Origin of the sequence: Geomonas oryzae (assembly GCF_004117875.1) — a bacterium.
Classification (GTDB): domain Bacteria; phylum Desulfobacterota; class Desulfuromonadia; order Geobacterales; family Geobacteraceae; genus Geomonas; species Geomonas oryzae.
The window spans coordinates 341848-399518 of record NZ_RAHW01000005.1 but is presented as its reverse complement, the minus strand read 5'-3'; the positions used below and the strand labels follow the sequence as shown (position 1 = coordinate 399518).

General features: G+C 61.7%; 45 protein-coding genes, 1 tRNA gene, 1 other RNA gene and 1 riboswitch (1 of these 48 running past the window's edge). Of the genes, 37 read left to right on the top strand and 10 right to left on the bottom strand.

All coding sequences use genetic code 11. The features are described from left to right. Positions 1-213: 213 nt before the first annotated feature. Positions 214-681: a bacterioferritin gene (gene bfr / locus D6Z24_RS14815; protein ID WP_129127369.1), complete on the top strand. Its 468-nt coding sequence runs from the start codon at positions 214-216 to the stop codon at positions 679-681. A gap of 73 nt (positions 682-754) precedes the next feature. Here the strand turns inward: bfr and D6Z24_RS14810 are convergent, their stop codons facing one another. Beyond that, positions 755-1198: a PAS domain-containing protein gene (locus D6Z24_RS14810; protein WP_129127368.1), complete on the bottom strand. Its 444-nt coding sequence runs from the start codon at positions 1196-1198 to the stop codon at positions 755-757. A 225-nt stretch (positions 1199-1423) separates the two neighbouring features. Between D6Z24_RS14810 and D6Z24_RS14805 the strand changes: the two genes are divergently transcribed. Further along, positions 1424-3505, top strand: coding sequence for a methyl-accepting chemotaxis protein (locus tag D6Z24_RS14805; RefSeq protein ID WP_129127367.1), 2082 nt, complete (start codon positions 1424-1426; stop codon positions 3503-3505). A gap of 637 nt (positions 3506-4142) precedes the next feature. Next, positions 4143-5741 (top strand): acetyl-CoA hydrolase/transferase C-terminal domain-containing protein, encoded by a 1599-nt coding sequence (locus D6Z24_RS14800; protein ID WP_129127366.1) that lies wholly within the window; start codon positions 4143-4145, stop codon positions 5739-5741. 220 nt (positions 5742-5961) lie between these two features. Here the strand turns inward: D6Z24_RS14800 and xerC are convergent, their stop codons facing one another. Beyond that, positions 5962-6840 (bottom strand): tyrosine recombinase XerC, encoded by an 879-nt coding sequence (gene xerC / locus D6Z24_RS14795; protein ID WP_129127365.1) that lies wholly within the window; start codon positions 6838-6840, stop codon positions 5962-5964. 60 nt (positions 6841-6900) lie between these two features. Here xerC and D6Z24_RS14790 point away from each other — a divergent pair, with 60 nt between their 5' ends. From D6Z24_RS14790 to D6Z24_RS14770, 5 genes are all read left to right on the top strand, one after another. After that, positions 6901-8037 (top strand): DUF362 domain-containing protein, encoded by a 1137-nt coding sequence (locus D6Z24_RS14790; protein ID WP_129127364.1) that lies wholly within the window; start codon positions 6901-6903, stop codon positions 8035-8037. A gap of 417 nt (positions 8038-8454) precedes the next feature. Next, positions 8455-9942: a lytic transglycosylase domain-containing protein gene (locus tag D6Z24_RS14785; RefSeq protein ID WP_129127363.1), complete on the top strand. Its 1488-nt coding sequence runs from the start codon at positions 8455-8457 to the stop codon at positions 9940-9942. 66 nt (positions 9943-10008) lie between these two features. Beyond that, the gene (locus D6Z24_RS14780; RefSeq protein WP_129127362.1) at positions 10009-10737 is read left to right on the top strand and encodes a tetratricopeptide repeat protein; all 729 of its coding nucleotides are present in this window, start codon (positions 10009-10011) and stop codon (positions 10735-10737) included. A 108-nt stretch (positions 10738-10845) separates the two neighbouring features. Next, positions 10846-12651 carry a translational GTPase TypA gene (gene typA / locus D6Z24_RS14775; RefSeq protein ID WP_129127361.1) on the top strand — a complete coding sequence of 602 codons (1806 nt, stop codon included), beginning with the start codon at positions 10846-10848 and terminating at the stop codon, positions 12649-12651. Between the two features lie 71 nt (positions 12652-12722). Beyond that, positions 12723-13511 carry an outer membrane protein assembly factor BamD gene (locus D6Z24_RS14770; protein ID WP_129127360.1) on the top strand — a complete coding sequence of 263 codons (789 nt, stop codon included), beginning with the start codon at positions 12723-12725 and terminating at the stop codon, positions 13509-13511. Positions 13512-13569: 58 nt separating this feature from the next. Here D6Z24_RS14770 and D6Z24_RS14765 read toward each other — a convergent pair whose 3' ends face one another. Then, positions 13570-14859 (bottom strand): sensor domain-containing diguanylate cyclase, encoded by a 1290-nt coding sequence (locus D6Z24_RS14765; protein ID WP_129127359.1) that lies wholly within the window; start codon positions 14857-14859, stop codon positions 13570-13572. A gap of 379 nt (positions 14860-15238) precedes the next feature. Between D6Z24_RS14765 and D6Z24_RS14760 the strand changes: the two genes are divergently transcribed. The 24 genes from D6Z24_RS14760 (at position 15239) to D6Z24_RS14645 (ending at position 41269) form a co-directional block, all read left to right on the top strand. Continuing rightward, complete coding sequence (locus tag D6Z24_RS14760) at positions 15239-16390, top strand: THUMP domain-containing class I SAM-dependent RNA methyltransferase (RefSeq protein WP_129127358.1); 1152 nt, start codon at positions 15239-15241, stop codon at positions 16388-16390. A gap of 48 nt (positions 16391-16438) precedes the next feature. Continuing rightward, positions 16439-16515, top strand: a tRNA-Ile gene (locus D6Z24_RS14755). A gap of 120 nt (positions 16516-16635) precedes the next feature. Next, positions 16636-17754: a Nif3-like dinuclear metal center hexameric protein gene (locus tag D6Z24_RS14750; RefSeq protein WP_129127357.1), complete on the top strand. Its 1119-nt coding sequence runs from the start codon at positions 16636-16638 to the stop codon at positions 17752-17754. Between the two features lie 47 nt (positions 17755-17801). Further along, positions 17802-18518 carry a zinc ribbon domain-containing protein gene (locus D6Z24_RS14745; RefSeq protein WP_129127356.1) on the top strand — a complete coding sequence of 239 codons (717 nt, stop codon included), beginning with the start codon at positions 17802-17804 and terminating at the stop codon, positions 18516-18518. A gap of 151 nt (positions 18519-18669) precedes the next feature. Next, positions 18670-19093, top strand: an RNA gene (gene rnpB / locus D6Z24_RS14740) — RNase P RNA component class A. Positions 19094-19314: 221 nt separating this feature from the next. After that, a complete protein-coding gene (locus tag D6Z24_RS14735; protein ID WP_129127355.1) occupies positions 19315-19809 on the top strand; it encodes a hypothetical protein in 495 nt (164 codons plus the stop codon). Positions 19810-19829: 20 nt separating this feature from the next. After that, positions 19830-20159 (top strand): hypothetical protein, encoded by a 330-nt coding sequence (locus D6Z24_RS14730; protein ID WP_129127354.1) that lies wholly within the window; start codon positions 19830-19832, stop codon positions 20157-20159. Between the two features lie 274 nt (positions 20160-20433). After that, entirely contained in the window at positions 20434-20916 is a 483-nt protein-coding gene (gene mraZ, locus D6Z24_RS14725; RefSeq protein WP_129127353.1) for a division/cell wall cluster transcriptional repressor MraZ, read from the top strand. Then, the gene (gene rsmH, locus D6Z24_RS14720; protein WP_129127352.1) at positions 20917-21855 is read left to right on the top strand and encodes a 16S rRNA (cytosine(1402)-N(4))-methyltransferase RsmH; all 939 of its coding nucleotides are present in this window, start codon (positions 20917-20919) and stop codon (positions 21853-21855) included. 16 nt (positions 21856-21871) lie between these two features. Next, entirely contained in the window at positions 21872-22207 is a 336-nt protein-coding gene (ftsL, locus tag D6Z24_RS14715) for a cell division protein FtsL (RefSeq protein WP_129127351.1), read from the top strand. Next, positions 22204-24168 carry a penicillin-binding protein gene (locus D6Z24_RS14710; RefSeq protein WP_129127350.1) on the top strand — a complete coding sequence of 655 codons (1965 nt, stop codon included), beginning with the start codon at positions 22204-22206 and terminating at the stop codon, positions 24166-24168. The genes ftsL and D6Z24_RS14710 overlap by 4 nt, the downstream gene beginning before the upstream one ends. Before the next feature lie 13 nt (positions 24169-24181). Continuing rightward, positions 24182-25699, top strand: coding sequence for a UDP-N-acetylmuramoyl-L-alanyl-D-glutamate--2,6-diaminopimelate ligase (locus D6Z24_RS14705; protein WP_129127349.1), 1518 nt, complete (start codon positions 24182-24184; stop codon positions 25697-25699). Between the two features lie 169 nt (positions 25700-25868). Beyond that, a complete protein-coding gene (locus D6Z24_RS14700; protein WP_129127348.1) occupies positions 25869-27278 on the top strand; it encodes a UDP-N-acetylmuramoyl-tripeptide--D-alanyl-D-alanine ligase in 1410 nt (469 codons plus the stop codon). Continuing rightward, on the top strand, positions 27278-28354 hold the full coding sequence (gene mraY, locus D6Z24_RS14695) for a phospho-N-acetylmuramoyl-pentapeptide-transferase (protein WP_129127347.1): 1077 nt from the start codon (positions 27278-27280) through the stop codon (positions 28352-28354). Before D6Z24_RS14700 ends, mraY begins: the two co-directional genes overlap by 1 nt. A 133-nt stretch (positions 28355-28487) precedes the next feature. Continuing rightward, positions 28488-29852 carry a UDP-N-acetylmuramoyl-L-alanine--D-glutamate ligase gene (murD, locus tag D6Z24_RS14690; RefSeq protein WP_129127346.1) on the top strand — a complete coding sequence of 455 codons (1365 nt, stop codon included), beginning with the start codon at positions 28488-28490 and terminating at the stop codon, positions 29850-29852. 32 nt (positions 29853-29884) lie between these two features. Beyond that, positions 29885-30952 carry a putative lipid II flippase FtsW gene (gene ftsW, locus D6Z24_RS14685; protein ID WP_198419565.1) on the top strand — a complete coding sequence of 356 codons (1068 nt, stop codon included), beginning with the start codon at positions 29885-29887 and terminating at the stop codon, positions 30950-30952. Then, positions 30949-32028, top strand: coding sequence for an undecaprenyldiphospho-muramoylpentapeptide beta-N-acetylglucosaminyltransferase (gene murG / locus D6Z24_RS14680; RefSeq protein WP_129127344.1), 1080 nt, complete (start codon positions 30949-30951; stop codon positions 32026-32028). Before ftsW ends, murG begins: the two co-directional genes overlap by 4 nt. Positions 32029-32207: 179 nt before the next feature. Further along, a complete protein-coding gene (gene murC / locus D6Z24_RS14675) occupies positions 32208-33593 on the top strand; it encodes a UDP-N-acetylmuramate--L-alanine ligase (protein ID WP_129127343.1) in 1386 nt (461 codons plus the stop codon). Beyond that, positions 33590-34495, top strand: coding sequence for a UDP-N-acetylmuramate dehydrogenase (gene murB / locus D6Z24_RS14670; protein ID WP_129127342.1), 906 nt, complete (start codon positions 33590-33592; stop codon positions 34493-34495). The genes murC and murB overlap by 4 nt, the downstream gene beginning before the upstream one ends. A gap of 24 nt (positions 34496-34519) precedes the next feature. Continuing rightward, positions 34520-35437 carry a D-alanine--D-alanine ligase gene (locus D6Z24_RS14665; RefSeq protein ID WP_129127341.1) on the top strand — a complete coding sequence of 306 codons (918 nt, stop codon included), beginning with the start codon at positions 34520-34522 and terminating at the stop codon, positions 35435-35437. 107 nt (positions 35438-35544) lie between these two features. After that, positions 35545-36369, top strand: coding sequence for a cell division protein FtsQ/DivIB (locus D6Z24_RS14660; RefSeq protein ID WP_129127340.1), 825 nt, complete (start codon positions 35545-35547; stop codon positions 36367-36369). Between the two features lie 15 nt (positions 36370-36384). Then, positions 36385-37623, top strand: coding sequence for a cell division protein FtsA (gene ftsA, locus D6Z24_RS14655; protein WP_129127339.1), 1239 nt, complete (start codon positions 36385-36387; stop codon positions 37621-37623). 111 nt (positions 37624-37734) lie between these two features. Next, positions 37735-38889, top strand: coding sequence for a cell division protein FtsZ (ftsZ, locus tag D6Z24_RS14650; RefSeq protein ID WP_129127338.1), 1155 nt, complete (start codon positions 37735-37737; stop codon positions 38887-38889). 274 nt (positions 38890-39163) lie between these two features. Continuing rightward, entirely contained in the window at positions 39164-41269 is a 2106-nt protein-coding gene (locus D6Z24_RS14645) for a GAF domain-containing sensor histidine kinase (protein ID WP_129127337.1), read from the top strand. On the opposite strand, the gene D6Z24_RS14640 is transcribed toward D6Z24_RS14645, so the two are convergent. After that, positions 41266-44319, bottom strand: coding sequence for a DNA polymerase III subunit alpha (locus tag D6Z24_RS14640; protein WP_129127336.1), 3054 nt, complete (start codon positions 44317-44319; stop codon positions 41266-41268). The two genes, D6Z24_RS14645 and D6Z24_RS14640, sit on opposite strands and share 4 nt — an antisense overlap. Before the next feature lie 271 nt (positions 44320-44590). Between D6Z24_RS14640 and D6Z24_RS14635 the strand changes: the two genes are divergently transcribed. Next, positions 44591-44842, top strand: coding sequence for a BrnA antitoxin family protein (locus D6Z24_RS14635; protein WP_129127335.1), 252 nt, complete (start codon positions 44591-44593; stop codon positions 44840-44842). A gap of 40 nt (positions 44843-44882) precedes the next feature. On the opposite strand, the gene D6Z24_RS14630 is transcribed toward D6Z24_RS14635, so the two are convergent. Next, complete coding sequence (locus D6Z24_RS14630; RefSeq protein ID WP_129127334.1) at positions 44883-46133, bottom strand: DNA polymerase Y family protein; 1251 nt, start codon at positions 46131-46133, stop codon at positions 44883-44885. After that, positions 46109-46843 (bottom strand): transcriptional repressor LexA, encoded by a 735-nt coding sequence (gene lexA, locus D6Z24_RS14625; RefSeq protein ID WP_129127333.1) that lies wholly within the window; start codon positions 46841-46843, stop codon positions 46109-46111. Before lexA ends, D6Z24_RS14630 begins: the two co-directional genes overlap by 25 nt. Before the next feature lie 567 nt (positions 46844-47410). Here lexA and D6Z24_RS14620 point away from each other — a divergent pair. The 4 genes from D6Z24_RS14620 (at position 47411) to D6Z24_RS14605 (ending at position 54668) form a co-directional block, all read left to right on the top strand. Further along, a complete protein-coding gene (locus D6Z24_RS14620) occupies positions 47411-48160 on the top strand; it encodes an SDR family NAD(P)-dependent oxidoreductase (protein ID WP_129127332.1) in 750 nt (249 codons plus the stop codon). 1029 nt (positions 48161-49189) lie between these two features. Further along, a riboswitch (cyclic di-GMP riboswitch) is annotated at positions 49190-49266 on the top strand. Positions 49267-49399: 133 nt separating this feature from the next. Next, positions 49400-50632: a DUF4388 domain-containing protein gene (locus tag D6Z24_RS14615; RefSeq protein ID WP_129127331.1), complete on the top strand. Its 1233-nt coding sequence runs from the start codon at positions 49400-49402 to the stop codon at positions 50630-50632. Positions 50633-50710: 78 nt separating this feature from the next. Continuing rightward, positions 50711-51517, top strand: a complete 807-nt coding sequence (locus D6Z24_RS14610; RefSeq protein WP_246014678.1) for a DUF2459 domain-containing protein — start codon at positions 50711-50713, stop codon at positions 51515-51517. Between the two features lie 136 nt (positions 51518-51653). Further along, positions 51654-54668 (top strand): response regulator, encoded by a 3015-nt coding sequence (locus D6Z24_RS14605; RefSeq protein ID WP_129127330.1) that lies wholly within the window; start codon positions 51654-51656, stop codon positions 54666-54668. Between the two features lie 15 nt (positions 54669-54683). Here D6Z24_RS14605 and D6Z24_RS14600 read toward each other — a convergent pair whose 3' ends face one another. The 4 genes from D6Z24_RS14600 to D6Z24_RS14585 form a co-directional block, all read right to left on the bottom strand. Beyond that, the gene (locus D6Z24_RS14600) at positions 54684-55304 is read right to left on the bottom strand and encodes a class I SAM-dependent methyltransferase (protein WP_129127329.1); all 621 of its coding nucleotides are present in this window, start codon (positions 55302-55304) and stop codon (positions 54684-54686) included. 101 nt (positions 55305-55405) lie between these two features. Beyond that, positions 55406-56326: an AEC family transporter gene (locus tag D6Z24_RS14595; protein WP_129127328.1), complete on the bottom strand. Its 921-nt coding sequence runs from the start codon at positions 56324-56326 to the stop codon at positions 55406-55408. Positions 56327-56398: 72 nt separating this feature from the next. Further along, the gene (locus D6Z24_RS14590) at positions 56399-57295 is read right to left on the bottom strand and encodes a LysR family transcriptional regulator (protein ID WP_129127327.1); all 897 of its coding nucleotides are present in this window, start codon (positions 57293-57295) and stop codon (positions 56399-56401) included. 12 nt (positions 57296-57307) lie between these two features. After that, positions 57308-57671, bottom strand: the 3' portion of a protein-coding gene (locus D6Z24_RS14585; RefSeq protein WP_129127326.1) for an HVO_A0114 family putative DNA-binding protein. Its footprint extends 8 nt past the window's final position; 364 of the gene's 372 nt are visible here — the last part of the coding sequence; its start codon lies beyond the right edge, outside the window — the gene reads right to left on this strand; it ends in the stop codon at positions 57308-57310.

The window sequence follows — 57671 nt, the reverse complement described above, 5'->3', positions numbered from 1 at the left end:
CGAAAAGCGCCGGTCCCTGCATGAGGGACCGGCGCTTTTTTTTTGCCGCTTTCCCCTTTTAGCGGGCGTCATCACGTGATTGCCAACGCCGCGCCGCCGGGTATACTCTATTCGCTTGAAATTAGAAGTGGTTAACTTGGTGGCCGGCGCGCCTTTCCGCCGGAAGGAAGCGGACCCGGCGTCAGCCGGGCCTCATCAAAAAGGAGGTCGTCTATGAAGGGGAACGAGCGGGTGATCGAACAGTTGAACGTGCGCCTGGCCGAGGAGCTCACCGCCACCAACCAGTACATGGTTCACGCGGAGATGTGCGAAAACTGGGGCTACAAGCGGCTCCATGCCGCGATCCGCGAGCGTGCCATCACCGAGATGAAGCACGCCGAGAAGCTGATCGAGAGGATCCTCTTTCTGGAGGGGCGCCCGATCGTGAGCCGACTCGACCCGATCCACATCGGCGGAGAGATTCCGAAGATGCACCAGTTCGACCATGCGTTGGAGGAAACGGCGATCCGCGGGTACAACGAGAGCATCAAGCTCGCGGTGGAGCTGGGCGACAACGGGACGCGGGAACTGCTGCAGTCGATCCTGGATCAGGAGGAGAGCCATATCGACGACATCGAGGCGCAACTGGACCAGATCGCCCAGATGGGGGTGCAGAATTACCTGGTGGATCAGGTGGGGTGATTTCAGGCGGGGAAGCGGGTAAGGGAAAGGGCGCCTGGAAGAGTCCAGGCGCCCTTTTTCGTGCGAAGATGGCTCAGGCCTGGGGGGCTCCCTTTTCCAGCTCGGCGAGCCGAGCCCGGAGCGCCTTTTCCTTCTGCCAGCGCACCGACACGTCACGCATCACCGCCACGGTTCCGGCGATCTTTCCCTCGGCGTCCCTGATGATGGTCATCGAGAATTCGGTCGAGATGCGGGAGCCGTCCTTGCGCAGCGCGGGGGCGGCCAGGAGCTCCTTCGCATAGCGCGTGGAACCGGTTTCCATGACCCGGAAATACCCCTCCCAGTGCCGTGCGCGCTGGTTCTCCGGGATGAAGATGTCGAGCGACTGCCCGATGGCCTCCTCGGCGCTGAAGCCCAGCATCTCCTCCGCCCCCTTGTTCCAGAGCCTGATCACGCCTTCCCTGTCTGAAAATATGATTGCGTCGTTGCAATTCTGAACCAGCTGCCGGTACAGTTCCTGATCGCCAAGCTGCGTCATGTCGACCTCCGTGGTGAGATTTTTCACCATCCTACCATACCAAAGCCTACCGTCGTTTTGACTTGAATCAAACAGACAAACCTTTCAAAGCATAAAAGAGAGCCGCAGTCGCCTGCTGTTTTAGTATTAATTATCGGTAATAATGAGGGCGCGGCCTAAAGTACGGCGATCATCTTCCGATACAATCCTCACCGACAGCGAACGCTGTTCTGTCCGGGAGGAGCAATGTTCACTAACAAGCTAATACACAAGATTCTCGCGATCATCGGGATCAACCTGCTGGTGGGGATCACCATTGTCGGCTGCCTCGCGATCTGGCTCCAGTACAGCTCCAGCATGAAGCTGCAGGAGAAGAACAGCCGGACCATGTCCGCCGTCATCGTGGATGAGATTTCGGCCTTCATGATGAAGGACGATGCCAAATCGGTGAAGAACTTGGCCAAAGTCGCGAAGGAGCGAAACTTCGGTTTCGACATCAAGATCTTCGACAAGGAAGGCAAGGATTCGGAAACCGGGGCGGTCAACAAGGATGTCGCCCGAAGCTTGGCCGACGGGAAGCCGGTAGAAATCAGAGAGACGACCGGCGGAATCCACACCCTGAGGATGGCGGTTCCCCTCCGCAACGAAGAGCGCTGCAAGCAGTGCCACGACGCGGGCGACAAGTACCTCGGGGCGGTGCAACTCACCTCCTCGCTCGAGGACGGCTACCGCAGCGCCATAAAGATGATCACCATACTGGTTGCAGCAGGCTGCCTCTTCTTCGTCTGCATGATGCTCTGCATGTACGTCTTCTTCCAGAAAACGGTGATGCGCGACCTGCTCTTCTTCTCCGACAAGCTAAAAGACATAGCCCAAGGGGAGGGGGACCTCACCAAGGAGATCCCGGTCCGCTCGAACGACGAGATCGGCGACCTCGCCCGGCACATAAACCACCTGGTCAACAAACTGCGCGAAACGATCACCGTGCTCTACGAACTGGCCGAACACATCTCCATCTCGCTTTGCCACGTCTCGAGCCGGGCGAGGAACACCGTGGCGTCGTCGGCCGAGCAGAAGGACCGCTCGGAGTCGGTGGCGGTCGCCACGGAGGAGATGGCGGCGACCCTCAACGTGGTGGCGGGGAACACCCACCAGGCGGCGGGCTTCTCCTCCGAGGTGGACGAGGCGGCAAGTCAGGGGATGGGCGTCGTGGACGGGGCGTGCAACTCCATCGTCCTCGTGAGGGAGAACGTGACCCGGACCCTCGACACCGTGGGGAGGCTGGAGGCCTCTTCGGCGCAGATCGGCGACATCATAAACCTCATCGAGGACATCGCGGACCAGACGAAGCTTTTAGCGCTGAACGCCGCCATCGAGGCGGCGCGGGCCGGAGAACATGGCAGGGGGTTCGCGGTGGTCGCCGACGAGGTGAAGATGCTCTCCGAGAAGACGGCAACCTCGACGAAGGAGATCGCCAAAATCATCACCAACATCCAGTCCGAAAGCCGAGAGGCGGCAAGCTCGATCGCCCAGGAGCAGGAGCGGGTCGAGGACGGAGTGGCCAAATCGATGGCAGCCAAGGAGTGCCTGGAGCGGATCCTTGGGCTGGCCGGGGAGACGGCACAGCTTATCAACCAGATCGCCTCGGCGACCGAGGAGCAAAGCGCCACCACCAACGAGATCGCCGAGAAGATCCACGGCGTTTCGGGCTCGGCGTCGGCGGTGCACGAGGACATGCTGGAGAGCGACAAGGCGTTCACGGAGCTTACCCGCGTTGCCGAGCAGATCTTCTCGACGGTAGGGAAGTTCAGCGTCGGCAACAGGCACGATGAGATGAAGCGCATGGCAGCGGAGCTCAGGGACGGCTTCGTCGCGGTCATCGGCGAGGGGGTCGCAGCGGGGAGGATCAGCTTGACCGACCTGTTCGATCGCAACTACAAGCCGATCCCGAACACCGCACCGCAGAAGTACGCCACCGCGTTCGACGGCTTCTTCGACCGTTACATCTCGCCGGTTCAGGAGGCGATCCTTGGTCGCAAGGATTCCATCTTCTTCGCCATCTGCGTGGACGACCACGGCTACGTGGCAAGCCACAACCTGCGCTACTCAAAGCCGCTCACCGGCGACCCGGAAGTGGACAAAGTGAACAACCGTACCAAGCGCATCTTCGATGACAAGACCGGTCTCAAGGCGGCACAGAACACCGAGCCGTTCCTGCTGCAGACCTACATGAGGGACACCGGCGAGATCATGAACGACATCTCGACCCCCATCATCCTGAACAACCGCCATTGGGGTGCCGTGCGTATCGGTTACCGCGCCGAATAAGATCCGATCTCACCCCTTGATTCCATCCGCAGGCCGTCACCGATGCATCGGGGCGGCCTGCCGCTTTTCGCCCCTCCCTTCGTTTGTTTTATTTTGGCGTAAGACGCGCTCCCGCCACCTCCCATATCTTTGCCCGTCCCGAAGCCCGTTTTCACGACGGGGGCACCCCCTGCTTTCCCACGCGCCATAGCCGCCGCAACGTGCCACTCCGTCTAGGAGGGCAGAACAGAAAGAGAAATCAGCGTCAAGGCTTGAGGGTGCATCGTCCCTCGGATCTCGCCCGCGGCCCGGTTAACCTGCCTGTCCTCCTTCGTGTTGTTGTGTTTTCAGAGGCGAAACGATTTTTTATTGTTGACGTGAACGGCAACTTGAGATTAGATTGCATACTGTATACAATGCTTCTTGTGGATGTGTATCGATCGAACGAACGTTCGAAGATCTAAAATAGAGTTATACGGGTTTTTAGTTGACTCGCTTGCCCCTCTTGAGTAGAATCCGGTTCTACTTTTCCGGGAAAAAGGCAAAAATGCCGTCGGATAAGGAGCTTGCGCGGCGGCGGGCTTGATTGCAACACCTTGTTATCTGTCAGCATTCAGCTGATTTAGTTGTAGACAACAAAACAAAACAGGAGGCAGATATGTCCGAGTACGGCACACTTCAAGACCGGGTACAATGCAAACAACTTTTGAACAAGGTCATGGCTCCCGAGCAGACCATTGAGTTCTTCAAGAACGGGATGAACCTTGGCTGGTCCGGCTTCACCCCGGCTGGTTACCCGAAAGTGGTGCCCATCGCCCTGGCTGACCACGTAGAGAAGAACAACCTGCAGGGCAAGCTGAAGTTCAACCTCTTCATCGGCGCTTCCGTCGGTGCCGAGACCGAAGACCGCTGGGCGACTCTGGACATGATCGACCGCCGCTGGCCGTACCAGACCGGCAAGAACATCGCAGCGGGCATCAACGCCGGCCGCATCCGCATGGGCGACAAGCACCTCTCCCTGTTCGCACAGGACCTGGGCTACGGCTTCTACACCAAGGACTCCGAGAGCGGCAAGCTTGACCTCGCCATCATCGAAGTCTCCGCAATCAAGGAAGACGGCTCCCTCGTGCCGACCTCTTCCTGCGGCGTCATCCCCGAGATCCTGATGATCTGCGACAAGATCATCCTCGAGGTGAACACCGGACAGCCCTCCTTCGAAGGGATCCACGACCTGCTGACCCCGCTCACCCCGCCGAACCGTCAGATCTTCGGCATCACCCACGCCGGTGAGAGGATCGGTTCCACCTCGATCCCCTGCGACCCGAGCAAGGTCGTCGCAGTGGTTGAGTCCAAGCTGCGTGACCAGGGTCGCGCCTTCGCCGAGCAGGATGACACCTCCGAGGCGATCGCGAACCACATCATCGACTTCTTCACCACCGAGGTGAAAGCGGGCCGTCTGCCGAAGAACCTCCTCCCGATCCAGTCGGGCGTAGGCTCCATCGCCAACGCCGTTATCGGCGGCCTAGCCAAAGGCCCCTTCAAGAACCTGACCGTCTACACCGAGGTTCTCCAGGACACCATGCTCGACCTGTTCGACTCCGGCAAGCTCGACGCGGCGTCCTCCTGCTCGCTGTCCCTCTCCGCAAGCCCGGGCTTCCCGCGCTTCTTCGAGAACATGGACAAGTACTTCGACAAGATCACCCTGCGTCCGCTCTCCATCTCCAACGCACCGGAGCCGATCCGTCGTCTGGGTTGCATCGCCATGAACACCCCGGTTGAGATCGACATCTTCGCTCACGCGAACTCCACCCTGGTAGGCGGCACCCGTATGATCAACGGCCTGGGCGGCTCCGGCGACTTCCTCAGGAACGGCTTCCTGAAGATGATGCACACCCCGTCCTCCCGTCCGAGCAAGACCGACCCGACCGGTATCTCCTGCGTCGTGCCGCACTGCTCGCACATCGACCACACCGAGCACGACCTCGACTGCGTCATCACCGAGCAGGGTCTTGCCGACCTGCGCGGCCTGGCTCCGAAGGAGCGCGCCCGCCGCATCATCGAGAAGTGCGCCCACCCGGATTACAAGGCGCAGCTCACCGAGTACCTCAACATCGCCGAGAAGGACTGCCTGGCGAGGAAAGTCGGCCACGAGCCGCAGCTTTGGGACCGCGCGTTCAAGATGCACCTCAACCTCGAGAAGAACGGCACCATGAAGCTCAAGAACTGGGATGTGAAGATCGACCTCTGCGAGGACTAAGAGTTCGCAGCAGAATCGTTGCCGCAACAAGAGCGCCCCGCCGGGAAACCGGCGGGGCGTTTTTTATGTGGTGCGAGTTTTCCGGTGACTGGTTGGACTGGTTGGAAAACGGGAAGGCTGCCGGGGGGCTGATGGGAGCTGCTGAGGGCTGCTGAGGGCTGCTGAGGGCTGCTGAGGGCTGCTGAGGGCTGCTGAGGGCTGCTGAGGGCTGCGGGGCGGGCTAGGAGCGTGCCTTGGGGTGGGCCTTGTCGTAGACCTCCATCAGCTTGTCGATGCTGACGTGGGTGTATTTTTGGGTGGTGGAAAGCGAGGCGTGGCCCAAGAGCTCCTGGATCGCCCTCAGGTCGGCGCCACCCTCGAGGAGATGGGTGGCGAAGGTGTGGCGCAGCGTGTGGGGCGAGACCTTGCGCATGGCAGCGATGAGTAGCATGTGGGCGTCGACGATGCGCGCGACGCTCCTCCTGGTGAGACGCCCGCCGCGGGCGTTAAGGATGAGCGGTTCGCAGGCCTGCGGGTTGCCGCGCTCCTCGAGGTAGGCGGCGAGCGCGTTCCGGGCGCACGAGCCGACCGGCACGATGCGCTCCTTCCCCCCTTTGCCCAGCACCCGCGCCAAAGCGCCGTGGAGGTCCAGGTCGCCGACGTTCATCCCGGTGAGCTCGCTCACCCTGAGCCCGCAGGAGTAGAGCGTCTCGAGTACGGCCCGGTCCCTTAACGAGAGCATGTCCCCGCCGCGCGGCGCCTCGACGAGGGATGCGACCTGGTCGATGTTCAGGTGAAAGGGGAGGCGCTTTTCCTTCTTCGGGGTGCTGACAAGTTCGGCGGGGTTTTTCTCCACCTTCCCCTCCCGCAAAAGGTAGCGGAAAAGGGCCCTGATGGCGGAGAGCTTTCTGCCGATGGAGCTCTTCGCGTGCCCCTTGTGCAGGTGGGCCAGGTAGCGCCTGATGGCGAGGTGATTCACCTCGGAGACGGCGACGGCGCCGTGCGGGTCGAGGAAAAGGGCGAACTGCTCTAAGTCGCTTCGGTACGCGGCGAGGGTGTGCTGCGAGACGTTGCGCTCGTTTTCGAGGTAGCTGCAGAATTGCTCGATGGCCCGTTTCATGGTATGGGAATCTACCTCAGTGCGCGGGGACTTTACAACAGCTTTTGAAGGGGAGGGGGCATGTACCAGGTGTCGCTGCAAAGGGTGGCGCGGTATGAACGGGCAGAGGTGGAAGAAGGACTCGCGCGCCTGCTCGAACCGTTAGGGGGGATGGAGCGTTACGTGCAGCCGGGCGAACGTGTGCTCATCAAGCCGAACCTCCTCTCTGCGAAGCCGCCGGAGGCGGCGGTGACCACCCACCCCGAGGTGCTGCGCGCCGTCATCCTTGCCGTAAAGCGGGCCGGCGGCATCGCGCTCGTCGGTGACTCCCCCGGCGTCGGGAGCGGCAGGCGCGTCGCCGAGCGCTCCGGAATGATGCGCGTCATCGAGGAGACCGGGGCGGAGTTCGTCCCGTTCGAGGAGAGCGCCACGGTCGGCGGCACGGGGACCTTCCGCGAGTTCGAACTCGCGCGCCCCTACCTCGAAGCGGACCGCCTGATCAACCTGCCGAAACTCAAGACGCACGAGATGATGACCATGACCTGCTGCGTGAAGAACCTCTTCGGTGCCGTGGTCGGGACCCGGAAGGCGGCTTGGCACCTGAAGGCCGGGGCGGACAAGGAGCTCTTCGCGCGGATGCTCATCGAGGTTTATATGCTGCGCGAGCCGGACCTGAACATCGTAGACGCGGTGGTGGCGATGGAGGGGGATGGGCCGGGCAGCGGTGACCCCTGCCAGGTCGGGCTTTTGATGGCGGGGGACAACGCGGTGGCCGTGGACCAGGTCGCCGCCGAGGTGGCAGGGATCCCGAAGAAGCTCCTCTACCTGGAGAGCGCCGCACGCGGCATGGGGCTTCCCGGGAGCGTGCGGGAGGAGATCACCGTCTGCGGCGGAGACCCGGCGTCCATGCTCGCGCGCCCCTTGCGCCTTCCCCATCTCTCCGACGTTCAGTTCGGCCTCCCCGGGGGTTTGAAGAACCGGCTGCGTCACCAGTTCACCTCGCGGCCGGAGGTGGCGCCGGAGAAGTGCGAACTCTGCGGCATCTGCGTGAAGGCGTGCCCACCAGAGGCAATCCGGGTGCAGGGAGGGAGGCTGCGCTTCGACTACCAGCGCTGCATCCGCTGTTTCTGCTGCCGAGAGCTCTGCCCCCACGCCGCGCTCACCTTGAAAGACGGCTTCCTGCTTCGGCTCATGAAGAAGTCGGGGCGCTCCCTCTAGGGGGCGGGTTGACAGGGGAGGGGGGCGCCATTATATTTTTGCCATCCTCCGGGATGCACACAGCGAGGGATGCAAATCCAAAGGGAAAAGGAGATCGCGAATATGTGGACCAATTTCTACATGATCCGTCCGGTAACCCGCTGCAAGGAAGGCTGCCCTAGTTGGCCCGCCGGGTAAAAGCGGCGGGCGGATCGCACACGGAAAAGCCCCCCGGTACTCTCTCGGGGGGCTTTTTGTTTGTCTCGCTTTCATCACGCCGCGCTGAAGACGAGCTCTCCCCCGCCCGATATGCAAAGGCAGTGAGGGTACCGTGTGCCGTAAAGCCGCCCACGGGAGCCCTTTGGATTGACAAGTGTGGAGAATTCCGCTATTCTGCGCACCGGTGCGTACGCCCGCTATCCCAGCTAAAGGTATTGAATGATTAAAGTCACCCTGCTCATACTCGCACTTTTGTTGCCTTGCACCGCCCTTGCGGCCCCCGCGCTGCCTGCGCCGGATTCCGGGCGTGCGGAACTTAAGACGCAGCAATTAGCCTCCGCCGACCTCGCCCTTTCCAAGGGGCTCGGCCTCACCGCTGCCGATTTCCAGGATGATGACGATCTTACCGATGACCCGGACGACTTCGAACTGAAACTCCCCGAGATGGAGCTGCCGGATTCCGACATCCCCCTTACTTTCAACTCCAAGGTCGAGTATTTCACCCGTTACTTCCAGGGCCCCGGGCGGGGCGCCTTCGCCAAGTGGCTTTCCAGGAGCGAGCGCTACATCCCGATGATGAAGACGGTGCTCAAGAAGGAGGGGCTTCCCGAGGACCTGGTCTACCTTGCCATGATCGAAAGCGGCTTCCTGCCGCACGCGGTCTCCGTGGCGGCCGCGGTCGGCCCCTGGCAGTTCATGCCGGCCACCGGCAAGCGTTATTCACTGCGCATCGACTACTGGATGGACGAAAGGCGCGATCCCCTGAAGGCGACCGTCGCCGCGGCGCTCTACCTGAAAGAGCTTTACGCCCTCTTCAACAACGACTGGTACCTCGCCGCAGCGGGGTACAACGCGGGCGAAAACAAGATCCTGCGCGCCATCAACATGTACAACACCCGGGACTTCTGGGAGATCTCCAAGGGGAGCTATCTGGCCCGGGAGACCAAGGACTACGTGCCGAAGCTTCTGGCCGCCGCGATCATCGCCAAGGAGCCCGCGAAATACGGCTTCGCCGACGTCGCCTATCTTCCCCCCATCGACTTCGACCAGGTTTCCGTCCCCACGCGCACCGACCTCGATGTGATGTCCAAGGCCTGCAACGTGCCGATGCAGAACCTCCGGGAGCTGAACCCGGAACTGCGCCGCGGCACCACTCCGCCGGACTACCCGGGGTACCTCCTCAAGGTCCCCAAGGGGAGCGGCGCCACCTGCCAGGAGGCGTACGCCAAGATCCCCGAGGGGGAGCGCTTTGTCGAGCGCGTGAAGAACGTCCAGTACCGGGCGAAAAAGCGCGACACCCTGGACTCCATAGCACGACGCTTCAAGACCACGCCGCAAGCCATCGCCGAGCTGAACAACCTGGGCAAGAAGAAGGTCAAGTTGCACGGCAAGGTGCTGACCGTCCCGGTGCAGCTGGCTTCGGCCGACGTTGCCTCCCATGCCGCGAAGCCGCCCCAGGTCGAGGCTAAGGCCGAAATTAAGGCCGAGGCGAAGGCCGAGCTCAAGGCCGAAGTCAAGGAAGTCCACAAGTACTACACCGTGAAAAAGGGAGACACCCTGACCTCGCTCGCCAGGAGGTTCAACGTCACGGCCCGCCTGCTCTCGGCCTGGAACAACCTGAAGACCAGGGTCGCCCTCAAGCCGGGCAAGCGCATCATCGTGGCCAAGTACCAGAAGAAGGGGAACCCGGCCAAGGACGAGGGATAGGCCCCGTCCGTCTCACCGCAGCACCTACAACCACCTGACCCGCACCACGAAAGGATAAATCAGCCGATGTACAACCTTCTCATTTCCGCAGGCGCAGCTGTCGCAGTTTTCCTCATCGTTTCCCTCGCCGCCGGCTTCCAGTACTGGTGGGCCGCGCTTTTGGGCGCCATGATCGTCTTCACCGCCTGCTTCGTCCTCATCGCCCGCAGCGTGACGAAGAAACTCGAGGTCCTCATGGAAGGGGCCATGAAGGACATCCAGGCGCAACGCTTCGAGAAGGGTATCCGCGATCTTAAGTCCGCCCTGCGCTACGCGAAGTGGCAGATCTACGTGGAGAGCCAGATCAACTCCTCCATCGGCATGGTCTACTTCGTGCGCCGCGAGTTCGCCACCGCCTTTCCCTACCTGGAGAAAGGGTTCTTCAAGAACTGGGTAACCATGGGGATGCTCGGCGTCACCTACATGAAGCGCAACAAGCACGACAAGATGAAGGAGACCTTCGACAAGGCGATCATGGCGACCCCCAAGGAGTCGCTCCTCTACGCCCTCTACGCCTACTGCCTGAACGAGATCGGGGAAAACGTGAAGGCGTGCGAGATCGCGGCCAAGGGTCTGGCGAAGCTCCCCGGAGACGAGAACCTGAAGGTCAACCTGGAGCTTCTGCGCGAAGGGAAGAAGATGAAGATGAAGGGGTACGGCGAGATGTGGCTCCAGTTCCACCTGGAGAGCTTGGCCGTGATCCAGAAACAGCAGATGGCCGCCATGGGGGGCAAGCGCCGTATCATCAGAAAATAGCTTGTAAAGATATCCGAAAAATGCAATATTGGGCTGTTTTTTTAAGACGGGCTTCTCTGCTCGTCTTTTTATTTGTAGACGAGCCAAAGATAAAGGAGCAGTAAAGACATGCAGGAGAAGATCAGAAACATCGCCATCATCGCCCACGTCGACCACGGCAAGACCACCCTCGTGGACGCCATGCTGAAACAGTCCGGGGTGTTCAGGGAGAACGAAGCGATCACCGAACGCGTGATGGATTCCAATGACCTGGAGAAGGAGCGCGGCATCACCATCCTCGCCAAGAACCTCTCCATCCACCACGGCGGATACAAGATCAACATCGTCGACACCCCGGGCCACGCCGACTTCGGCGGCGAGGTGGAGCGCGTACTGAAGATGGTCGACTCCGTGCTGCTTCTGGTGGACGCCCTGGACGGGCCGATGCCGCAGACCCGCTTCGTATTGAAGAAATCCCTCGACCTGGGACTCAAGCCGATCGTCGTCATCAACAAGGTCGACCGCCCCGGCGCGCGTCCTTCCGAGGTCGTCGACATGGTGTTCGACCTGTTCTGCGAACTGCAGGCCTCCGACGCCCAGCTCGACTTCGCCATCTGCTACACGAGCGCCAAGATGGGTTACGCGATGCGCGAGATGGAGCACCCCTCCGACAACATGGAGCCGCTCTTCGAACTCATCAAGGAGAACGTGCATCCCCCCGAAGGGAACGCGGATGCCCCCTTCCAGCTCCTTGTCACCAACATCGACTACAACGACTACATCGGCCGCATCGCCACCGGAAAGATCTTCAACGGCAAGGTGAGCTCCGGCGAGACCGTAGCCCTCATCAAGCGCGACGGCACCATCTCCAAGGGGCGCGTCACCAAGCTGCTCGGCTACGAGGGGCTGAAGCAGGTTGAAATCGCCGAGGCCTACACCGGCGACATCGTCACCATCGCGGGCTTCACCGAGGTGGGGATCGGCGAGACCCTCGCCGCCGCGGACAACCCGATGCCGCTTCCCTACGTGGCGATCGACGAGCCGACCCTCTCGATGAACTTCATCGTCAACTCCTCCCCCTTCGCCGGGCGCGAGGGGAAACTGGTCACCTCGAGGAACATCCGCGAACGCCTGGACCGGGAGCTGAGGACCAACGTCTCGCTAAGGGTCGCCAACACCGCCAACGCCGACACCTTCCAGGTTTCCGGGCGCGGTGAGCTGCACCTCTCCATCCTGATCGAGAACATGCGCCGCGAAGGTTTCGAGATGGCGGTGTCCAAGCCCGAGGTCATCATGCGCATGGTGGACGGCGTGCGGCACGAGCCGATGGAGTACCTCGTGGTGGACGTCCCCTCCGAGTACCAAGGCGCCATCATCGAGCGCATGGGTCCCAGGAAAGGGGAGATGGTCTCCATGAACCCGATGGGGGAGACGGTGCGCCTCGAATTCATCGTCCCCGCCCGCGGCCTGATCGGCATCAGGGGCGAGTTCCTGACCGAGACCCGCGGCACCGCGGTGATCACCCACACCTTCCACAACTACGCACCCTACAAGGGTGAGATCCCGGGACGGAAAAACGGCGTCCTGATCGCCATGGAGCAGGGCGAGACCACGGCCTACTCGCTCGACGCGCTGCAGCCGCGCGGCATCCTCTTCCTCGGCGCAGGCGTCGAGGTGTACGGCGGCATGATCATCGGCCAGCACGCCAAAGACAACGACCTCGAGGTGAACCCCTGCAAGGGGAAGAAGCTCACCAACGTGCGCGCCTCCGGCAGCGACGACGCCATCAAGCTCACGCCGCCGCGCGTGCTCACCCTCGAGCAGGCGCTGGAGTTCATCGACGAGGACGAACTGGTCGAAGTGACCCCGGTCTCCATACGCCTGAGGAAAAAGGAGCTCGACCCGACCAAGCGCAAGCGCGCCGGCAGGGCCTGATAAAAGCACCCCCGCAGCCTGACGCCAGGGCTGCGGGGATTTCACGATTTCACCGACCGGAGGAGACACCCATGCACTCTCGTTCCCTGCGTTACCTGGGCCTTTTCGCCGCGCTCTCCCTGATCAGCGCCTGCGCCTCGACCCCGGCGCCGGTGAAGACGCCTGAGACCTACTTCAAGGAAGGGGAGACCGCCTACGCGTCCCGCAACTACGAGGAGGCGATCAACCAGTTCAAGAAGGTGAAGGAAAGCTACAGCTCACCCGAGCTTTCGGCAAAGGCCGAGCTGAAGATCGCCGACGCCCACTTCGAAAACGGCGCCTTCATCGAGGCTGCCGCGGCCTACGAAGACTTCCGCAAACTCCATCCCGGCAACGAAAAGGCCCCCTACGCGCTCTACCGTCTCGCCCTCAGCAACTACAACGAAATCACCGGGATCGATACCGACCAGACCGCCGTGAAGAACGCGGTGCACTACTTCCAGGAGTTCCTGGCGCAGTACCCCGCTTCCGAGTACGTGCCGCAGGCCAAGGAGAAGCTGGCCGACTGCCGTGCGAAGCAGCTTGCCTACGAGAACTACGTCGGGAATTTCTACGTGAGGACGAAGAAGTACCCCTCGGCGATCAAGCGTCTCAACGAGGCGTTGCAGCGTTTCCCCGGCGAGCCGGGGCTGGCCGACACCCTGGTGAACCTCGAGCAGGCGTACCGGAAATCCGGAGATACGGCGCGGGCGGAGGAGATGCGGAAACGTCTCGATACCGAGTACCCTGCGCGGCTGCGCGAGGCGAAGGGGGAAGGGAAGTCGAGTAAGGGTGACCGGGGCGAAGAGCTCCCGATGATCATCTTCAAGGACGCGAAGTAAGAAGGGAAATGAGGCGCGCCTTCCGAGTGGAGGGCGCGCCCTGTTTCTGGGCGCCGGCTCAGGCCACCAACTGGTGCTGCTTGTTGCCGGCACCGCCGTTTTTACGCCCCTTTTTCTGGCGGTACATCCTCTGGTCGGCGAGGCGCCAGGATGCCATGAGTTCGTCACCGTTTTGTGCGGTTGCCGCACCTATGGAGAGGCTGAGCGGATGCGGGACGTGCCCTCCGTTGCTCTGGGCCAGATGCTGCTGCAGCCGCTCCATCGCCTCGCGCAGTGCCGTCTCGTCGGTGTTCGGGAGCAGGGCAGCGAACTCGTCGCCCCCTACACGAGCCACCACATCCTCCCGCCGGAAGGCGTTTTTCAGCACCTCGGCGGCGTGCTTCAGGAGCTCGTCCCCGGCCGCGTGCCCCTGTTGGTCGTTGGTCTCCTTGAGACGGTCGACGTCGGCCATGACGATGCTCACCGGGAACTTCCTCCCTTTCTTCAGCCGCTCCAGCTCTTCATCGAAGTAGGCGCGGTTGTAGATGCCGGTCAGGATGTCGTGGCTGCTCAGGTAACGCAGCTTCAGTTCGGCCTGCTTTCTTTCCGAGATGTCGAGGAGCGCTCCGACCACACCGCCTGAACTGGTTCCGGGCTTTTTGAAGCTTGCACTGTAGAAGATGACATCCCGACGCTCGCCGTCGGCGCAGGTGATGCTTCCTTCGAAGCTGCGCGGGCCGCTCCCCGCTTCGGCGGCCTCCTCGCCCCTGGTGTACAGCGCGGCCAGGTCCCGCGGGAGGATGTCGTGGATGCTCTTGTTGACGTTTTCACCTCGCTTGATGCCGATCTGCTCCTCGAAGGCCTTGTTGCAGCCGAGGTAGAGGCCGTTTGGGTCGTTGTAGAAGATCGGGGTGGGGAGCGTGTCGATGAGGACCTGGATGAAGTCCAGCTTCTCCTTCAGTTCCTCCTCGTGGCGCCGGCTCTGCTGGCGTAGCGCCGCTTCCGCTATCGAGCGCTGCACCGCCGGGACAAGGCGGGCGAGGTTACCTTTCAGCACGAAGTCGTCGGCACCGGCGCGGATGGCGGCAGCGGCCGCCTCCTCCCCGACCTTCCCGGAGATCATCAGGAAGGGGATGTCGGAGCCCTTTTCCTTGAGGATCTGCAGCGCCTGCAGCCCGGAAAAGCCGGGCATGACGTAATCGCAGATGATCACGTCCCAGGGCGCGCTCTCCAGCGCTTCGATGAGGCCCTGGGCGTTGTCCGCACGCCGGGAGTGCACGTCGAAGCCCCCCTGTTCGAGCTGTATGACGATGAGCTGGGCGTCGTCCGGTGCGTCTTCTACGATAAGGACCCTGAGCAGTCTCTTCATAACCGTTTTCTCCGATAAATCAGGGGATTGGGTCGCCGGGCACCACGGAATTGTAAACTATGGCGGCGCAAAAGCAAGTCCCGTGCCGGATGGTGAGAGTCTCCCCATGTGAGCGGGGAGGGGGCCGGCACGCGCCCCGCGCGATGCTCATGAAGATCCCATCGGCAGGAACGGTTGCGACTAAAGAAATTAATTTTTTATCATTATTTTTGCACCGCGCAACCTCTAACGATAATTAATTTTCCGCCGCGTCTTGGTCGACGCCGGGAGGGATTCGGCATGTCCCAATGAGAAGTTGCGACGCCGCGGTCGCCATGCGGGCTGACGCCGCACCGTTTCACATGAAGAGGGGCAATGCCCGTTTCTAAAGGAGCAGTTGATGAAGCACTTTTTTTTCGCTACTACGGCTAAGGGCGTTGAAGAGGCCCTCGGAGGCGAACTCGTTCGCCTGGGGCTCCCCAATGTCAGTGTCGAAAGCGGCGGCGTCCGTTTCGGCGGCGGCATGGAAGGGGCCTACCGGGCAAACCTTTGGTTGCGCACGGCAAGCCGGGTCCTCATGACGCTGGCGGAATTCCCCTGCCGGACGCCCGAGGAACTCTACCGGGGCGTGCGCTCCCTTCCGTGGGAGCGCTTCCTCACCCCGGCGCAGACCCTCGCCGTCGACTGCAACCTAAGGGACTCGGCGATGACCCACTCCGGGTTCGTCGCGCTGAAGACCAAGGACGCCATCGTCGACGCGCAGCGCGAGAGCTTCGGCAGCCGCCCGAGCGTCGATACCAAGGATCCGGATCTGCGTGTCAACGTCCGGCTTTTCAAAGACCGCTGCACGGTGAGCCTCGACCTCTCCGGCGAACCGCTGGACCGTCGCGGCTACCGGCTGGACCGGCACGAGGCGCCCCTGAAGGAGAACCTCGCCGCCGCGCTAGTCGAACTATCCGGCTGGGACGGCAGCACCCCGTTCGTCGACCCGATGTGCGGGACCGGCACCATCGCCATCGAGGCGGCCATGAAGGCGCTCCGCATCCCGCCGGGGCTTAACCGCCGCTTCGGTTTCGAACGCTGGCAGGGGTTCGACCGGGCGGCCTGGCGCGCCATGGTGGACGAGGCGAAAAGCGGCATCCTCGACAAACTTCCCGCGCCGATCCAGGCGAGCGACCTCTCGCACTCGGCCGTCAACATGGCGATCCAGAACGCGCGGCGCGCCGGGGTGCTCGAGCACCTCACCCTGGGACAGCTCCCCATGGCGGAGTTGGCACCCCCTCCCGGCCCCGGCGTGCTGATCATGAACCCGCCTTACGGCAAGAGGCTCGGCGAGCAGGAGGCGCTGCGTCCCCTGTACCGGGAGATCGGCGACACTTTGAAGAAACGCTGCCAGGGGTACACCGCCTACCTCTTCACCGGGAACCTCGACCTTGCCAAGGGGGTCGGACTCAAGGCGTCGCGGCGGATGGTGCTGTACAACGGGCCGATCGAGTGCCGTCTCCTAAAGTATGAGATGTATGAGGGGAGTGCCTCACTGTCATTAAAATAGAAGCTTGACACGCTAATCCTTTTACTATATGTTTTAATTTCGCTTTTCGGGCCTATAGCTCAGTTGGTTAGAGCTACCGGCTCATAACCGGTCGGTCCCAGGTTCGAGTCCTGGTGGGCCCACCACCTTACAAATTAGGATGATGTGGGGATGCCCTTAAAGCACCTGGTCAGACGAAAAAATACACTTCAAGTGGGGAGAAAGAGTGCACACCAAGCGGTTGCACTCTTTTTCTTTTGAGCGCGATGATTACTCCCAAAGTTTCAGATCTTGTTGGAATTACAGGCAAAATAGCCCCGGCGCACTTCGCGGAATCCTGGGACAACGTGGGCCTGCAACTGGGGGACCCGGTCTCCCAGGTTTCCAGGATCATGGTGGCGCTGGACCCCGGTCGCCCCGCCATCGAAGCAGCCATCGAAGCCCGCTGCCCGCTCCTCATCACGCATCACCCCTTCATCTTCTCCCCTCTGAAAAAGATAACGGCGGCCGACGAAACCGGTCGTCTCACCATGCTGGCCCTCAAGAACGACCTCTCCGTCATCTCCCTGCACACCAACCTCGACATCGCCCAAGGGGGCGTCAACGATCTCCTCGCCGCACGTCTCGGGATCGAGGGGGCGCAGCCGCTCAAGATCACTGGAGTCGAGGAGCACGCGAAGATGGTGCTGTTCGTGCCGAAAGGGTTCGAGGAGAAGCTGCTGCAGGCGCTTGCCCCGTTCATGCCTATGATCGGCAACTACCGCGACTGTTCGTATCAGACCGACGGGACCGGACGTTTCACCCCGCTTGAGGGTGCCAAACCGTACGTGGGTGAGGTCGGCGCGGGACACGCCGAGCCGGAGAGCCGTCTCGAGTTCCTGATCGTGAAGGATAAGATAAGCGCCGCAGTGGCCGCGCTGAAGAAGGCGCACCCCTACGAGGAGCCGGCCTACGACCTCTATCCGGTGCTGAACCAGGGGGCGTCGCGGGGGCTTGGGCGCATCGGGACCCTTCCCGAGCCGGTCGAAGCAGGAGTGTTCGCGGGTTTCGTGCGGGAGCGTCTCGGCGCCGCCGGCGTGCGCCTGGTGGGGGAAGCCGGGCGCCAGGTGAAGAAGGTCGCCGTCTGTGGCGGGTCCGGCGTTTCGCTGCTGCACGAGGCGGCGCGCAAGGGGGCCGACATCCTGGTGACCGGCGACGTCAAGTATCACGAGGCGCGCGAGGCCGAGGCGCTCGGCGTGGCGCTGCTCGACGCGGGGCATTTCGCCACCGAGCGGATCATGGTCGAGGGGCTTGCTGCGCAGTTGAGGGGGGCGCTCGCAGCGCGTCGCCTGGAAGCAGAGGTAATCGAGTACCAAGGAGAGCGGGAGCCTTTCGCGTTTTACTGATGGCGCCGTTCTTTAAGCACATAAAAAGGTAGTTGGGGAGGCGGAATTTGCGTAACAAACTGAAGGCGTTATACGAACTGCAGGAGATCGACCTGAGGATCGACGGGCTGGACGGGGAGAAGGCCCAGCTTTTGAGCGAGGCGCAGGCCCTTGAGGCCAAGCTGGCCGAGGCGCGCGAGAAGATCGCCGCCAAGCGCGAGGAGGTGCAGGCGCTTGAGGAGGAGAAGGGGGCGCTCGACGCCAACCTCGCCTCCGAGAACGAGAACATCACCCGTTCCGAGACGCATCTCAAGGAGATCAAGACGCAGAAGGAGTACCAGGCGGTCTCCAAGGAAATCTCCACCGCTAAGAAGCAGATCACCGAACTCGAGGAGCAGATCCTGCAGAAGATCAACGCCATCGACGAGGCAAACGCTGAGATCGCCAAGCGTGAGACCGATCTTGCCGAGCTGGAGGGGAACGTTGCGACCCAGCAGGCGGAGCTGCAGCAGAAAGTCGAGGCCCTCGAGGGTGGCATCTCCAAAGACGCCGTAGTCCGCGAGGAAACCGTGAAGGTGCTTCCGGCGAGCGTGATGAAGCGTTACAGCAGGCTGCGCGACCAGCGCAGGGGCGTGGCCGTGGTCGAGGCGAAGGAAGGGAACTGCATGGGGTGCAACATGCATCTTCCGCCGCAGCTTTACAACACCCTGTTCCGTGCCGACGACGTCATCACCTGCCCGCACTGCCAGCGCATCCTCATCATGAAGCAGGAAGTGCAGGACTAGAAACCCGTTCCGCGTTCAACGTTCAGCGTTCGACATGGATCTATCCCCGGTTCGTCGGGGGAGGCGCGGCGCCGTCACCCAAGGGATGATCGAAGGGGAGAACCCGGCGAACGTTGAACGCAGAACGTTGAACGGAAGAAAGATTTTGGCCGGAGCAGACCAGATGGCCGCTGTCCACCGTAGCCTTGTGCGAAGGTGGAGGGAGGAAAGTCCGGGCTCCACAGGGCATGGTGCTGGATAACGTCCAGCGGGGGCAACCCCAGGGATAGTGCCACAGAGAGAAGTCCGCCCCCCACAGCCTTGGCGACAAGGTCCGCCGTAGCCTCGGCGAAGGCGGAAGGGGGGTAAGGGTGAAAGGGTGAGGTAAGAGCTCACCGGGTTCGGCGGTGACGTCGGATGCCAGGTAAACCCCACCAGGAGCAAGACCAAATAGGGAAGCGTTAAGGGCGGCCCGTCCGTGCTTCCGGGTTGGTTGCTTGAGGGCGCCGGCAACGGTGCTCCTAGATGAATGACCATCGCCCGCCTCCGGGTAACCGGTTGCGGGAACAGAACCCGGCTTACGGGCTGCTCCGGCCAAAAACCTAAAAACCGTTCTACGTTCTATGTTCTAAGTTCTACGTAAAAACCCACGGCTCCGGGGGGGGGGGGGCTTTCGTTGATGGCATTTTTGCGGTGCGTGGAGCGAGGACTTAAAACGTAGAACGTAGAACATAGAACGTAGAACATCCGTTGAGAAAAAGCAGGGCCTTCCGCATCGTCGGACGGCTTTTTTTATATTCGGGGGAAGAGGTTCAAGGTGAGCTGCTGGAACCATGAATGGCAGGAGAGGGTTGGTGGCGTGACGGCGAGCTTCGAGCGCCTCCCCGATGCGGAGCGCAAGACCCTCGATCAACTTGTGCGCGGCATGGTGGCGCACAAGGAGGCGATGCAGCAGATCGTCGCCCAGGTCGACGCCGCCGGCTCCTGCGCCGGATGCGGCGGGGCCTGCTGCGTCAGCGGCAGATACCACTTCGGCGCGGCGGACCTCCTAGTCTACCTCTCCACGGAGCGCCCCCTCTTCACGCCACGCTTCGAAAACGGCCTCTGCCCCTTCCTGGGGGACGGCGAGTGCTTGATCCCGGCGGGATTCCGCCCCTTTAACTGCATCACCTTCAACTGCGACCTGATCGAGGACCGGCTGTCGCAGGAGGAGGTCTCCCGCTTTTACCGGATGGAGCGGGAACTCAAACAACTCTACGCGGAGATCCGCTCCCTGTTCCCGCCGCGGAGCATGGACGGCCCCCTGCTTTAGCCGAATCAAGGAGAATGCCTATGGCGACAACCATCAACGACATCGTGCTCGCGCACATCGAGAACAAGCCGGCCTTTTACGCGCGCATCGAGGACATCGTCCCGGACGTCAAGCCGGGGTGGTGGCAGGTGAAACTCCTGGTACTCACCGTGCCGCTCCAGGTCTACACCTGGATACTCGACGAAAGCCAGGTGAACGGCGCCCCCTTCACCATGTCCGGGACCCCGATCATGCTGGAAAAAATCGTCTCCCCGGAGCCGCCGGAAAAACCGCTCGACCCGGTTGAAAAGGGGGGCGGCGAGAAAAAAGGAAACGTGGTCTCCCTCTTCGACAGGAAAAAGAACCAGTAATGCCGCACCATTCCGGGCGGGGCCGACACGGCCCCGCCCGATGCGTTTATCCCGCCTCTTCCTCCTTACGCCTTTTAATGAACATGCTCCGCGCCCGGGTTCTTGCCACTTCTTTCCACCACTTCTTACCCCACCGGTTAAACCAGCGGAAAACCTCCCAAAAATTCCCTATTTGTCTCTAATTTTGCCTTGACATAAGTCCTTGCCTCCCGTATAGTTCGTGCACGAAAGTGGTATGTAGTGGTATAAAGTGGCAACAAGTGCCGGGGGCACCATGTTCAGAGGTAAGTTCGACACAACCATCGACGCCAAGGGACGCACCAGCATTCCCGCGAAATTCCGCGATGTTCTGGTGGAGACCTTCGGCGACGAGCGCTTTTTCCTCACCAAGTCGAGCCCGGTTCGACTCGGCGAGGGGCAGGTGTGCTACGGGCTGACCATCTACCCCTACCGCGAATTCCTCGCCCTCGAGGAACGGCTCAAAAACGGAGCCGGCCTCGGGCTCTCCGTCGAGGCGCTCGCCGCGGTGCGCCGCACCATCCTGGTCCCGGCGGTCGAATGCACCGCGGACAAGCTCGGGCGCATCCTGGTTCCCAACGACCTGAGAAAGACCGCGCAGTTGGAGCGCGAGCTTCACTTCGTCGGCATGCAGAACAAGGTCGACATCTACAGCCAGTCCGTCTGGGCCCAGGTATGCGAGAAGGACGAACAGAACTTCCCGGTCGATTCGGCCGCGCTCGCGGAGCTCGGCCTCTAGATGCCGGATTTCCATCACATATCGGTTCTCCCCGACGAGGTGCTCGCGCTCCTCGAACCGAAAAGCGGGGGGATTTACGTGGACGGGACCCTCGGCGGCGCTGGGCACTCCGGCCTCATCCTCACCGCGAGTTCCCCGGAGGGAAGGCTCATCGGCTTCGACCGGGACGCCGAGGCGATCGCGGTGGCCACGGAGCGCCTCTCCCAGTTCGGCGACCGGGTCCGCATTTTCCAGAGGAACTTCTCCTCCATCGCCGCCACCCTGGCGGAGATCGGGGTGGAGGCCATCGACGGCTTCGTGCTCGACCTCGGCGTTTCCAGCCACCAGCTCGACAAGGACGAGCGTGGGTTCAGCTTCCAGACCGACGCGCCGCTTGACATGCGCATGGACCGCAGCTCAGGCGCAAGCGCCGCCGACCTGGTGAACACCCTCCCCGAGGGGGAATTGAACCGCATCATCGCCGAGTACGGCGAGGAGCGCTGGGCGAAGCGGATCGCCTCCTTCATCGTGAAGGCACGCGAGGAGAGCCCGATCGAGACCACGCTGCAGTTGGTCGACATCATCAAGGGGGCCATCCCGAAGGCCAAGTGGGAGGAGCGGCTGCATCCGGCGACGAGGACCTTCCAGGGGCTGCGCATCGCGGTGAACGAAGAGTTGAAGAGTCTTGAGGACGGCTTGGCCGACCTTTTGAGGCTCCTGAAAAAGGGGGGACGCGGCGCGGTGATCTCCTTCCATTCGCTGGAGGACCGCATCGTCAAGGAGGCGTTCCGGGACGCCAGTGCCGGTTGCACCTGCCCGAAGGAACTCCCGATCTGCATCTGCAACCGGACGCCGCAGTACCGGCTGCTGAACAAAAAGGCGATCAAGGCGGGGGACGAGGAACTGAAGGCGAACCCGCGGTCACGCAGCGCACGCCTTAGAGGCATCGAGAAGATTTAAAGAAGAGGGTAGAACTATGGCACAAAGCAAAGTCGCCTACGGCAAGGTCGCCGCACCGGCACGTCCCGGGGTGGCGGTAAGGGAAAACTGGATCAGCTTCCGTTACCTCACGGGGGTCATGGTCCTGCTTACCCTGGTTTCCATCTTCCACGTCTGGTCGAGGGTCGAGGTGATCGACCTGAACCTGAGGATCGGGGAGGCGAACCGCCAGTTCAGGGAACAGCAGCAGGAGAACAAGCGTCTGAGGGTCGAAGTCGCCTCGCTTAAGGCGCCGGCCCGCATCGAGGCGCTCGCCAAGGGTGAGCTCGGTATGGCGCTCCCCAACGACCAGCAGGTGGTCCTGGTCAAGTGATCGAGAAGCGGGAGAAATGGGCAAGGGTCCGCATGCGTTTCGTGGCCCTGCTGTTCGTGGTTGTTTTCATCATCGCTGCAGGGCGCGCTTTTTACCTGCAGGTTTTGAACAACGACCGCCTGGTGAAGCTTGCCGAGAAGCAGCACCAGAGGATCGTGGCGCTCACCCCGAGCCGGGGGGGGATCTACGACCGCAACAACGCCCCCTTTGCCGTCTCCATAGAGATGGACTCCTGCTATGCCGAGACCCGCAACATGGAGAACATACCGGAGGCGGCGGCGCAGTTGGCAAGCGTCCTCGGGTGCGACAAGGCTGAGCTCGAGGCGAAGCTGAAAGGGGCCAAGAACTTCGTCTGGATCGCACGCCGCATGGCCCCGGAGCAGGCGAAGAAGGTGAGGGAGCTCGAGCTCGAAGGGGTCGGCTTCGTGAAGGAGAACCGGCGCTTCTACCCGAACTCCGGGGTGGCGGCCCACGTGATCGGCTTCACCGGCGTCGACCCGACCGGCCTGGAAGGGATCGAGAAGAAGTACGACAGCGTCATCCTCGGCAACACCGGCTACCTCGTCACCGAGCGCGACGCGCTCGGCCGGGACATCGCCCAGAAGAAGGGGAGCGAGGGGAAAAGCGGCTCCAAAGGGAGCAACGTCGTCCTCACCCTGGACAAGAACATCCAGTACATAGCGGAGAAGGAGCTCGTCAAGACGATCGAGAAAAACGGCGCGAAGGCCGGGATCGCGATCGTCATGGAGCCGGACACGGGGCGTATCCTGGCCATGGCCAACTACCCCACCTTCAACCCGAACAACATCGCGGCACTGACCCACGAGTCGGTCCGCAACCGCGCCATCGCGGACAGCTTCGAGCCCGGGTCGACCTTCAAGATCTTCCTGGTGGCGGCGGCCCTCGAGGCGGGGGTGATCAGGCCCGGCGACAGCTTCAACTGCGAGAACGGCTCCTGCAACATGTACGGCAGGACCATCCACGACACGCACAAGTACGGCGCGCTGAACGTGGGGCAGGTCCTCAAATACTCGAGCAACATCGGCGCCGCCAAGATCGGCCAGAGGCTCGGGTCGCAGCGTCTGTTCACCGCGCTCACCGGTTTCGGCTTCGGCGAGAAGAGCAGCGTCGATCTCCCGGGGGAAGTCTCGGGGATGCTCCGGCCGCAGGACAAGTGGTACGGCATCGATCTCGCCACCATCTCCTTCGGCCAGGGGGTGACCGCAACGGCGCTGCAGTTGACCGCTGCGGTGTCCGCGGTAGCCAACGGCGGCAACCTCATGAAGCCGTACCTCGTGGACCGGATCGTGGACGACGAGGGGGTCGTGCTGCAGCAGTTCGGCCCGCAGTTGAAAAGAAGGGTGATCTCGCCGGCTACCGCGAAGATCGTGGCCGGCATGCTCGAAGGGGTCGTAGCCGAAGGGGGGACCGGCACCGGTGCCGCGGTCGAGGGGTACCGCGTAGCAGGCAAGACCGGTACGGCTCAGAAGGTGGAAGGGCGCAGCTACTCGGCAAGCAAGCGCATCGGCTCCTTCGTGGGGTTCGTTCCGGTGGATAAACCCCGCCTGGCCATCATGGTGATGGTGGACGAGCCGACCGCCAACGTGTACGGGGGCGTGGTCGCCGCTCCGGCTTTCAGCGCCATCGCGCAGCAGACCCTCTGCTACCTGAACGTCCCGCCGGACAAGAACGTGAAGAAGAAGCCGGCGACGGTTCCCGAGAAGATGACCCCGCAGGTGGAGCAGGCCGCGGTGGAGGGTGGCGCCATCGAGGGGGGCGATGCCGGGACCATGCCGAACTTCCGCGGCATGAGCATGCGGCAGGTGCTCAGGGTGATGGAGCAGCGCGGACTAAACGTAAAATTGCAGGGAAGCGGCCGGGCGGTGGAGCAGAACCCGCCACCGGGCGCCCGCATCACCACGCAGGATCAGGTCTGGGTGCGCTTCGTGCCGTCGGCCTGACCATGGGGGGAGCATGAAACTGAAAGAATTGCTGGCCTGTGTTCCGGGCGCCAAGGTGACCGGAGACGACGCCATCGAGATAACGTCGCTTTGCTACGACTCGCGACAGGTGGCGCCGGGCGCCGCCTTCTTCGCCCTGCGCGGGGTGAAGAGCGACGGGACGGAGTTCGTGGAAGCCGCTGTAAAAGGGGGGGCGGTCGCAATAATTGCGGACCGCCCCTGCGCCGTTGCCGGGGCCGTGTGCGTCGAGGTCCCCGATGCCCGCCGCGCCATGAGCCTCATGGCCGCGATTTTCTACGGAACGCCCACCGGGAACATCCCGGTCGTAGGCATCACCGGCACGAACGGCAAGACCACCACCACCTACCTCGTGGAAGGGATCATGGCTGAGGCCGGGATCCCGGCTGCGGTAATGGGCACCATCAGCTACCGCTTCGGCGCGACCAGCATCCCCGCACCGAACACCACGCCCGAGTCGGTCGACCTGCAGAAGATCCTGCGCGACCTGGTGGACCAGGGGGCGAAAGGGGCGGTGATGGAGGTCTCCTCCCACTCGCTGGAGCAGCACCGCGCCGACGGCTGCATCTTCGACGTCGCCATCTTCACCAACCTGACCCGCGATCACCTGGACTACCACCTCGACATGGAGTCCTACTACAAAAGCAAGCTGCGCCTCTTCACCGACCTCCTCGCCCCGAGCGCGCACAAGCCGCTTCGGCGCGCCGTGGTGAACCTGGACGACCCGTACGGTCCGAGGATCGCCGCCGAGGCGACCGCGCCGGTGCTCACCTACTCGGTGAACGGCCCGGCCGACCTCTCCGTCGCCGAGGTGGATTTCTCGGTGCACGGCATCCGGTGCCGGCTGAACTCGCCGGTAGGGGAGATCAACATCGAGTCAGACCTCCTGGGGCGTTTCAACCTTTACAACATCCTCGGCGCGGTCGGGGCGGGTCTCGCCCTCGGCATCCCGAAGGAAGCGATCGAGGCGGGGATCCGCGGGCACAAGAAGGTGCCGGGGCGCCTTGAGCGTGTCGCCAACGATCAAGGGATCATCGTGCTCGTCGATTACGCCCACACCGGCGACGCCTTGGAGAACGTCCTCTCCACCATCTCCGAACTCAAAACGGACCGGATCATCACCATCTTCGGATGCGGCGGCGACCGCGACAAGGGGAAGCGCCCGGTGATGGGGGAGATCGCGGCACGCTACAGCGACCTGGCCGTAGTCACCTCGGACAACCCGCGCACCGAGGACCCGGCTGCCATCCTCGTCGACGTGAGGGCCGGGATCACCCCTTTGCACCTGAAGGAGTACAGCCTCGAGGAGTTGGAGGGGGGCTTCCGCGAGAAGGGGTTCGCCACCATCGAGTCCAGGCGCACCGCGGTGCGCACCGCGATCCTCGCGGCAAAGCCCGGCGACATCGTCCTGCTGGCCGGCAAGGGGCACGAGGATTACCAGATCGTCGGGACGGAAAAGTTCCACTTCGACGACCGGGAGGTGGCCGCGGCGGCGCTGCGGCTCAGGAAGTAGCAGTAGCAAAAAAAGATTCCCTTTTCCCTTATTTTGCGGCACATTAGTCGTTTTCCCGCGCCGGGGAAAAACAGGCCGCGGTGCAGGAAGCGTAAGCCCCGAGCACCATTGGAAAAGGGGCGAATCAAGGGCGCATGACGCCCGGCAGTAAAAGGAAACCAGGATCCGGATGTCGATATTCACGCTGTATGAAATAGCCGAGGCAACCGGCGGCAGGCTGATCGGGGAGGGGGGCATGGACGTCTCCGCCGTCTCCACCGACTCGCGCAAGGTCGCTCCCGGCGAACTGTTCGTGCCGCTCGTGGGAGAGCGCTTCGACGGTCATGACTTCATAAATTCCGCCGCCGCCCGCGGCGTCACCGCTTTCCTCGCCTCCGAGGCGTGGCTCGCCGCTAACCCGCTTCCCGCCGGGTGCAGCGCTGTCGCGGTCAAGGACACCCTGCGTGCCCTGGGCGACATGGCCGCTTTCCACCGGCGCCGCTTCGACCTCAAGGTGGTCGCGGTCACCGGCAGCAACGGCAAGACGACCACCAAGGAAATGCTCGCCCGTATCCTCGCCCAGACCGGCCCGGGGCTTAGGACCGAGGGGAACCTGAACAACCTGATCGGGCTTCCGCTCACCCTGTTCCGCCTGACCGGCCGCGAACGCTGGGCCGTGGTCGAGATCGGCATGAGCGAATTCGGTGAGATCGACCGCCTGGCCGAGATCGCCGACCCGCAGGTCGGCATCATCACCAACGCCTTCCCGGCGCACCTGGAGACACTGGGGAGCGTCGAGGGGGTGGCGAAGGCCAAGGGGGAGCTTTTCCTGCGCCTCAAACCCGGGTGCGTCGCGGTGTACAACGTCGACGATCCCCTCGTCTCCGCCTGCCCGACCCATCTGAACGTCACCCGGCTCACCTTCGGTCTCAGGGGGGCGGAAGTCTCCTCGGCCGAGATCAAGAGCCTCGGGAAGCTCGGGGAAAGCTTTACCCTGAGGCTTCCAGACGCTGAGCTGCCGGTGACCTTGAAGGCCTTCGGCCGCCACAACATCTACAACGCGCTTGCCGCGGCCGCCGCGGCGCACGCGCTGGGCGTTCCGGGCGAGGTGATCTGTCGGGGGCTCGAGGAGTTCACCCCCTACGACAAGCGCTTCCAGCTCGAGGATGTGGCGGGCGTCACCCTGATCGACGACAGCTACAACGCGAACCCCGCCTCCATGGCGGCGGCACTCACCACCCTGCATGCCCTGGCTGCGGGGGGAAGGTGCGCCGCGGTGCTGGGCGACATGCTGGAACTTGGGCTCGGCACCGAAGCGGCGCACCGCGAGTTGGGTGCCAAGGCCGCAGCGGCGGTGGAGCGCCTCTATCTGCTCGGCGAGCTTGCCTCCGAAATCAAGAAAGGTGCCCTCGAGGCCGGCCTCCCGGCCGAGCGCATCCTGCATGCGCAAAGCCACGATGAAATCGCCGGGGAGCTTCTCAGCTGGCTCGAGCCCGGCGACTGCGTCCTTTTCAAGGGGAGCCGCGGTATGAAGATGGAAAAGGTGGCGACAGCGGTAAAACAGGCGCTGGCACCCAAGACGCAAGGGGGGCATGACTGATGCTGTACCATCTGCTTTATCCGCTCGCCTCGGACTACAGGCTTTTCAACGTTTTCAAATATCTGACCTTCCGCACCATCTACGCCATGATCACCGCGCTGGTGCTTTCCTTCATCGTGGGACCTTGGGTGGTCAGAAAACTCGAAGGGCTGCAGGCGCGCCAGGTGATCCGCACCGACGGTCCCGAATCGCACCTTAAGAAGCAGGGGACCCCCACCATGGGCGGGGTGTTGATCCTCGTCTGTATCATCGTCCCGACCCTTTTGTGGGCGGACCTCACCAACATCTTCATCTGGCTCACCCTGCTCATCCTGGGTGGCTACGGCGTGCTCGGCTTCGTCGACGACTACAAGAAGGTCGTCGAGAAAAACCCGAAAGGGCTGTCGCCGCGCCAGAAGATGTTCTGGCAGGTGATCCTCGCTGGCGGCGTCGGCATCTTCCTCTACAACCTCCCCGGGTTCTCCACCGAAGTCTACTTTCCGTTCTTCAAGAGGCTGCACCCGGAACTGGGCATCCTGTACATCCCGTTCGTTGCCCTGGTCATCGTCGGCGCGAGCAACGCGGTGAACCTGACCGACGGCCTCGACGGCTTAGCCATCGGTCCCGTCGCCATCAACGCGGCCACCTACCTCCTCTTCTGCTACATCGCCGGTAACGCGAAGCTTTCCGGCTACCTGCAGATCCCGTACGTGCCGGGGGCGGGGGAACTTGCGGTGCTTTGCGGCGCCATGGTCGGCGCGGGGCTTGGTTTTCTCTGGTACAACGCCTACCCGGCCGAGGTCTTCATGGGAGACGTCGGCTCGCTGTCCCTTGGCGGTGCACTCGGCACCCTGGCCGTCCTGACCAAGCAGGAGATCCTCCTCGTTATCGTCGGGGGCGTTTTCGTGGTCGAGGCGCTGTCGGTGATCTTCCAGGTGGGCTCCTACAAGTACCGCGGCAAGAGGATCTTCCGGATGGCCCCGATACACCACCACTTCGAACTGAAGGGGGTCGCCGAGCCGAAGATCATCGTCAGGTTCTGGATCATAACCATCATCCTCGCGCTGGTCGCCATCTCGACCCTGAAGATGCGCTAGCCGCGGCGGAGTTCTCCAAAGGGCTCCGGACGAACGAACAAAATATCCACGAAGGAATGCACTGGACCTCGCGTTCCCCCCTTTGCGAAGGGGGGACAGGGGGGATTTGGTTTCCTGAGATAAAGAAGGTCATATGGATTTAAAGGACAAGAAAATACTGGTGGTAGGTCTCGCGAAGACCGGTGTTGCCGTGACCCGCTTCCTGGCCGAGGCCGGTGCGCAGGTGACCATCACCGACATGCGCGACGAAGAGGCGTTGAAAGACGTCCTCGCGGAACTCTCCGACCTTGATCTTTGCCTGGAGCTCGGGCGCCACATCCCCTACAGCTTCCTCATGGCCGACCTGGTCGTTGTCTCCCCCGGCGTACCGATGGACATAAAGCCGCTCCAGATGGCGCGTGCCCAGAGGCGTCGCGTGGTCTCCGAGGTGGAACTCGCCTCCTGGTTCATCAAGGCCCCGATGGTCGCCATCACCGGGACCAACGGGAAGACCACGACCACCACGCTGACCGGCGAGATCTTCAAGGGGTGCGGCTTCGACACCTTCGTCGGCGGGAATATCGGCAACCCCCTCATCGAGCTCGCCATGAGCGGCGCCGAGGTGGAGCGTGTGGTCGTCGAACTCTCCTCCTTCCAACTCGAGGGGATCGAGAGCTTCCGCCCGCACGTCGCCGTCCTTTTGAACCTGACCGAAGACCACCTGGATCGCTACCACAGCTTCCAGGAGTACATCGACGCAAAGCTGCGCATCTTCGAGAACCAGGGCGCCGACGACTATGCCGTCCTGAACATCGACGACCCGCTGGTCGCCGCATGCTCCGGGAAACTGAAGGCGAAAATCTTCCCGATGAGCCGCTTCCATGAGCTCGAGGAAGGGATCAGCTACCGCGACGGTTTCATCACCTTCGCCCACAACGGCAAGGTGCTCCGCTTCGGCACGGAAGGGTTCCGGCTGAAGGGGGTGCACAACCTCGACAACATCATGGCGGCTATGGCCTCCACGCTCCTCATGCGCTGCGACGGCGATTGCGCCTACCAGACCGTCAAGAACTTCAAGGGGCTGCCGCACCGCATGGAGTTCGTCGAGGAAGTGAACGGCGTCGCCTATTACGAGGACAGCAAGGGGACCAACGTCGGCAGCGTGGTGAAGTCCCTTGAGAGCTTCGACTCCGGCATCACCCTGATCGCCGGCGGCAAAGACAAGGGGGGCTCCTACGAGCCGCTCGCGAAGCTCGTTTCCGAGCGCGTGAGCCACCTGTTGCTGATCGGCGAGGCGAAGGAGCGCATGAAGGAAGCGCTCGGCCACCTGACCGACACCCGCTTTGCGGACACCCTCGAAGAGGCGGTGGACATGGCGCGCAGGCTGACCGAGCCCGGCGGCGTGGTGCTCTTCTCGCCCGCCTGTTCCAGTTTCGATATGTTCAAGGACTACTTGGAGCGCGCCGAGCGCTTCAAGGCGGCGGTACGCGCGGCTAAAAAGGAGGAGACCGGAGCGTGAAACGGCTGGAGGGGTACGACATCATCGTGCTTATGATGGCGGTGATCCTCACCTGTTTCGGTGTGGTCATGGTCTACTCCGCGTCTTCCGTGATGGCGGCGAAGAGGTTCCACGACGGCTTCTTCTTCCTCAAAAGGCAGTCCCTCTACGCGCTGATCGGTTTCATCGGCATGGGGCTTGCCATGCACGTCGACTACCACGTCTGGAAGAAGTACGCCGTACCGCTCTTTTTGGGCACCTTCTTCCTGCTCCTTCTGGTGTTCGTGCCCGGGATAGGCGGCACAGCCAAAGGTGCGTCGCGCTGGATACGGCTTCCCGGCTTCAACTTTCAGCCCTCGGAGCTGGCGAAAGTGGCGCTCATCATGTACATGGCCTACTCGCTGGAGAAGCGCCAGGACAAGTTGAAGCAGTTCACCACCGGATTTCTTCCCTACATGCTGATCCTGGGGATGTTCATCGTGGTGCTTCTGGCGCAGCACGACATGGGTGCCGCGCTAACCATGTGTGTGGTCGCCATCATGATGCTCTTCGCCGCGGGGACCAAGGTGCAGTACATCCTCGGGATGGGGCTCGTAGCACTTCCCGGCGTCTGCTACCTCGTTTTCACCAAGGCGTACCGGATGCGGCGCATCACCGCCTTTCTGGACCCCTGGCAGGATCCGACCGATGCCGGCTTCCAGATCATCCAGAGCTGGCTTGCCCTCGGCACCGGCGGCTTCTTCGGACAGGGGCTCGGCGAAGGAAAACAGAAACTCTTCTACCTTCCCGAGGCGCACACCGACTTCATCCTCTCCGTGCTCGGCGAGGAAATGGGGTTCATCGGCGTGATCGTGATCGCGTCGATGTTTCTGTTGCTGGTGCAAAGAAGCATCCGGGTCGCCATCGCAGCCGAAGACAGCTTCGGGCGTTTCCTCGCCTTCGGCATCTCGGTCCTTTTGGGACTCGAGGCGTTCATCAACATGGCAGTCGTTACCGGCCTTCTCCCGACCAAGGGGATCGCGCTGCCGTTTTTAAGTTACGGCGGCAGTTCGCTGATCATCACGCTCTGCGCGGTCGGCGTGCTCCTTAACGTTTCCACCAGGACAAGGGGGACGGTATGAGGCTGATCATTGCGGGAGGCGGCACCGGGGGGCATCTCTTCCCGGGGATAGCGGTGGCAGAGGAATTCCTCTCCCGCAGTCCGGAGAACGAGGTTCTCTTCGTCGGGACCGAGCGCGGCATCGAGGCGCGTCTTCTGCCGAAGCTCGGCTACAAACTGGAACTCATCTCCGCAAGCGGCATGAAGGGAATGGGGACCGTGAAGAAGCTCATGAGTGCCGGACGCCTGCTCTACGGCTATTCGCAGTCCAGAAAGATCCTGAAGGAGTTCCGTCCCGACCTGGTGCTGGGGGTGGGAGGGTACGCGTCGGCCCCGATCCTCCTTGCCGCGAAGGGGATGGGGATCAGGCGCTTCATCCACGAGCAAAACGCGTTTCCGGGGCTCACCAACAAGGTTCTGAGCCGCGTCGTGGACGGCATTTTCATCTCCATGGAGGAGGCGGCTGGATTCTTCCCGAAGGGGATCACCCAGATGACCGGCAACCCGATCCGCAAGGAGATCCTCTGGGGCTTTCAGGAGCAGCGGGAGCGTGATGCCGGCGACGTGTTCAGCATCCTCGTTTTCGGCGGCAGCGCCGGAGCGCAGCGGATCAACAGCGCCATGCTGGAGGCGCTTCCCTTCCTCGAGTCGGTGAAGCATAAGCTGCGCATCACGCACCAGACCGGCGACAAGGACGTTGCGCGGGTGCGCGAGGGGTATCAGGGGCAGGGCGTCCAGGCACAGGTGCTCTCCTTCATCGACAACATGTCCGCGGCCTACGGTGCCGCCGACCTGGTCATCTGCAGGGCCGGGGCCACCACCATCGCCGAAGTGACCGCCTGCGGCAAGGGTTGCGTCTTCATCCCTTACCCGTATGCGGCCGACGACCACCAGAGGAAGAACGCCGAGTCGCTGGTGCACAAAGGCGCCGGGCGCATGATCGTTGAGGACGAGCTTTCGGGGGAGCGGCTTGCCGCCGAGATAAAGGACCTCATGGAGCACCCGGAAAAGGTGGCCGACCTGGAGAAGCACGCACGCGACCTGGCGCAGCTCGACGCCGCCCAGGCCATCGTCGCGGCCATGACGGGGAAAGGCTAGAACCCGTTCAACGTTCTGCGTTCAACGTTCGATACGGGATGTCCCTCTAGCAGACGACGCCGAAGCGGCATCACATTGAATGACCACGTGAAGAACAGGCCGTCAGCGGGCGGCCGAACGAAGCAAATTAATAAGGCGAACGTTGAACGCTGAACGTTGAACGGCCTTTAGGAGTCACAGTGTACGGAAAGATAGAGAGGATACATTTCGTCGGCATCGGCGGCATCGGGATGAGCGGCATCGCCGAGGTGCTCTTGAACCTGGGTTACAAGGTCTCCGGATCCGACCTGAGAAGCTCGGACACGACGCAGCGCCTTGAAAGCCTCGGCGGCGAGATCTTCATCGGCCACGCGGCCGAGAACGTGGCCCAGGCGGACGTGGTGGTCATCTCGAGCGCGGTGCACGAGGACAACCCCGAGGTCGTCGAGGCGCACCTCAAACTGATCCCGGTCATCCCCCGCGCGGAGATGCTCGCCGAGCTGATGCGCATGAAGTACGGCGTCGCTGTGGCGGGCACCCACGGCAAGACCACCACCACCTCGATGGTGGCGACCCTTCTCGCGAAGGGTGGGATCGACCCGACCATGGTGATCGGCGGCAGGCTCAACTCGCTCGGTAGCAACGCGCGTCTGGGCCAGGGGCAGTTCCTGGTCGCCGAGGCGGACGAGTCCGACGGCTCCTTCCTGCTCCTCTCCCCGACCATCGCCGTCGTCACCAACATCGACGCCGACCACCTCGATTTCTACAGCGGCATCGAGGAGATCAAGGACACCTTCGTAGAGTTCATCAACAAGATCCCCTTCTACGGACTCGCCGTCCTCTGCCTCGATAACGGCAACATCGCCGATATCCTGCCGCGGGTGAAGAAACGCTTCACGAGCTACGGCCTTTCGGCCCAGGCCGACTTCCGCGCCACCGACGTGCGCCTTTCCGGCTTCTCCACGAGTTTCGTGGCGCACCACAAAGGGGTGAGGCTGGGCGAGATCACCTTCTCCATGCCCGGCGCGCACAACGTGCTGAACGCGCTCGCTTCCATCGCGGTCGCCATGGAACTGGACATCCCGTTCGAGACCATCCAGGAAGGGTTCAAGGCCTTCGGCGGGGTCGGGCGTCGCTTCTCGCTCAAGGGCGAAGTCAACGGCATCAAGGTGGTCGACGACTACGGCCATCACCCGACCGAGATCCGCGCGACGCTCGCCGCGGCCAAGGCAGGCTTCGCGGAGAACCGCTTGGTCGTCGTGTTCCAGCCGCACAGGTACTCGCGCACCAAGGAACTCTTCGAGGACTTCGTCAAGGCGTTCCACGACGCCGACGTGCTGATCCTCACCGACATCTACGCGGCGGGGGAGGCCCCGATCGAAGGGGTGACCGCCGAGGCGCTAGCGGCGCGCGTGAGACGCCACGGCCAGAAGGACGTCACCTGGATCTCGGACCGCGACAAGCTCTGCGCGCATCTTGAAGGCGTCCTCGCACCGGGCGACATCCTGCTCACCTTGGGCGCCGGCAACGTCTGGCAGATAGGCGAGGCGATGCTGGAGCGTCTGAAGGCAACGGGGGACAAGTGACCTGGTCGCGCGCCGATCTGGAGCGGGTGGCGGAAAGGGTGCGCGGCGGCGTCCTGTGGGACGAGCCGATGTCCCGGCACAGCTCGCTCAGGGTGGGCGGACCGGCCGACCTCTTTCTCGAACCCGCCGATCAGGATGATCTGAAAACGGCAGTGGAGGCGCTCCGGGAAGTCGGGATCCCCTCCATGGTGGTCGGCGGCGGTTACAACCTGCTAGTGCGCGACGGCGGCATAAGGGGGTGCGTCATCTCCCTGAAACGCCTCGACGCCATGACCCAGATGCCCGGAGCCCGACTCGAGGTGGGTGCCGGCGTCACCAACCAGGCCCTTACCCGCTTCGCCGCGGAAAACTGCCTGGGAGGCATCGAGTTTCTTGGCGGCATCCCCGGGAGTTTCGGCGGCGCGCTCACCATGAACGCCGGTGCACACGGGGGCGAGACCTTCCTGCGGGTCGAGTACCTGACCACGATGCGCGGCAGCGAGGTCCTGGTGAGAAAAGGGAGCGAGGTTGAGTACGGCTACCGCTACCTGAAGCTGGAGCCGGGTGAGATCGTCCTTTCCGCGAGGCTCAGGCTGGAACCGGAAGAGCGCCGCCTGATCGAGGCGCGCATGCAGGAGTACATCGCCAAACGCGGCGGACAACGTGTCGGCTTTCCCAACGCGGGCTCCTTCTTCAAGAACCCTCCCGGCGAAAGCGCCTGGCGCCTCATCGATCAGGCGGGGCTGCGCGGCAAGACGGTAGGCGGAGCACAGGTCTCCGAGGTGCACACGAACTTCCTGGTGAACCGCGGCGACGCCCGGGCCGCCGATTTTCTCACCCTGGCCGCTTTCATAAAGCTCCGGGTCAAGGAGGAGAGCGGCGTAGAGCTGGAAGAGGAAGTGCGGATCGTCGGCGAAGGGTAGTGAATAGGAAAAAGGAATCAGAGCATGACCATAGATGAGCTGAAAACCAAAAAGATCGCCGTGCTGCTGGGGGGGCTTTCCGCCGAGCGCGAGGTATCCCTCAACAGCGGCAAGGCCGTGCTCGCCTCCCTCAAGCGCCGGGGGTATGACGCCGTCGGCATCGACGTCGGGCGCGACCTCGCCCAGCGCCTTGCCGAGGAGAAGGTGGAGCGTGCCTTCATCGCACTGCACGGCCGCTTCGGAGAGGACGGCTCGGTCCAGGGGCTCCTCGAACTGATGGGGATTCCCTACACCGGCTCCGGCGTGCTCGCCTCCGCGCTTGCCATCGACAAGGTCGCGGCCAAGGTGATGTTCGCAGCGGCGGGGCTCAGGCTCGCTCCCTACCAGGTGCTGCGCCGCGGCGAGGAGCTGAAGCTCGAAAACCCGCTTCCGGTCGTGGTGAAGCCCTCCAAGGAGGGGTCCTCGGTCGGCGTCAGCATCGTGAAAGAGCCCGGGCAGATGGAGACAGCGCTGGAAGAGGCCTTCCGCTACGACTCCGAGATCCTGGTCGAAGCGTTCATAAGCGGCAAGGAAGTCCAGGTCGGCATCCTGGACGGATGTGCCATGGGCGCCATCGAGATCGTTCCGAAAAACGAGTTCTACGACTACGAGGCCAAATACACCGACGGCGGCGCCGAGCACATCCTCCCCGCCCGCCTGCCGGAGAGCGTCTACCAGGCGGTTCTCAAGGAAGGCGAGAAGGCGCACGCCGCTCTCGGGTGCGACTGCTACAGCCGCGTCGACTTCCTGGTCAACGAGCAGGGCGAGTGCTACCTCCTCGAGGTCAACACCCTGCCGGGGATGACCGACCTGAGCCTTTTGCCGGAGATCGCCCGCGGTTCCGGGATCGATTTCGACCAGTTGGTGACGCGCATCCTGCTCGCCGCGTCGCTCAAGATTTAGAAAGTGCTGCCTTTACCCCCCTTTGCGAGGGGGCAAGGGAGATTTAACACAGTCCGTCAAACCGTTGCTATGCAGTGCATTGAAATTAAATTCGAACGGTAATTGCCATGCGCGATCTTCACACTAAAAAACAGCGGATACCCAACAACAGGGTCAAGAAGCCGCCCAAACAGCGCAAGCCGATCAACTGGACGCCCATCCTCAAATGGCTCTCCAGGGGGATCGGCGCCTCGGCCGTCTGCGCGGTCGTCGGTTTCGGTGGCTGGAAGGCCTACGGGGTGGTATCCCGCACCACGCTCCTGCGTCTCGAAACGATCGAGGTCTCACAGCTTAAGAGGGTGAGCCGGGACGAGCTCATCACGTTGGCCGGGGTCCGCCCGGGCGACTCCATGCTCGGGCTCGACCTCAAGACCGTCATGGCCCGCCTCGGGAAGAACCCCTGGCTGGAACAGATCCAGGTGCGCCGCTACTTCCCGCACACCCTCTCCATCACCGTTGCCGAGAGAACGCCGGTCGCGGTAGCCAACGTCGGCTGCCTCTATTACCTGGACGACAAGGGCGTTCTCTTCAAATCGCTGGCGGAGGGCGACCGGCTCGACTACCCGCTCATAACCGGGATCACCGAGGAAGAGCTGGCCCAGGACCCGAAGGGGACCCAGGAGGCGCTCAAGAGCGCGCTGCAGTTGATCGGCACGCTCAAGGCAGGCAGCGTCTTCAGCCTGGCCGACATCTCCGAGATCCACTACAGCAGGGGGTACGGGTTCACCCTCTTCACCATGCAGGGGGGGATCCCTGTGAAGCTCGGCAACGGCGAGTTCGGCGACAAGCTGGCGCGCCTGTCCCGCATCTACGGCGACCTGAAAACGCAGATGCAGGCTTTGGATTACATAGACCTCGATTACATCGACAAAATCATAGTTAAAAAAGTGTAGGAAAAGGGGGGGAGCATGTCTGCAACAAGAAGGGATAACCTGATCGTAGGCCTCGACATAGGCACAACCAAGATCTGCGCCATCGTCGGCAACGTCACCGAAGACGGCATCGACATCGTCGGCATCGGTACCAGTCCTTCCAAGGGACTGAGAAAAGGTGTCGTGATCAACATCGAGAGCACCGTCGCCGCCATCAAGAAGGCGATCGAAGAGGCCGAGCTCATGGCAGGGTGCGAGATCAAGTCGGTCTACGCGGGGATCGCCGGCGGGCACATCAAGGGGTTCAACTCCCAGGGTGTCATCGCCATCAAGAACCGCGAGGTTTCCCCCGAGGACGTGAAGCGCGTGATCGAGGCCGCCAAGGCGATCGCCATCCCGATGGACCGCGAAGTGATCCACATCCTCCCCCAGGAATTCATCATCGACGACCAGGACGGCATTCGCGAGCCGCTCGGGATGAGCGGCGTCAGGCTCGAGGCGAAGGTGCATATCGTCACCGGCGCCGTGGCGAGCGCGCAGAACATCGTCAAGTCCTGTAACCGCGCAGGTCTCGAGGTTGCCGACATCGTCCTCGAGCAGCTCTCCTCCTCCGAGGCGGTCCTTTCCGCGGACGAGAAGGAGCTTGGCGTAGCGCTCGTCGACATCGGCGGCGGCACCACCGACATCGCCATCTTCGTGGACGGCGCCATCAAGCACACCTCGGTGCTCTCGCTTGGCGGCAACCACCTGACCAACGACATCGCGGTCGGCCTCAGGACCCCGATGGCCGAGGCCGAGCGCATCAAGCAGAAGTACGGCTGCTGCCTCTCCTCCATGGTCGGCAAGGACGAGACCATCGAGGTGCCGAGCGTCGGCGGCAGAAAGCCGCGCATCCTCTCCCGTCAGCTTCTGTGCGAGATCCTCGAACCCCGCGTCGAGGAGATCTTCACCCTGGTGAACCGCGAGATCGTGAAGAGCGGCCTCGAGGACATGATCGCCTCGGGCGTGGTCATCACCGGCGGCTCCACCATCCTCGAGGGGATGCCGGAACTGGCAGAGCAGATCTTCAACCTCCCGGTGCGCCGCGGCCTGCCGCAGCGGATCGGCGGTCTCACCGACGTCGTAAATTCGCCGGTTTACGCGACCGGCGTGGGGCTTGTCGTCTACGGATCGAAGAACGTCGGCGTGCACGAGTTCCCGACGCAGCAAAGCGACGAGACCGTGTTCCGTCGGGTGAGCCGCAGGATGAAGGACTGGTTCGGAGAATTCTTCTAAAAAAGCACTATATGTAGTGTTTTTAGGCTTCCATTCTCTACATAAACGTAGTATAAAACCGGCTAATATTTTACCGCCGCCGGGGGGCGCGCTAATAAAGGGGGTTAGTTCATGTTTCAATTCGATGAAAGCATCGACCAGAGTGCGAAGATAAAGGTGATAGGCGTTGGTGGTTCCGGCGGGAACGCAGTCAACACCATGATGGCAGTGGGCATCACCGGGGTCGACTTCATCGTTGCCAATACCGATGCACAGGCGCTCAGGATGTCCAAAGCGCCGGTTAAGATACAGATCGGCACCCAGCTCACCAAGGGGCTCGGGGCCGGGGCTAACCCGAACGTCGGCCGCGAGGCCGCCCTCGAAGACAAGGACAAGGTGAGCGAGTCCTTGAAAGGCGCGGACATGATCTTCGTCGCCGCAGGCATGGGCGGCGGCACCGGTACCGGCGCAGCCCCGATCATCGCCGAGATCGCCCGCGAGCAGGGCGCACTCACCGTCGGCGTGGTGACCAAGCCGTTCACCCGCGAAGGGCGTCAGCGTCTCGCCAAGGGCGAAGACGGGATCAAGGAACTCAAAAAGCACGTCGACTCCCTGATCGTGATCCCCAACGACAGGCTCCTGGGCCTTGCCGGCAAGTCCATGTCCATCCTCGACGCGTTCAAGCCCTCCGACGACGTGCTGCGCCAGGCGGTGCAGGGCATCTCCGACCTGATCACCCAGTCCGGCCTGATCAACGTCGACTTCGCCGACGTGAAGTCGATCATGAGCGAGCGCGGCATGGCCATGATGGGCATCGGCCTCGGCGCCGGCGAGAACCGCGCCGTCGACGCAGCCCTCAAGGCGATCTCCAGCCCCCTGCTTGAAGACATCGACATCTCCGGCGCCAAAGGCGTCCTGGTCAACATCTCCGGTTCCTCCGCGATGACCATGGACGAGTTCGACGCGGCCAGCAAGGTGATCCACGAGAAGGTGCACGAAGACGCCAACATCATCGTCGGTCTGGTAATCGACGAGACCCTCGGCGAGACCATCAAGGTGACCGCGATCGCCACCGGTTTCGGCGACCGTTTCGACCTCGACAAGGGGCGTCACGAGATGAAGAACGTGAGCTCCCTCGTGAAGCCGCAGCCCGAGATCAACCGCGAGATCCCGACCTTCATCCGCGAGAAGCACCAGCGCGAGACCGTAAGGCAGCAGCGCTCCTTCATGATGGACGACGAGGACCAGTACGATATCCCGACCTTCCTCAGGAAGTCCGTCGACTAGCTTCAGACACAGTCATGGCAACGAGGCCCGGTCCCCAAAAAGGGAGCCGGGCCTTTTTTCATCCGGCAATTCGCGGGAACATGAAGAACAGCCGCCTACGAAGCGCAGCATTATGCCTCACGTTCCCCCCTTTGTCGAAGGGGGGGCAGGGGGGGGTAATCTCGCCCCCAGCCCACTTTATCCTTAAGAATTCGATGCCTCGGCCGATTAAGCCACAATGGCTTATCCTCGATTTGTGGTGCAGGACCCGCCCTACCAGGAGTATCAGCAGTCAATGAGCGAACCGAGCCTCTACAACAGCAAGATCATCAGCATCTTCGTCACGCTGCTGAAGAAAAAGTACCCCAGCGTCGACGTGCGCGACATCCTTTGCTACGCGGGCATCACCGCGTACGAACTGAGTGACGAGGGGCACTGGCTCACCCAGACCCAGGTGGACCGCTTCCATGCCAGGATGACGCAACTGGTCGGATCCGACATCGCCAGGGAGGGCGGCCGCTTTGCGACCTCCAAGGAGGCGCTCAGCGCGAGTGCGAAGTACACCCTCGGGCTTATCGGTCCCGGTAATACGCTCCTCGCCGCTGGGAAATGTGCGAGTCACTTCACCCGTTCCTCCCGGTTCGTCGGACGCATGATCGCGGAAAACAAGGCGGAGATCACGGTCACCCCGTACGAGGGGGTCCAGGAAAAGCCGTACCAGTGCGAAAACCGCATCGGTTTCTTCGAGGCGATCGTCACCATGTTCGACTACGACATCCCCCAGGTAGAGCATCCGGAATGCATCTTCAACGGTGGGCACTGTTGCCGTTACGTGGTGACCTGGAAGAAGACAAAATTTGCGACCATACGCCGCGCAAGGAACATCATGGTTCCGCTCAGCCTCGCGGTGTACGCACTGCTGCAGCATAGCTTCGGGATCGGGCACCTCCCCGAGGTGCTGGCGGGGATCACTATCTCCGCCCTCGTCGCCTCCTATGTCGCGGAGCGGCTCGAGAAGCACGAGATACTGGTCACCCTGACGAACGTGAAGGAATCGACCGAGCGGACCATCGAGCAGATCGGGATGAACTACAACAACGCCCGGATGGTCAATGAGGTGGGGCAGGCTCTGAGCAGGCAGACCCGCACGGACGAGGTGCTGCGCAACGTCATCGGGGTGATCGAAAAGCGGCTTTGCTACGACCGCGGCGTCATCATGCTGGCCGACGAGCGCAAGTCGCGTCTTAGGTTCAGCACCGGGTTCGGCTACAGCGACAAACAACTCGAGGCGCTGCTCAACAAGTCGTTCGACCTCACCTCTCCCGGCTCACAGGGGGTCTTCGTGACCGCCTTCAGGGATAAGGAAAGCAAGTTCGTCGGTGACTTCTCAGAATTGGAGCACCTGCATTCCGAGCAGAGCGTGGCCTTGTCACGGGAGATGGAGGCGGAATCCTTCATCTGCTGTCCCATCGTCTGCGAAGGGGAATCGCTGGGAATCATCGCCGTGGACAACAACACCTCGAAGCGCCCGCTCACGCACAGCGACCTGAGCCTTATGACCGGCATCGCCCCGGTCATCGGCATGAGCCTGCGCAACGCCATCTACCTTGAGCGCGAGCAACGCATGGCGGAGCAGATCCGGCAGTCGCAGAAGATGGAATCGGTCGGGGTGCTGGCCGGCGGCATCGCCCACGACTTCAACAACCTGCTCACCGGCATGATGGGGTTTGTCACCCTGGCGCAGATGAAACTGGCGCAGGACGATGACGTACAGCCCTTCCTTGAACAGGTGATGAGCGCAGCGGAGAAGGCCGCATCGCTCACCCAGGGGCTCCTCGCCTTCAGCCGCAAACAGGTCAACCATCCCGAGCCGGTCAACCTGAACCAGGTGGTGGAAAACGTGCGCAAGCTGTTAAGCCGCCTGGTCACCAACAAGATCCGCCTGAACTTCGAGCTCTGCGACGCGATGCTGCCGGTGGTCGCCGACTCGAGCCAGATCGATCAGTTGCTCACCAATCTCGCCAACAACGCCCGAGACGCCATGCCCGAGGGGGGAACCTTCACCATCAGCACCGGCTCCATGGATGTCACGGAAGAATGGGTGTACGAGCACGGCTTCGGCGTCATCGGGGCTTACGCCGTGATCACGGTGACCGACACCGGGGTCGGCATGGACGAGGTGACCAAATCCCACGTCCTCGAGCCTTTCTTCACCACCAAGGAGGTGGGGAAGGGGAGCGGTCTCGGGCTTGCCATCGTGTACGGCATCGTGAAGCAGCACGACGGCTATCTCGTCATCGACAGCAAGCCGGGCGAGGGGACGACCTTCCGCATCCTGCTCCCCTTGATTGGCGGCACCCCGGCCGGAATCGACGTCGCCGAGCAGCCCGCCGCACTCTAGCCGTTTTCCCCCAGGAAACCCACCCACTTCACCCTGAGCGTCGCCACGCCGAACTCCTCCTCCACGATTCCCTTCAGGAGGTAGGGGCGCCGCTGCGAAAGTTTGCGGCAAAAACGGGCGTAGACGTCGGGGAAGAAGGTCGCGTCGAAGATGGCGGTGACGTCCTCGAAGGAGACGAACTCCATGGGACGCCCGTGCTTGTCCTCCACCATCTTGGTCGTGATCCACCACCCCACCATGGTCACCCATTTCCCCGAGTGCTTGATGAGTTCGGACGCCTTGATGGGGCGGTGCCTCTGCCACTGCGCCTTGTAGAGGGAGAGGGGGTGCCGGGAGGCGAGAAAGCCGAGCGCCTCCACCTCCTGCCGCAACACCGTATCCGCGTCGTAGGGAGGGGCCTTCGGGAGCGTCGTCTTCTGTTCGAAGAGAAGCGCCGTGTCCTGCTGCTGGAAATGAAGCAGCTCCCAGAGAAGGGCGGGGCGCCTTTCCACCTTTTCCAGCGCGTCGAAGCATCCCGCCTTCACGAGCCGCTCGGCATCGGCACGCTGCACGCCGCTTCGACGCAGGAAATCGGCGAAGGATGCATAGCGGCCCCCCTCACGTCTCTCCCTGAAGAGCCGCTTCGCCCCTTCCCGCGTGAGCCCGTCGATCTGCATGAGGCCGATGCGCAGCGTCTTTTCCTTGCCCAGGTAGTGGTATTCGCTCTCGTTGATGTCCGGCGGCAGTATGGCGAGACCCAGGCGGCGCCCCTCCGAGATGTAGGCAAACGGGGAGTAGTATCCCCCCTGGTTGGAGATCACAGCCGCCATGAACTGGGCCGGATGGTTTGCCTTCATGTAGGCGGCCTTGGCGCTCAAAAGGGCGTAGCTTGCCGAGTGTGGCTTGCAGAAGGAGTAACCGGCAAAGGAGAGGATCTGTTCCCAGATCGCCGCGAGTACCGGGCCGGAGACGCCCCGTTCCATCCCTCCGGCGACGAATTTCGCGCGGAAGTCGGCGAGCCGCTTCTCCTTGTGCTTCTTCGTGATCACCTTCCTGAGCTGGTCCCCTTCGCTGGCGGAAAAGCCGGCGAGCTCCATGGCGATCTGGGTGATCTGCTCCTGGTAGATGGCGATCCCAAGCGTCTCGCCGAGTACCCCTTCCAGAAGCGGGTGCAGGTGCTCCCACTTCTTCCCCTGCATGCGCGCCACGTACTCCTGAATGAAGCTGTTCGCCGCGGGCCTTATGATCGACGACGCCTGCACCAGCACCTCGAAGAGGTCGGCCTCGAAGGTCTCCGGCGGCGCCGTGGAACTCCAGATCTTGCGCAGCAGAAGGCGCACCGACGGAGATTCGAGGTAAAAGCAGCCGATGGTGAGGCCGCGCCGCATGAGACTCCGGGTGCGTTCGTCCTCGAGCGGCCGCCAGCTCGCGTAGTCGATCTCGACTCCCGTCTGCTCCTTCACCGAAGCCATCGCGTCACGGATCACGGCGAGTGAACGGTTCCCGAGGATGTCGATCTTGACCAGCCCCGCGTCCTCGGCCTGGTCCTTCTCCCACTGGATGACCGGCAGCCCCTTGTGCGAGATCTCCACCGGGACGTAGCGGCGTATCTCGTCCGGGACGATGACGAGCCCGCCGCAGTGCAGCGAAAGGTGGCGCAACTGGCCGTTCAGCCTCCTTGCCGTAGCCACGATCTCCAGCCAGTCCGGAGACAGGCTCTCCCCCTGGAAGAGCGGATGCTCCGACATGGCGGCCGCCGTCTGTTCCGCGCGCCAGAAGCCGGAGACGCGCTCGGTCATCTCCTTGATCTCGCAGTCCGGCAGGCCGTAGACCTTCGCCACCTCGCGCAGCGCCGATCTCCCCTTGAAACCAACCTGGTTCGCCACCATGGCCGCGCGCCGTGCACCGTATCGGGCGAAGGCGAAATCGAGGATGGCGTCGCGCTCGTCCCACGGGAAGTCGACGTCGATGTCAGGGGGATCGCTGCGCCCCTCGTTCAGGAAACGTTCGAAGAAGAGGTTGTGGCGGATGGGATCGACGTGGGTGATGCCGAGGCAGTAGGCAACGAGCGACGCGGCCGCGCTGCCGCGTCCGCAGGTGCGTTGCGACTGTTTCGTTATCTCCTCGACGACGAGGAAGTAGTGTGCGAACCCCTTGTCCCGGATGATGGAGAGTTCCTTGTCGAGACGCGCCTCCACCCTTTCGTCGATCACGCCGTAGCGCAGGAGTGCGCCGGTGCGGGCGCGGGATTTGAGAGTCGCGAAGGCGTCGTCGTTGTCGAGTTCCCGGAAGGCGGGGAAGATGGTCGTCGAGAAGTCCCACTCCCTGCGGCACATGGCGGCGATGCGGCCCGCGTTTTCCAGCGCCTGCGGGCAGTGCGGGAAGAAGTCGGCCATCTGCGTCGCGCCGTACAGCGCGTCCGACTCGGAAGCCGTCAGGTCCGGCGTGAGTCTTGAGAGTTTCGTATTGAGGTGGATGGCCCGTAGCACGCGGTGCAGATGAAAGTCCTCTCCGGAAGGGGACTGGCTCCGCCAGGTGCCTGTCCCCGACGGCTGCGTTGCGGGGTGTGGGGCGCGTACAAGCACCCGTGCCGTAGCCACCGGCGGCAGGCCGAGATCCCGCGACAGCGCGAGAGCCCGGTGCATGTCGTGCCCCGGCGACAGTTCAACGAAGAGGCGTTCCGCGGAAACCGCCTTAAGCGTTGAGAGAAGGCGTGCGTTGTCGCTCAGAACGACGACCCCGCGCCGGTAACGGGTGAGCGCCACGCAGAGGTCGAACCCCTTTTCGCAGTGGAGGTCGGAGAGAAGTCGGGAGATGTTGGCGTAACCGTCTTGGTCCGCAGCGAGCAGCACCGCGCGTGAATCGGGAGTCACCGCCTCCGTCCCGATGATGGGAGCGATCCCCGCCTCCCTCGCCGCGTCCAGAAAGCGCGGCACGCCGTATAGCCCGTTTCTGTCGGTGATGGCGAGAGTATCGAAGCCAAGGCGCGCCGCCTCCGCGCAAAGCGCCTCCGGCGCGAGCACCCCCCAGCCGGGGGAGAGGGAACTATGTACGTGGAGATGGACGAACATGGCAGCTACCTGAGTTTCCTGATTAGCGGGACCTCCCGCTAGTTCCCCTCTCCCTCCGGGAGAGGGTGCCCAAAGGGCGGGTGAGGGCGTTGCTACGAAGTGAGAAGTTGCAGCTGCCGCCGCCCTCACCCTGACCCTCTCCCAGAGGGAGAGGGAATGTGGAAGTTATGTAACGCAAGCCCATGGTGAGTCAGGTAGCTTTTGACAATAACTACTGCTGTAATTACAATCCCGAAATCTATTACGATAGGGGGATGGGAGCACAAACTGTATGAAAAAAGAGTCAAAAACTGACTGGCAACGGATAAATGCATTGCGCGACGAGGACATTGATTTGAGTGACTCGCCGGAGCTGGACGAGACATTTTTCAAAGAAGCTGTCGTTTGGCCCGCGCAGAAGAAGCAGATAACTCTGCGACTCGATCCCGACGTGCTTGATTTCTTCAAATCACAGGGGAAGGGATATCAGACTGCCATAAACAAGGTTCTGCGCCGTTACGTCGAAGCCCAGAAGCACCATTGATCTATGTGTCCTCTGTGGACCTCTGCGTTGCAGCTTCGACTCAATTCTTCGTCACCGTCATGTACCGGTTCTGTTCCGGGTCCCAGGCGGCAGGCGCCTCGCTGGCGACGGTGACCTCCCGGCGCGCCGCGAGCCCCTTGCCCCAGCGAACCGCGTTCTTGCCGTGCTTTTCCCGTAAAAGATCCAGCGTCTCCTGCAGGTCGCTCTCCCTTCTCGACACCTCGGCAGCCGCAGGCACGAAGAGATCCATCTGCCCCGCTTCGCCTGCCACCTGGTCGCAGGAGAGACGCAGCCCCTTTACCCTTTGCCGCCTCTTGCATGTGGAGAAGAAAAGCTCTTCCGCCGCAGCCATAAGCGCCAAGTCGAGAGAGGTGGCCGAAGGAAGAACCTTCTTGCCTTGCTGCGTCACCCCGTCCGCGTACATCACCGAAAGGATGATCTTGCGGGCCCCCTTGTTGAGCTGTCTGAGCCTCAGCCCGCAACATTCCACGAGCCGCAAGAGTTCCGAGAGCAGTACCGCGTCGTCGTTCTCCTCCTGATCGAGAAGGCCTTCCTCGACGATCTCGGTCGAAAGCCTGGGCGGCTGAACCGGAGAACGGTCTATGCCGCAGGCCCGGTCGTGCAACAACGGAGCGAAGGGGCCCACCGCCAGCCGCAACTGGGGCACTGATAGCGCCGCCACCTGTTCGACCAGTTGCAGGTTTAGGTCCCGGAAAAGAAGCGTCTGCCGTGATTCCCCGACGCCGGGAAGCACCGATACCGGGAAGGGGGCGAGAAAACTTTTCTCGGCACCGTGAAAGACGTCGTAGACGCCGGGCTCCTGCATGACGTCCGCGGCCACCCGTGAAACGAGCTTACTGCCGCCCGCCCCGGCCATCGCCTCGAGGCCGAGCCCTGCGGAAATTGACTTTTCCAGGCGTGCCGCCACGTCGCGTGCCGGTCCGAAAAGCCGACGCGACGCGGTGACGTCGAGGAAAACGCGTCCGGCACCCGGCTCAACGATCGGCGTGAACTCGGCCGAAAGCTCCGTGAGAGCATGGCTCCCCTTCGCCATCAGGTGCGGATCGGGGGCGATGACGATGAGCGATGGACAGGACCTGCGTGCATGGTAAATCGGCGTCCCCACGTGCACCCCTTCCGCTGCCGCCTCGGCGGAGATGCACTGCAAAAGCGCCCGCTCCGAGTTGAGCGGCGCCACCGCTACCGGACGGCCGCGCAGGTGCGCGTGCACCACCCGCGCGAGCGCGATGGGAAAGGCCGGAACCGTTATGTGGAGGATTTCCCTGTCCACTTGCGATAAAACCTCATGGAGCCCACCAGTATGCCCCTGATGTGGAACTCGTCCTCCTCCGTCACCGTGATAGGGCTCATCGCCGCGTTCGCCGGCAGGAGCTGAATCGTGTTTCCTTTGCGCTGATACTTCTTGATGGTGATCGAGCCGTTCACCTCCGCGATCACCGTCTGTCCGTTCTCGGCGACCGACTGCGGGTGCACCGCCACGTAGTCGCCGTCCATGATCCCCATCTCCACCATGGAATCCCCGCGCACCTCGTACACCACGTTTCCCGGTCCCGCCATAGCGGACGGGACCTCGATGGCATCCGCGAGTTCGAAAGCGTGCACCGGCTTACCCGCCGCCACGATCCCCACCAGCGGGAGTTCCAGGAACGTAATGCTTGCCACCAGTGGCTGGGGCGTAACTGTCTCTCCCTTTGCAATGGTGCCGGCCGAAAGCGTTCCCCCCTTTGCGAAGGGGGAGCCTGCCCCCCGTAGCGTCTCCGCGAAGGGGGGACAGGGGGGATTTGTCAACTGCAGCCCCCTCTTAGCATTTGACTGTCGTGCAAGGAGCCCGTGCCGCTCCAGCGAACGAAGGTAATGCTGCACCGTCCCGAGCGACTCGAACCCGCACCCCTGAGCGATCTCAAGCTGTGAAGGCTGGAAGCCGTGCTCCTCGATGAAACTCAGGATGAAATCGAGAACCCTCTTCTGTTTAGGCGTCATTTCAACCTCCACTGCATCCCTCTTCCCGTCAGATCAGGAAAGCGAGGATACTCGTAAGTTTTTCGTAAGTCAAGGGGGGAGCGTGGGAGGTGCGACACGCACGTGGGTAAAACTACCAAGAGGATCCTACGGGATACAAGAGGATCAAAATGGTAACGGCGCTCGCCATCGCCGCAGGCGACCGCGAAAACAAGAGAATGAGTCCCGCCCCCTAACCTCTTCCAGCCAACAGTTAGAATGAAATCTTGGACATTGACCACAGTTAAAAATGAGTTATACATTTGGCACGGTGAGAATGGCGCAGGTCATTGAGCATAAAACCGCTCATCAAGCCAAACGGAACATTTGTTCCGCGAAGCAATCGTTTTAATACAGTGAGTTACAGAGATGATGTTGTTTGTTGATTTCTTGTAGGCCTGAATTTTTCTGACTTGAGAGGACCTGTAGAATATCAGTTTTGGGTAGGTCTGCAGTTCACGCCCGCGTGAACCGCTCAATAAGTAGTTAGGCGTAAATTAACGAATCGATCAACATATTTCGTAAGCCAAGAAAAAGGAGTGTGCAATAATGAAAGGTAAAGTTGCAGTTATTACAGGTGCTACGTCGGGTTTTGGCAAAGGAACAGCAGAGGTTCTGGCCGCCAGAGGTGTGAAAGTCGTCATCAGCGGTCGCCGCAAGGAACCGGGTGAAAAACTCGTTGCGGACATTCGCGCCAAAGGTGGCGAGGCAATGTTTACTTACGCCGATGTCAACGACGAAGCCAGCGTTAAAGCGCTCGTCAGCAGGGCCGTTGAAAAATATGGTCGCCTTGATTTGGCAATAAATAATGCAGGTATCTCGACTGAGGGTGCAAAGATTGCAGAATCTGAAACAGCTCGGTTCCAAGAAATGATTCAAACCAATGTGCTTGGCGTTTACTTTGGAATGAAATACCAGATTCAACAAATGCTGAAGAATGGTGGAGGCTCCATTGTTAATCTCGCGTCCATTGCTGGTCTCAATGGTATTCCCTACACGGGCGCTTATTGTGCAACCAAGCATGCGGTTGTTGGGCTAACAAAGGCAGGCGCACTCGATTACGCCACGGAAGGAATACGCATTAACGCCGTTGCGCCAGGAGCGGCCAAGACTGACATCATCGTCAAAGCGATCACCCAAGGGGTATATGACGAACCCAGTATTGCCGCTATGCATCCGATGGCCCGCATGGGCCTGCCACATGAGATCGTCAACGGCATTGTGTGGCTCTTATCTGATGAGGCATCATTCGTTACGGGCCATGTTCTCAATGTTGATGGCGGATTCCAGGCAAAGTGACAAAAATGAAACGCCTAACAAAACGGTCAAGCGGACAGTGGGGGCTTCGCTGCGTTACGCCCCGCTGCCGCTTACCTCATCGTTATATCGCTGATCCTACCCCAAAGCATACTTGATGCCCTTTAAGGGTTGTAGATGCTACGCCAGCCGCGTCATCTCTGCCCCTTCCAAGATTTTCGGCTCCTCTTATATCTCAAACCAAGATTTTTGGCTCTTTTAGGTAGCGAAATCAGCCTTTGTATGGTCAGGTAAGTGCTTGATTTCCTGCTATACCCTCTTGGATCGACTTATGGGTTTTACCCACACGCACGCAGCACCACCACCACGCACCACCACGCACCACGTACGAACCTGACCGAAATCAAAGACCTCCACAGCTGTGCAGGTGTTACCAATCTCGGTATTCGTGTTATCCGTCACGACAGATGATTAATATACTGCGGTGTATGACTTTTCCATCGCAATGCACGTGTTATCTATTGCGGTATTCGTGTTATCCATCGCGATGTATGATTAATCTACTGCGATGGATAACTTCTCTATCGCGGCAGATGATTAATCTAACGCGGTACACAACTTATCCATCGCGATGCACGTGTTACAAATTGTGGTATTCGTGTTATCCGTCGCGATGGATGATTAATCTAACGCGATGGATAACTTCTCTATCGCGGCAGATGATTAATCTAACGCGGTACATAACTTTTCTATCGCGTTGCACGTGTTATCAATCGCGGTATTCGTGTCTTCCGTCGCGACGGATGATTAACATGCCGTGGTGCATGACTTTTCTATCGCGATGAATGATTCATCTAACGCCGTGTACGACTTTTCCACCGTAATAAATCGTGCTTTGGGAGGGCAGGCCTCTGGATAGGGAGGACTCTACGGAATTTGTTGCGCATCAGGATGGTGAAAAGGTAAAGAACATACTTTGGGGTTCTTGATCAAGAGTTCTCACCGTTTACTCTTGACGAAGCAGGCTGCTTGGGCTATCGTGCGCCGCAAGCCAATACAATTAAAGCCGGATAACGACAATACTAAACCATCCGCGAGGATGGGACGGAAAGCCTACTGGGTCTCATAGAGACAGCCGGGTCGCCGAAATATCTCAAGATATTACGGCCCCGGCTTTTTTTATGGAACGATTCCCGAAACGAAGGGGGCTGAAGCCGTTCTCCGCTCCATCTCACTCCCCTTTCTCGCATTACCAAATCCTTCATATGAGAGGCTACAACCATGAGTCTTGTTGGCAATATCGACGATCTGGGACTCGGCGAGATCATGCAGATCGTCAGCTTGAGCCGAAAATCCGGTGTGCTGTCACTGAAAAGTACTGGGCGCGAGGCCAGCATCATTTTCCAGAACGGTTACGTCACCAGGGCGAGTTCGACCGTGTTTCGACAGAACATGGGGGAAGTGCTTATCCGCAAGGGCGTCATCGACCGCAGCACCTTGAACCTCGCTCTGAGCACCCAGGCGGATGAAGGATACCGGCGGCTTTTGGGCACGATCATGGTCGAGCGCTTCGGGGTCAGCGCCGACTCGATCGAGACCGTGGTGCGCGAGCAGATCGAAAAGGTGGTCTATTCCCTTTTCGTGTGGACCAAGGGGACTTTCGAGTTCGAGCTGCAGGAGGTGACGGAAGGAGTCGCCGTAAAGCTGGACCCGGGGCAGTTTCTGTTGTTGCAGGGGCTCAATCCGCAGTTTCTTGCCATGGAAGGGTCGCGGATCCTCGACGAAAAAAGACACCGCGGCGAACTGCTCGAAGAGCTGGAGGAACTTGCCGCGTCAAAGCGTTATGAACCTCCCGTCATGGAGCCCTCAGCTTTCCCGGCAACACAGGAACCTCCGGTCCTGACCTTGGAAGAAGGAGCACCTACCCCGGAGGTTGTCGAGATAACAGCCTGGCTCGTGATGGCGGTCGGCGCGGCAGCTCTTCTCTATGGAATCACGGGGCTCATGAAGTACTACGGTACCGATTGGCAGGCGGTCCTGTCGGAGCCGTACCTGGTACCGGTGTCGAAGCTGTCGGTGTTCTTTGATCTGGGGTTCATCCCATGGACCGTCTCCATCGCAGGAATCCATCTGATCTGGGCCGCCTACCAGTTCTGGAAACTGAAGAATGGCGGCTTTCGTCGGCTGGTCGAAGGGGCGTGGTCCGGTATCACGGTCGCGGTAATCTACGAAGTCGTTCAGTTCCTCCAGTGGGTGAAGCTCGCCTCCAGTCACGCTGCCCTTTCCTATTACGCCGTCGGCGTCGTCGGTCTTATCTTCGGGAGCGCCCTTTTGTCTGCGCCCTTCGCCGGGCTCCTGCTCTGCCTGAGGAGCGAGTGGATGTTGCGCGAGCTGAGAAAGGTTTACCTGTTCCCTGTAGCTGCAACTAAGCGGAGGCGAGGGCGGAACAGGAACTTCTTTAGATCGATCACGGACCTGCGGCACGTTTTCTTCAAGAAGGCCGGGTTGCGTTGATGGCGGCGTGTCTGCTTTGACGGATGGGGGGGGCTTGGTAAGATCTCCTGGGCTGCAGGTGAATTCCGGGAGGTCCACATGGAAACGCGAGGGACCACGCATACGATGCTTGCAAGGCTTAAGGTGGCGTGGCGGCGGAAAGGATTGATCGTGCTGCTTCTTTCGCTTTTGTCGGCGTTAGCCGGATGCGCCTCCGGCAAGAAATGGAAGTACCTCCCTGCGACGCAGGGCGAGGAACGCTCGATATACGTGATAGCACACGGATGGCACGCGGGGATCGCACTGTCGAGCGAGGACCTGGGAACCGAACTGGGGTTCGTGAGGGGATATCTTCGACCGGGCCGCTACTACGAGTTCGGCTGGGGGGAGGCGGACTTCTACCAAGCCGACAAGGTGACGCCGGCCATCTTCTTGAAGGCGGTCTTCTGGAGAAATCCGAGCGTCATGCACGTCTTTTCCATGCCGGCCGCCCCGCCGGAGCAATATCGAGGCACCGACGTGGTCGAACTAAAGCTTTCGGAAGCTGGATTGAAACACCTGAAGGATAAGTTAAGGTCCAGTTTCAAGCTCGACGCGGCAGGTCGCCCCTACCCCTCGAAGGCGGGGCCGCACGGCGAAGGCAGGTTCTTCAAGGCGGAGGGGTATTACCTCATCACCCATACCTGCAACACCTGGACGGCAAAGGTGCTGGAAAGCGGGGGCGTACCGATGGACGCCGCCTTAACCCTGCGTTCGGCGAGCGTTATGAGGCAGGTTAAAAAAGCCAGGGAGGAGTACCTGAGGTTGCGCCCCTTTGACAGGCATATTCGTTCTACGTCAAGTTCCGCCTCTTCTTATCTCTTGGATACGCGTTCATCTCAACAGCTACTGTGGACCCGCCGTTAGACACCCACCACCCGACGTTGTGACAACTGGTAATTGTGTATTCGGATTGTCACGTTCAGTGGCGAGTCGATTTCTGCTAAGCTAACACAGCATTTTGCCGATGTTTATAGTAACACCCGTGCCCGAGAGATGTCACATGACTCGTTCTTCCACACTTTCCACCCGTTTTCTACTGCTGCTTATCACCTTCGTAGTCGCCTTGCCGGCTGCGGGCGTCATCATTTACTCCGGGATACAGTTTCGCAACGCCATGATAGACGACGCCCGGAAGGAGACGCTGCGCATCACCGAAAGGATCGGGGCCGAACAGCGAAACCTCGTGGTCGCGGCTGAGCAACTCATGACCTCACTGGCGCAACTTCCCGAGGTAAAGGCACGTGACGCGGCCCGGGTGGAGCCCATACTCAAAGAACTGCGCAAGCTGAATCCGATGTACGGCAACATCACCATCGCGGACCGGCAGGGACGGGTCTGGGCCACCGCCATCCCGACGCGCCAGCAACTGGTTGCCGACGACCGCCGCTTTTTCAGGGCCGCCTTGGCCAGCGGCAGACTTTCCTCGGGCGAGTACGTGGTGAGCAGGATCACGACGAGGCCCGTCTTTAACCTGGGCTACCCCCTCAAGGACGAGAAAGGGGCGGTGGTCGGCGTCATCGGCGTCACCCTCAATATCGAGAACTACAGGTCCATGTTGCAGCAGATGCACCTGCCGGCAGGGACCAGCTTCGTGATACTGGACCACAAGGGGATCATCCTCGCCAGGGGGATAGACCCGGAGCAGTACATCGGCAAACCCTACCCCGCAGATGCATTCAGGAAACTCCAGGACGGCCCCGAGCGTGAGACCCACATCAGAGGCGGGCTCCAGGGGGACAAGCGCATCATCTCCTACCTCAAGCTTTGGCTTCCCGGCGAAAACACCCCATACATGTACGTCACCGCAGGCATCCCGACCGAGGCCGCCACGCGCAACGCAGACCGCTCGCTCGCCTACAGCATGACTTTGCTGTTGTCGTTTCTGCTCCTTGCGTGCCTTGCCGCTATCTTCATCGGCAAGCGCTGCCTGGGCGACCGCATCAAGATCCTCGAGGAAGCCTCCAAAAGGCTTGCGGATGGTGAGACCGGGATGAAGGTGTCCGACCTGGTGCAGGGGGGGGAACTCGGCGGGCTGGCCCGCACCTTCGACGCCATGGCGGAACAGCTGCGTGCCAGGGAGGATGCGCTCGCGCGCAGTGAGGCCTTCATGAACACCATCATCGAGACGGAGCCCGAATGCGTCAAGATGCTCGACTCGGAGGGGCGCCTGCAGATGATGAACCGCGCGGGGCTCAACATGATCGACGCCGACTCCTTCGCGCAGGTACAGGGGAAGTGCGTTTTTGACAGGATCACCCCCGAATTCAAAGAGGCTTTCAAGGAACTCACCCGCAACGTCTTCCGCGGCATCCCAGGCAACCTGGTCTTCCAGACCTCGGGGCTGAAGGGAAGGCGCGTCTGGCTCGACACCCATGCGGTCCCCTTCCGCAACGACCGCGGAGAGATCGTATCGCTGCTCGGCATCACCAGGGACATCACCGAACACATGAAAAGCGAGGAGCAGCGTCAGGAGACGTTACTCCTCTTCGAATCGCTCCTGCAGTACTCACCCATGGGGATCCGCATCTTCGACGGTGAATCCGGCAAATGCATCCTGCTGAACCAGGCCACTGCGGATATCGCCGGCGGTGACGTGGAAAAGATGCAGCAGCAGAACTTCCGCACCTTGCAGTCCTGGCGGGAAAGCGGTTTGTTGGAGGCGGCCGAAACCGTCCTCGGCGACGGCATCGCGCGCGTTCACGAGGTGGAACTGCATACGAGCTTCGGCAAGGACATCGCCATGTCGTACGTGCTTTCCCGGCTCATGATCAAGGACAAGAAGCATCTCCTCGTGGTCGGACGTGATGTGACCGACGAAAGACGGCTGACCGAGGACAAGAAAAAGATGGAAGCCCAGATGCTGCACGTCCAGAAGCTGGAAAGCCTGGGGGTACTGGCGGGCGGCATCGCCCACGACTTCAACAACATCCTCATGGCCATCATGGGTAACGCGGAGCTGGCTCTGCTCAGGCTTCCACAGGAATCTCCCGTACGGGGGAACCTGCAGAACATAGAGAAATCGTCGCAGCGGGCGGCCGATCTGGCCCAGCAGATGCTGGCCTATTCCGGCAAGGGGAGCTTTCTCATCGAGGAGGTCAACGTCAACGCTCTCGTCGAGGAAATGAGGCACATGCTGGATGTCTCCATTTCGAAAAAGGTGGAGATGCACCTGGAACTCGCCGAGGATCTCCCCCTGGTGGAAGTCGATGCGACGCAGATCCGCCAAGTGGTCATGAACCTCGTCATCAACGCCTCCGAAGCGATCGGCGACAACAGCGGCGTAATATCGATAAGGACCGGTGCGCGGCGGTGCGATGCCGTAACGCTCTCGCAACTCTGGTTAAACGACAGACTCAAGGAGGGGGTGTACGTCTACCTCGAGGTCTCCGACAACGGGTGCGGCATGGACCCCGAGACCGTGGCAAGAATATTCGATCCCTTTTTCACCACCAAGTTCACCGGGCGCGGCCTCGGCATGGCGGCGGTCCTCGGCATCGTGCGTGGCCATAACGGTACCATAGAGGTACGCAGCAAGCCGGGCGAAGGGTCGAGCTTCACCGTCTTCATTCCGGCCGTGTTGGGAGATGCTCGGCCGCAGACGCAAGCGCAGGAACCATTCACGGCGCCGACCGGCACCGGGACCGTTCTTCTGGTAGATGACGAGGAAACCATTCGCAGTCTCGGGACGGAGATGCTGGAAACCCTGGGCTACCGCGTGTTGACTGCGGAGGACGGGGCTGCCGCCATAGAGATCTTCCAGCGGCAAAAGGACGACATTGCGTGTGTCATCCTTGACCTCACCATGCCGAATATGGACGGGGAACAGGCGCTGCGCGTGCTGCGCTCTCTCGATCCGGGGGTGCAGGTCCTCCTCTCCAGCGGCTTCAGCGAACAGGAAGTCACCCAGAGGTTCACCGGGTGGGGGCTGACTGGATTCATCCAGAAGCCGTACCGCCTCACCGATCTGAGTCGAAAGCTCCAGCTGGTTCACCGCAAGGGAAGAGCCGATACCTGAGACAGGCTCTCCGGCTCAACGCTTCGCGGCGCTGCCGCGGTAGGTGTACCCGGCAATCCTTGGCACGCCCCCCATGTAATCCTCGTCCATCTCCAGGATGCTGAACCCCCCGGTCTCGAGAAGCGTCGGGATGGGTCGGTCCAGATGGCATCCGCCGGCAGCATGTTTCCACCATGGGGTGATCCGCTTCTGCCACTTAAGGATCGATGCGTCCGGCGCCGCCCCGTGTTCGCAGAACAAGAGCCTGCCCTGCGCCTTGAGCACGCGCCTCATTTCGGCCAGTGCTCCCTGCCAGTCCGCGATACTGCACAGGGTGAAGGTGAGCAGTACCGTGTCGACGGTGGCGTCATCAAGCGGGATCCGCGCCGCCGGCAGATCCAGCCACTCCACCTGAATTTCACTGCGCTTGACGTTGTCCGCCGCAGCCCTGCGCATCCCCGGTGACGGCTCCAGCCCCCAGACGCGGGTTACCTTCTCTTTGTCGTAAAACGGCAGGTTCAGCGCCGTTCCCATCCCCACCTCCAGGACGTCGCCTTGCGCATGAGGGACGATCAGCGCCCGCTGACGTGCCAGCGGTTTCATGCCGCAGACGCAGTTGGTCAGGTGGGGCAGGCAATACTCGTTGTAGATGTCCATATTTTGCTACCTCTCGCTGCTCGATCATGGCTGCATAACCTGAAACCACCTGGTATGGCAACATATTTGTTCTCATTCAAGCAGCGGCGTCATTCACGCGACTAGACCAGTATCCAGATGGTGAGCGGGAGCGTTAGGAAGGAGAGGCAGGTCTGGGCGGTGATGATGGCCGCCATGCTGTCGTGGTCGCCTCCCATCTGCCGTGAAAGTATGTAGGAGGCGGGTGAGGTGGGGACGCTGAAAAGAAGCAGCACGACTCCTGCGGCGGTGCCGGACAGGCCGGTAATCGAGGCGAGCTGCCAGGCGACCAGCGGCTTGCAGAGGAACTGGATGGTGCAGCTTGCGACGAGCGGCTGCCAGTGCAACGCGAGGTTACCGGCCCGGTAGGCGGCGCCTACGGCCATGAGCCCGAGCGGGAAGGCCGCCTTCCCGGCTAAAAGAAGCGTCCCGTCCAGCGCGGCGGGGAGCTTGAGTCCCGAGGCGTTGAGCGCGATCCCTGCCACGCATGCGATGATGAGCGGGTTACGTGCCAGGTCGCGTACGAGCCGCTTGAAATCGATGCCGGCCCCGCTGCCGACGGTGAGTGAGAAGGCCGAGACGCAGAGCACGTTGATGAGCACGATCATGAAACCTGCGCCGAGTGCCGCGAGGAAGAGGCCCTCCTTGCCGAACAGGCTCTCGGCGAGCGCCAGGGCGACGAAGGTGTTGAAACGCACCCCTCCCTGGAAAAGGGAGGTGAAGACGCCCCCTCCCATGCGCCGGTTGGCGGCACCCCAGATGACGACCAGCAGGGCGCTGGCGACGATGACCCCCTCGACGGTCAGCAGGATGTTGAGCCAGGGGAGCGTCCCGATCTTCTTGCCCGCCAGGCTGTGGATGAGGGCCGCGGGCATGAGCAGGAAATAGGTGAGCCTTTCGGCGGAGGGCCAGAACGAGGACGGGAGAAACTCGCTGCGCCTGATCAGGAAGCCGATCAGGATCAGCGAGAGAACCGGCGTGAGGGCGTTGATGATGGTTGCCATGCTACTCTCCTTTAGTTCGGTGAGGGGAGAGTAACATGGGCGATTGTTTGGTAAAAGTTGATAATTCTTGCGTCAGGCTTGAGTATTTATTGAGGGTTGGCACTCCGTTTCGAGTTCGCCCAGCACCAGTTGTGTGAGCGCCAGGCGCGGGTGCCGTAGTTTCTGGTACATCCCGACCCGCCTGGTCAACTGCGGGGTGCCGAACGGGGCGAGGCTGAAATGCCCCTGCGCCTTTTCGAGGCGCCGCCGGTTCAAAGGCACGACGGCGATGCCGAGTCCATGCTCCACTAGGCTTATCGCCGCCTCCAGGGAGTCGAATTCCATCACCTCGCGCGGCTTTATCCCCTGCGCCAGCAACTGGGCGTCCACGAGGGCCCCCGCCCAGGCGGTCTTGTCGAAGCGGACGAAGGGGTACGCCTCGAAGAGTTCCTGCACCGTGGCGGCTGCCGCACCCTGCGGAGCGACCACGAAGAAGGGCTCCTCGTCGTACGCCTGCCACCGGCAGTGCGGCGGTATGGCGAAGGGGGGCTCGGTGGTCAGCGCCGCATCGAGATCCCCCTCTTCGACCTGGCGCACGAGCTCAGCCGACAGGCTCGAGACCAGGCGCACCTGCATCTCCTCGTGCGTTTTGCGCAGCCGCCCGAGTACGGCCGGGAGGGGACCGGTGAGCACGGTGGGGACCACCCCCAGTGTCAGCACCCCCTTGATGGCGCCCGACGGAGCGAGGTCCGCCTTGATCCCGTCGTAGATGTCGAGGATCTCCCGGACGCGCTCCACGACCAGTTTGCCGTTCATGTTGAGTTTGGGGCTGCGTCCGGTCCGCTCGAAGAGTTGAACGCCGAATTCCTCCTCCAGGTTTCTGATCTGGAGGCTGACGGCGGACTGGGTCAACCCCATCTGTTCCGCGGCGGCGGCGAAACTCCCTTTGCCGGCGACTGCGGCGAGGATGCGAAGGCTGCGTAAGGACATCTTTGCTCCGGACTACGCGGCTATGGAGCCGGAAAGGGATACGTGGATTTCCACGTCATCCCAGGGAACGTATACCCTTTCGTCGGCGTCCTTCGCGATAAGTCCCAGATTCAAGAGGCCCACGACCGAACTGTGAACGTTGCTGTAGTTGCGGCCGAGGGTTTTGGCGAGGCGATAGACGGACTGCGGGCCGTTTTTTTTCAGGGTATCGAGAAGCTCGAGACGCTTCGGCGTGATCTCGGTGAAGAGCTGTGATGCCGTGGGGAAGTTGAGCTGATAATCGGCCTCAGGGAGCAACTCACCACTGTCCAAGCGAGCGGCAACGGAGAGGAGCTGTTTTTCTGTGTCTTTGAAGTTAGCAATACCGATGATTGCC

Coding starts and splice junctions, on each gene's coding strand:
- bfr (WP_129127369.1), top strand. CDS start 214: ATGAAGGGGAACGAGCGGGTGATCGAACAGTTGAACGTGCGCCTGGCC.
- D6Z24_RS14810 (WP_129127368.1), bottom strand. CDS start 1,198: ATGACGCAGCTTGGCGATCAGGAACTGTACCGGCAGCTGGTTCAGAAT.
- D6Z24_RS14805 (WP_129127367.1), top strand. CDS start 1,424: ATGTTCACTAACAAGCTAATACACAAGATTCTCGCGATCATCGGGATC.
- D6Z24_RS14800 (WP_129127366.1), top strand. CDS start 4,143: ATGTCCGAGTACGGCACACTTCAAGACCGGGTACAATGCAAACAACTT.
- xerC (WP_129127365.1), bottom strand. CDS start 6,840: ATGAAACGGGCCATCGAGCAATTCTGCAGCTACCTCGAAAACGAGCGC.
- D6Z24_RS14790 (WP_129127364.1), top strand. CDS start 6,901: ATGTACCAGGTGTCGCTGCAAAGGGTGGCGCGGTATGAACGGGCAGAG.
- D6Z24_RS14785 (WP_129127363.1), top strand. CDS start 8,455: ATGATTAAAGTCACCCTGCTCATACTCGCACTTTTGTTGCCTTGCACC.
- D6Z24_RS14780 (WP_129127362.1), top strand. CDS start 10,009: ATGTACAACCTTCTCATTTCCGCAGGCGCAGCTGTCGCAGTTTTCCTC.
- typA (WP_129127361.1), top strand. CDS start 10,846: ATGCAGGAGAAGATCAGAAACATCGCCATCATCGCCCACGTCGACCAC.
- D6Z24_RS14770 (WP_129127360.1), top strand. CDS start 12,723: ATGCACTCTCGTTCCCTGCGTTACCTGGGCCTTTTCGCCGCGCTCTCC.
- D6Z24_RS14765 (WP_129127359.1), bottom strand. CDS start 14,859: ATGAAGAGACTGCTCAGGGTCCTTATCGTAGAAGACGCACCGGACGAC.
- D6Z24_RS14760 (WP_129127358.1), top strand. CDS start 15,239: ATGAAGCACTTTTTTTTCGCTACTACGGCTAAGGGCGTTGAAGAGGCC.
- D6Z24_RS14750 (WP_129127357.1), top strand. CDS start 16,636: ATGATTACTCCCAAAGTTTCAGATCTTGTTGGAATTACAGGCAAAATA.
- D6Z24_RS14730 (WP_129127354.1), top strand. CDS start 19,830: ATGGCGACAACCATCAACGACATCGTGCTCGCGCACATCGAGAACAAG.
- mraZ (WP_129127353.1), top strand. CDS start 20,434: ATGTTCAGAGGTAAGTTCGACACAACCATCGACGCCAAGGGACGCACC.
- rsmH (WP_129127352.1), top strand. CDS start 20,917: ATGCCGGATTTCCATCACATATCGGTTCTCCCCGACGAGGTGCTCGCG.
- ftsL (WP_129127351.1), top strand. CDS start 21,872: ATGGCACAAAGCAAAGTCGCCTACGGCAAGGTCGCCGCACCGGCACGT.
- D6Z24_RS14705 (WP_129127349.1), top strand. CDS start 24,182: ATGAAACTGAAAGAATTGCTGGCCTGTGTTCCGGGCGCCAAGGTGACC.
- D6Z24_RS14700 (WP_129127348.1), top strand. CDS start 25,869: ATGTCGATATTCACGCTGTATGAAATAGCCGAGGCAACCGGCGGCAGG.
- mraY (WP_129127347.1), top strand. CDS start 27,278: ATGCTGTACCATCTGCTTTATCCGCTCGCCTCGGACTACAGGCTTTTC.
- murD (WP_129127346.1), top strand. CDS start 28,488: ATGGATTTAAAGGACAAGAAAATACTGGTGGTAGGTCTCGCGAAGACC.
- ftsW (WP_198419565.1), top strand. CDS start 29,885: ATGATGGCGGTGATCCTCACCTGTTTCGGTGTGGTCATGGTCTACTCC.
- murG (WP_129127344.1), top strand. CDS start 30,949: ATGAGGCTGATCATTGCGGGAGGCGGCACCGGGGGGCATCTCTTCCCG.
- D6Z24_RS14665 (WP_129127341.1), top strand. CDS start 34,520: ATGACCATAGATGAGCTGAAAACCAAAAAGATCGCCGTGCTGCTGGGG.
- D6Z24_RS14660 (WP_129127340.1), top strand. CDS start 35,545: ATGCGCGATCTTCACACTAAAAAACAGCGGATACCCAACAACAGGGTC.
- ftsA (WP_129127339.1), top strand. CDS start 36,385: ATGTCTGCAACAAGAAGGGATAACCTGATCGTAGGCCTCGACATAGGC.
- ftsZ (WP_129127338.1), top strand. CDS start 37,735: ATGTTTCAATTCGATGAAAGCATCGACCAGAGTGCGAAGATAAAGGTG.
- D6Z24_RS14645 (WP_129127337.1), top strand. CDS start 39,164: ATGAGCGAACCGAGCCTCTACAACAGCAAGATCATCAGCATCTTCGTC.
- D6Z24_RS14640 (WP_129127336.1), bottom strand. CDS start 44,319: ATGTTCGTCCATCTCCACGTACATAGTTCCCTCTCCCCCGGCTGGGGG.
- D6Z24_RS14635 (WP_129127335.1), top strand. CDS start 44,591: ATGAAAAAAGAGTCAAAAACTGACTGGCAACGGATAAATGCATTGCGC.
- lexA (WP_129127333.1), bottom strand. CDS start 46,843: ATGACGCCTAAACAGAAGAGGGTTCTCGATTTCATCCTGAGTTTCATC.
- D6Z24_RS14620 (WP_129127332.1), top strand. CDS start 47,411: ATGAAAGGTAAAGTTGCAGTTATTACAGGTGCTACGTCGGGTTTTGGC.
- D6Z24_RS14615 (WP_129127331.1), top strand. CDS start 49,400: ATGAGTCTTGTTGGCAATATCGACGATCTGGGACTCGGCGAGATCATG.
- D6Z24_RS14610 (WP_246014678.1), top strand. CDS start 50,711: ATGGAAACGCGAGGGACCACGCATACGATGCTTGCAAGGCTTAAGGTG.
- D6Z24_RS14605 (WP_129127330.1), top strand. CDS start 51,654: ATGACTCGTTCTTCCACACTTTCCACCCGTTTTCTACTGCTGCTTATC.
- D6Z24_RS14600 (WP_129127329.1), bottom strand. CDS start 55,304: ATGGACATCTACAACGAGTATTGCCTGCCCCACCTGACCAACTGCGTC.
- D6Z24_RS14595 (WP_129127328.1), bottom strand. CDS start 56,326: ATGGCAACCATCATCAACGCCCTCACGCCGGTTCTCTCGCTGATCCTG.
- D6Z24_RS14590 (WP_129127327.1), bottom strand. CDS start 57,295: ATGTCCTTACGCAGCCTTCGCATCCTCGCCGCAGTCGCCGGCAAAGGG.